Source organism: Actinacidiphila paucisporea (genome assembly GCF_900142575.1).
GTDB classification, from domain to species: Bacteria; Actinomycetota; Actinomycetes; order Streptomycetales; family Streptomycetaceae; genus Actinacidiphila; species Actinacidiphila paucisporea.
In genome coordinates this window covers 1-56,546 of record NZ_FRBI01000037.1, presented here as the reverse complement: position 1 = coordinate 56,546, position 56,546 = coordinate 1, and the positions used below count along the sequence as shown (strand labels likewise).

At 72.1% G+C, this 56,546-nt stretch carries 51 protein-coding genes and 1 pseudogene; 24 read left to right on the top strand and 28 right to left on the bottom strand.

Annotated features, from left to right (window positions below):
* Both BUE44_RS32805 and nucS read right to left on the bottom strand, forming a co-directional pair.
* A partial coding sequence (locus tag BUE44_RS32805; protein ID WP_200804597.1) for a glycoside hydrolase family 11 protein occupies positions 1-574 on the bottom strand: 574 nt, incomplete at its 3' end.
* Between the two features lie 348 nt (positions 575-922).
* Positions 923-1,585 (bottom strand): endonuclease NucS, encoded by a 663-nt coding sequence (nucS, locus tag BUE44_RS32800; protein ID WP_073502668.1) that lies wholly within the window; start codon positions 1,583-1,585, stop codon positions 923-925.
* Between the two features lie 244 nt (positions 1,586-1,829).
* Here nucS and BUE44_RS32795 point away from each other — a divergent pair, with 244 nt between their 5' ends.
* Positions 1,830-2,222 carry an SCO5389 family protein gene (locus BUE44_RS32795; RefSeq protein WP_073502667.1) on the top strand — a complete coding sequence of 131 codons (393 nt, stop codon included), beginning with the start codon at positions 1,830-1,832 and terminating at the stop codon, positions 2,220-2,222.
* Positions 2,223-2,317: 95 nt separating this feature from the next.
* Here the strand turns inward: BUE44_RS32795 and BUE44_RS32790 are convergent, their stop codons facing one another.
* Positions 2,318-3,346: an LLM class flavin-dependent oxidoreductase gene (locus BUE44_RS32790; RefSeq protein WP_073502666.1), complete on the bottom strand. Its 1,029-nt coding sequence runs from the start codon at positions 3,344-3,346 to the stop codon at positions 2,318-2,320.
* A 172-nt stretch (positions 3,347-3,518) separates the two neighbouring features.
* On the opposite strand from BUE44_RS32790, the gene BUE44_RS32785 reads away from it, so the two are divergent.
* On the top strand, positions 3,519-3,836 hold the full coding sequence (locus BUE44_RS32785; protein ID WP_073502672.1) for an ATP/GTP-binding protein: 318 nt from the start codon (positions 3,519-3,521) through the stop codon (positions 3,834-3,836).
* A gap of 8 nt (positions 3,837-3,844) precedes the next feature.
* Here BUE44_RS32785 and BUE44_RS32780 read toward each other — a convergent pair whose 3' ends face one another.
* The 5 genes from BUE44_RS32780 to mce form a co-directional block, all read right to left on the bottom strand.
* Positions 3,845-4,618: an ABC transporter permease gene (locus BUE44_RS32780; protein WP_073502665.1), complete on the bottom strand. Its 774-nt coding sequence runs from the start codon at positions 4,616-4,618 to the stop codon at positions 3,845-3,847.
* 1 nt (position 4,619) lies between these two features.
* A complete protein-coding gene (locus BUE44_RS32775; protein ID WP_073502664.1) occupies positions 4,620-5,693 on the bottom strand; it encodes an ABC transporter ATP-binding protein in 1,074 nt (357 codons plus the stop codon).
* A 98-nt stretch (positions 5,694-5,791) separates the two neighbouring features.
* On the bottom strand, positions 5,792-6,727 hold the full coding sequence (locus tag BUE44_RS32770) for a coiled-coil domain-containing protein (RefSeq protein ID WP_073502663.1): 936 nt from the start codon (positions 6,725-6,727) through the stop codon (positions 5,792-5,794).
* A 105-nt stretch (positions 6,728-6,832) separates the two neighbouring features.
* Positions 6,833-10,396: a polarized growth protein Scy gene (scy, locus tag BUE44_RS32765; protein WP_073502662.1), complete on the bottom strand. Its 3,564-nt coding sequence runs from the start codon at positions 10,394-10,396 to the stop codon at positions 6,833-6,835.
* A gap of 181 nt (positions 10,397-10,577) precedes the next feature.
* Positions 10,578-11,060: a methylmalonyl-CoA epimerase gene (mce, locus tag BUE44_RS32760; protein WP_073502661.1), complete on the bottom strand. Its 483-nt coding sequence runs from the start codon at positions 11,058-11,060 to the stop codon at positions 10,578-10,580.
* A 140-nt stretch (positions 11,061-11,200) separates the two neighbouring features.
* Here mce and BUE44_RS32755 point away from each other — a divergent pair, with 140 nt between their 5' ends.
* On the top strand, positions 11,201-12,400 hold the full coding sequence (locus BUE44_RS32755; protein WP_073502660.1) for an acetyl-CoA C-acetyltransferase: 1,200 nt from the start codon (positions 11,201-11,203) through the stop codon (positions 12,398-12,400).
* Between the two features lie 33 nt (positions 12,401-12,433).
* On the top strand, positions 12,434-13,387 hold the full coding sequence (gene meaB, locus BUE44_RS32750; protein ID WP_073502659.1) for a methylmalonyl Co-A mutase-associated GTPase MeaB: 954 nt from the start codon (positions 12,434-12,436) through the stop codon (positions 13,385-13,387).
* Between the two features lie 73 nt (positions 13,388-13,460).
* Here the strand turns inward: meaB and murJ are convergent, their stop codons facing one another.
* Positions 13,461-15,098: a murein biosynthesis integral membrane protein MurJ gene (gene murJ / locus BUE44_RS32745; protein ID WP_073502658.1), complete on the bottom strand. Its 1,638-nt coding sequence runs from the start codon at positions 15,096-15,098 to the stop codon at positions 13,461-13,463.
* A 349-nt stretch (positions 15,099-15,447) separates the two neighbouring features.
* On the opposite strand from murJ, the gene BUE44_RS32740 reads away from it, so the two are divergent.
* Entirely contained in the window at positions 15,448-16,632 is a 1,185-nt protein-coding gene (locus tag BUE44_RS32740; protein ID WP_073502657.1) for a lipid II:glycine glycyltransferase FemX, read from the top strand.
* 107 nt (positions 16,633-16,739) lie between these two features.
* Here BUE44_RS32740 and BUE44_RS32735 read toward each other — a convergent pair whose 3' ends face one another.
* Positions 16,740-17,996, bottom strand: coding sequence for an MFS transporter (locus BUE44_RS32735; RefSeq protein WP_073502656.1), 1,257 nt, complete (start codon positions 17,994-17,996; stop codon positions 16,740-16,742).
* 135 nt (positions 17,997-18,131) lie between these two features.
* On the opposite strand from BUE44_RS32735, the gene BUE44_RS32730 reads away from it, so the two are divergent.
* A complete protein-coding gene (locus tag BUE44_RS32730) occupies positions 18,132-19,118 on the top strand; it encodes an ArsR/SmtB family transcription factor (RefSeq protein ID WP_073502671.1) in 987 nt (328 codons plus the stop codon).
* A 140-nt stretch (positions 19,119-19,258) separates the two neighbouring features.
* Here the strand turns inward: BUE44_RS32730 and BUE44_RS32725 are convergent, their stop codons facing one another.
* Both BUE44_RS32725 and BUE44_RS32720 read right to left on the bottom strand, forming a co-directional pair.
* A complete protein-coding gene (locus BUE44_RS32725) occupies positions 19,259-19,552 on the bottom strand; it encodes an MTH1187 family thiamine-binding protein (RefSeq protein WP_073502655.1) in 294 nt (97 codons plus the stop codon).
* Positions 19,549-19,893 carry a DUF3817 domain-containing protein gene (locus tag BUE44_RS32720; protein ID WP_073502654.1) on the bottom strand — a complete coding sequence of 115 codons (345 nt, stop codon included), beginning with the start codon at positions 19,891-19,893 and terminating at the stop codon, positions 19,549-19,551. Before BUE44_RS32720 ends, BUE44_RS32725 begins: the two co-directional genes overlap by 4 nt.
* A gap of 180 nt (positions 19,894-20,073) precedes the next feature.
* Between BUE44_RS32720 and BUE44_RS32715 the strand changes: the two genes are divergently transcribed.
* The 11 genes from BUE44_RS32715 to BUE44_RS32665 all read left to right on the top strand — a co-directional run bounded on the left by BUE44_RS32715 (position 20,074) and on the right by BUE44_RS32665 (position 28,470).
* The gene (locus BUE44_RS32715; protein WP_073502653.1) at positions 20,074-20,889 is read left to right on the top strand and encodes a DUF2127 domain-containing protein; all 816 of its coding nucleotides are present in this window, start codon (positions 20,074-20,076) and stop codon (positions 20,887-20,889) included.
* A gap of 3 nt (positions 20,890-20,892) precedes the next feature.
* A complete protein-coding gene (locus tag BUE44_RS32710; RefSeq protein WP_073502652.1) occupies positions 20,893-21,531 on the top strand; it encodes an AIM24 family protein in 639 nt (212 codons plus the stop codon).
* Complete coding sequence (locus BUE44_RS32705; RefSeq protein WP_073502651.1) at positions 21,532-22,182, top strand: AIM24 family protein; 651 nt, start codon at positions 21,532-21,534, stop codon at positions 22,180-22,182.
* Positions 22,179-22,889 (top strand): AIM24 family protein, encoded by a 711-nt coding sequence (locus BUE44_RS32700; protein ID WP_079190297.1) that lies wholly within the window; start codon positions 22,179-22,181, stop codon positions 22,887-22,889. Before BUE44_RS32705 ends, BUE44_RS32700 begins: the two co-directional genes overlap by 4 nt.
* Positions 22,890-22,967: 78 nt before the next feature.
* The gene (locus BUE44_RS32695) at positions 22,968-23,450 is read left to right on the top strand and encodes a MarR family winged helix-turn-helix transcriptional regulator (protein ID WP_073502650.1); all 483 of its coding nucleotides are present in this window, start codon (positions 22,968-22,970) and stop codon (positions 23,448-23,450) included.
* A gap of 148 nt (positions 23,451-23,598) precedes the next feature.
* Positions 23,599-24,135 (top strand): hypothetical protein, encoded by a 537-nt coding sequence (locus tag BUE44_RS32690; protein ID WP_073502649.1) that lies wholly within the window; start codon positions 23,599-23,601, stop codon positions 24,133-24,135.
* Between the two features lie 17 nt (positions 24,136-24,152).
* Positions 24,153-25,415 (top strand): L,D-transpeptidase, encoded by a 1,263-nt coding sequence (locus tag BUE44_RS32685; protein ID WP_079190296.1) that lies wholly within the window; start codon positions 24,153-24,155, stop codon positions 25,413-25,415.
* A 46-nt stretch (positions 25,416-25,461) separates the two neighbouring features.
* Entirely contained in the window at positions 25,462-25,971 is a 510-nt protein-coding gene (locus tag BUE44_RS32680) for a MarR family winged helix-turn-helix transcriptional regulator (RefSeq protein WP_073502648.1), read from the top strand.
* Positions 25,972-26,024: 53 nt separating this feature from the next.
* Positions 26,025-26,366 carry a DUF3817 domain-containing protein gene (locus BUE44_RS32675; protein WP_073502647.1) on the top strand — a complete coding sequence of 114 codons (342 nt, stop codon included), beginning with the start codon at positions 26,025-26,027 and terminating at the stop codon, positions 26,364-26,366.
* 71 nt (positions 26,367-26,437) lie between these two features.
* Positions 26,438-28,138, top strand: a complete 1,701-nt coding sequence (locus BUE44_RS32670) for an acyl-CoA mutase large subunit family protein (RefSeq protein WP_073502646.1) — start codon at positions 26,438-26,440, stop codon at positions 28,136-28,138.
* 104 nt (positions 28,139-28,242) lie between these two features.
* Entirely contained in the window at positions 28,243-28,470 is a 228-nt protein-coding gene (locus tag BUE44_RS32665; protein WP_073502645.1) for a DUF397 domain-containing protein, read from the top strand.
* Here BUE44_RS32665 and BUE44_RS32660 read toward each other — a convergent pair.
* A complete protein-coding gene (locus BUE44_RS32660; protein ID WP_073502644.1) occupies positions 28,458-29,093 on the bottom strand; it encodes a TetR/AcrR family transcriptional regulator in 636 nt (211 codons plus the stop codon). The genes BUE44_RS32665 and BUE44_RS32660 overlap by 13 nt on opposite strands.
* 276 nt (positions 29,094-29,369) lie before the next feature.
* On the opposite strand from BUE44_RS32660, the gene BUE44_RS32655 reads away from it, so the two are divergent.
* The 4 genes from BUE44_RS32655 (at position 29,370) to BUE44_RS32635 (ending at position 33,609) form a co-directional block, all read left to right on the top strand.
* On the top strand, positions 29,370-30,347 hold the full coding sequence (locus BUE44_RS32655) for a tetratricopeptide repeat protein (RefSeq protein ID WP_073502643.1): 978 nt from the start codon (positions 29,370-29,372) through the stop codon (positions 30,345-30,347).
* Between the two features lie 640 nt (positions 30,348-30,987).
* Positions 30,988-31,614, top strand: coding sequence for a DUF6230 family protein (locus BUE44_RS32645; protein ID WP_073502641.1), 627 nt, complete (start codon positions 30,988-30,990; stop codon positions 31,612-31,614).
* Between the two features lie 98 nt (positions 31,615-31,712).
* On the top strand, positions 31,713-32,306 hold the full coding sequence (locus tag BUE44_RS32640; RefSeq protein WP_073502640.1) for a DUF6114 domain-containing protein: 594 nt from the start codon (positions 31,713-31,715) through the stop codon (positions 32,304-32,306).
* Positions 32,296-33,609 carry a hypothetical protein gene (locus tag BUE44_RS32635; protein WP_073502639.1) on the top strand — a complete coding sequence of 438 codons (1,314 nt, stop codon included), beginning with the start codon at positions 32,296-32,298 and terminating at the stop codon, positions 33,607-33,609. The genes BUE44_RS32640 and BUE44_RS32635 overlap by 11 nt, the downstream gene beginning before the upstream one ends.
* Before the next feature lie 138 nt (positions 33,610-33,747).
* Here BUE44_RS32635 and pyk read toward each other — a convergent pair whose 3' ends face one another.
* The 3 genes from pyk to pta all read right to left on the bottom strand — a co-directional run bounded on the left by pyk (position 33,748) and on the right by pta (position 38,471).
* Entirely contained in the window at positions 33,748-35,166 is a 1,419-nt protein-coding gene (pyk, locus tag BUE44_RS32630) for a pyruvate kinase (protein ID WP_073502638.1), read from the bottom strand.
* A 66-nt stretch (positions 35,167-35,232) separates the two neighbouring features.
* Entirely contained in the window at positions 35,233-36,390 is a 1,158-nt protein-coding gene (locus BUE44_RS32625) for an acetate/propionate family kinase (RefSeq protein WP_073502637.1), read from the bottom strand.
* Positions 36,387-38,471: a phosphate acetyltransferase gene (gene pta, locus BUE44_RS32620; RefSeq protein WP_073502636.1), complete on the bottom strand. Its 2,085-nt coding sequence runs from the start codon at positions 38,469-38,471 to the stop codon at positions 36,387-36,389. Before pta ends, BUE44_RS32625 begins: the two co-directional genes overlap by 4 nt.
* A 199-nt stretch (positions 38,472-38,670) precedes the next feature.
* On the opposite strand from pta, the gene BUE44_RS32615 reads away from it, so the two are divergent.
* A complete protein-coding gene (locus BUE44_RS32615; RefSeq protein WP_073502635.1) occupies positions 38,671-39,666 on the top strand; it encodes a 2-hydroxyacid dehydrogenase in 996 nt (331 codons plus the stop codon).
* A gap of 75 nt (positions 39,667-39,741) precedes the next feature.
* Positions 39,742-40,767: an ATP-dependent 6-phosphofructokinase gene (locus BUE44_RS32610; RefSeq protein WP_073502634.1), complete on the top strand. Its 1,026-nt coding sequence runs from the start codon at positions 39,742-39,744 to the stop codon at positions 40,765-40,767.
* A 22-nt stretch (positions 40,768-40,789) separates the two neighbouring features.
* Here the strand turns inward: BUE44_RS32610 and BUE44_RS32605 are convergent, their stop codons facing one another.
* The 9 genes from BUE44_RS32605 to BUE44_RS32570 form a co-directional block, all read right to left on the bottom strand.
* Positions 40,790-40,999 carry a hypothetical protein gene (locus BUE44_RS32605; protein WP_073502633.1) on the bottom strand — a complete coding sequence of 70 codons (210 nt, stop codon included), beginning with the start codon at positions 40,997-40,999 and terminating at the stop codon, positions 40,790-40,792.
* Complete coding sequence (locus BUE44_RS37655; RefSeq protein ID WP_159450324.1) at positions 40,996-41,139, bottom strand: hypothetical protein; 144 nt, start codon at positions 41,137-41,139, stop codon at positions 40,996-40,998. The genes BUE44_RS32605 and BUE44_RS37655 overlap by 4 nt, the downstream gene beginning before the upstream one ends.
* A 21-nt stretch (positions 41,140-41,160) precedes the next feature.
* Positions 41,161-41,697, bottom strand: coding sequence for a hypothetical protein (locus tag BUE44_RS32600; RefSeq protein ID WP_073502632.1), 537 nt, complete (start codon positions 41,695-41,697; stop codon positions 41,161-41,163).
* 168 nt (positions 41,698-41,865) lie between these two features.
* A complete protein-coding gene (locus BUE44_RS32595; RefSeq protein ID WP_073502631.1) occupies positions 41,866-42,162 on the bottom strand; it encodes a WXG100 family type VII secretion target in 297 nt (98 codons plus the stop codon).
* Positions 42,163-42,197: 35 nt separating this feature from the next.
* Entirely contained in the window at positions 42,198-42,557 is a 360-nt protein-coding gene (locus BUE44_RS32590; protein ID WP_073502630.1) for a WXG100 family type VII secretion target, read from the bottom strand.
* Between the two features lie 97 nt (positions 42,558-42,654).
* Positions 42,655-45,204, bottom strand: a complete 2,550-nt coding sequence (glgB, locus tag BUE44_RS32585) for a 1,4-alpha-glucan branching protein GlgB (RefSeq protein ID WP_235002698.1) — start codon at positions 45,202-45,204, stop codon at positions 42,655-42,657.
* Between the two features lie 74 nt (positions 45,205-45,278).
* Positions 45,279-46,739 carry a maltokinase N-terminal cap-like domain-containing protein gene (locus BUE44_RS32580; protein ID WP_073502629.1) on the bottom strand — a complete coding sequence of 487 codons (1,461 nt, stop codon included), beginning with the start codon at positions 46,737-46,739 and terminating at the stop codon, positions 45,279-45,281.
* Between the two features lie 359 nt (positions 46,740-47,098).
* Complete coding sequence (gene treS / locus BUE44_RS32575; protein ID WP_073502628.1) at positions 47,099-48,799, bottom strand: maltose alpha-D-glucosyltransferase; 1,701 nt, start codon at positions 48,797-48,799, stop codon at positions 47,099-47,101.
* A complete protein-coding gene (locus BUE44_RS32570; protein WP_079190294.1) occupies positions 48,796-50,781 on the bottom strand; it encodes an alpha-1,4-glucan--maltose-1-phosphate maltosyltransferase in 1,986 nt (661 codons plus the stop codon). The genes treS and BUE44_RS32570 overlap by 4 nt, the downstream gene beginning before the upstream one ends.
* 663 nt (positions 50,782-51,444) lie before the next feature.
* Here BUE44_RS32570 and glgP point away from each other — a divergent pair.
* Positions 51,445-54,054, top strand: a complete 2,610-nt coding sequence (glgP, locus tag BUE44_RS32565) for an alpha-glucan family phosphorylase (RefSeq protein WP_073502626.1) — start codon at positions 51,445-51,447, stop codon at positions 54,052-54,054.
* A 203-nt stretch (positions 54,055-54,257) separates the two neighbouring features.
* On the opposite strand, the gene BUE44_RS32560 is transcribed toward glgP, so the two are convergent.
* The 3 genes and pseudogenes from BUE44_RS32560 to BUE44_RS32550 all read right to left on the bottom strand — a co-directional run.
* The gene (locus BUE44_RS32560; protein ID WP_322940949.1) at positions 54,258-55,640 is read right to left on the bottom strand and encodes a DEAD/DEAH box helicase; all 1,383 of its coding nucleotides are present in this window, start codon (positions 55,638-55,640) and stop codon (positions 54,258-54,260) included.
* A 106-nt stretch (positions 55,641-55,746) separates the two neighbouring features.
* Positions 55,747-55,950 (bottom strand): cold-shock protein, encoded by a 204-nt coding sequence (locus tag BUE44_RS32555; protein ID WP_073502624.1) that lies wholly within the window; start codon positions 55,948-55,950, stop codon positions 55,747-55,749.
* Positions 55,951-56,219: 269 nt separating this feature from the next.
* Positions 56,220-56,546: pseudogene (locus BUE44_RS32550) on the bottom strand (hypothetical protein); the annotation flags it as partial.

Genomic DNA, 56,546 nt, shown 5'->3' with positions numbered 1-56,546 from the left:
CCTGGCGGACCGCCCAGTACTGGTAGAACGTCGCGGTGCCCTGGATGGAGGGCTGGTTGACGCGCTGCGTCCGGTACAGGTCGTACGTGCTGCCGTCGCTGTTGACGGAGCCCAGCCTGGAGGTGCCGGAACTCGGGTTGTAGTTGCCGTAGTTGTCGACGATGTAGTACTCGATGAGCGGGTTCGTGGTCCAGCCGTACAGCGACAGGTAGCAGTTGCCGTTGCAGTTCCACGAGCCCGAGTAGGTCACGGGGGCGGTCGTGCCCGGGTTCCAGCCCTTGCCGGCAACGAAGTTGGTCACGTTGTTCCACGTGGTGCTGTACTGGCCGCCGGAGCCCAGGGTCATGGAGGCCTGGCCGCTGTTCTGGCTCCAGAACGAGTAGAAGTACCCGTTGTTGGTGCCGGTCTGGTTCGAGGAGATGACCGTGTCGGCGCTGGCAGTGCCCGGGAGGACCAGGGCTGCCACGCCTACCAGCGCGAGGGTGCAGACGCTGCTGATGAGCAGCCGGAAGCGGCTGAGCACCGGGAAGCGTCCGCCGCTGCGGCTCTTCGGCTGGGCGGGGGGATTGGTCATGTGCGTGCTTCCTCCTAGTGAAGGCGTTGGACGCTGTCGACGGCGACAGTGTTGAACTGGCCCGACGGGCTGTCAACACTTTCGGCGAGAATTACGAAAGCGTCGTACGAACGCGATGCATGCGAGGAAGCAGAGTGCCTGGTCAACCGCGCTAACCGGTCGGGAGGTGGCATGGAGTGCCGCGGAGAGGGTCATCTGTGATCCAGAACCCGAGCCCGGGAGAGCGAAAGTTTCGAATATCTCCCCGGATCTTGCAGAGATCGCGAGGACAGGCCAGAGTGGCTGACCGCGGGTGGCCACGGGTCAGCGCGCAGGACTCGAAAGGGGCCCGGGGAGGGGGAGTTGGCGTCAGAACAGCCGGAGCTTGTCGTCCTCGATGCCGCGCATCGCGTCGTAGTCGAGCACGACGCAGCCGATGCCGCGGTCGGTGGCGAGGACGCGCGCCTGGGGCTTGATCTCCTGGGCCGCGAAGACGCCCTTGACCGGGGCGAGATGGGGGTCGCGGTTGAGGAGTTCGAGATAGCGGGTGAGCTGCTCCACGCCGTCGATGTCGCCGCGGCGCTTCAGCTCGACGGCGACCGTGGTGCCGGCGGCGTCACGGCAGAGGATGTCGACCGGGCCGATCGCGGTGGGGTATTCGCGGCGGATCAGGGTCCAGCCCTCGCCGAGCACCTCCATGCGGTCCGCGAGGAGTTCCTGGAGGTGCGCCTCGACGCCGTCCTTGATCAGGCCCGGGTCGACGCCGAGTTCGTGGGAGGAGTCGTGCAGAACCTCCTCCAGGGTGATGATCAGCTGCTCGCCGGCCTTGTTGACGACCGTCCAGACACCGTCCTCGCCCTCCTTGAGGGTGCACGGCGGGGACATCCAGTTGAGCGGCTTGTAGGCCCGGTCGTCGGCGTGCACCGACAGGCTGCCGTCGGCCTTGATCAGCAGCAGCCGGGTGGCGGACGGGAGGTGGGCGGACAGCCGGCCCGCGTAGTCGACGGAGCAGCGGGCGATCACGAGGCGCATGGGGAGCCACGCTACTCGACCGGCGCGGCCCTTCGCGATTCGCCCCCGGGGCCCGGGGACGGTGCGAGGTCGGGCGGCTACGGGCCGACGTCGAAAAATGGCCGGTTGTACGTGCTCCCTCCTGGTGCGGGCGGCATTCCGACCCTACGGTGAAAGCCGGTGACCGACGTGCGGGAGACGCCGCGGCCGCCGGATCCCGTCCGTACGGCCCCGTGCGCCCACGGGGCCACCGAGAGGAGTACCCATGTCGCTCGACGTCTCTCCGGCCCTCCTCGAACAGGCCGAGCGAGGCGAGGTCGACGAGCAGGAATTCGTCGACTGCGTCAGGACGTCCCTCCCTTACGCGTGGGAGATGATCAGCTCATTGGTGGCACAACTCAAGGTCGATGGAGGGAACTTCGCGGACAACCAGGTGCCGCCGCCGAGTGAGAAGGAGCGCGGCCAGCTACTCCGCGCGCTGGCGAGCGACGCGATACGGGGGGCACTGCAGCGGCACTTCGGGGTGCGGCTGGCGTTCCAGAACTGCCACCGGGTGGCGGTCTTCCCGCTGGACCCGGTGGTCGGCGAGAGCTACGACAGGTTCACCTCGATCAGGTCGCAGGTGCTGAACCAGTCCCCGGAATTCCGGGACTGCTGACCGGCCGGCCCCGTGCCGCACGCGCGGGAGCCGTAGTCGAGCAACAGCGGCCGGCACAACGGGGCGTGCTCCCGCGACGGGCCATGCACATGTGATCAGGCCAGTTCCGGGAGTACGTCACCGCCGAGACGTGCGACGTTGTGCAGGGTCGCCGCCAGGTCGCCCGAGCCCTCGACCAGCAGCGCGAACCGGGTGATGCCGGTGGCCTCCGCGGTCGCCGCGAGCCGGTCGGCGCACAGCCGCGGCGGGCCGACCGGGTGCAGGTCGCAGAGCAGGTCGGTGTACGCGTACGGGTCGCGCATCGCGCGCGTCCGGCCGTCGACCGTACGGTGCGCGGCCAGGCCCCGCTGCAACCAGCCGGGCATCGCCTTGCGCAGCGACTCGACCGCGTCCGCGCGGGTGTCGGCCACCTGGACCACCCCCGCCGAGACGTGCCCGGCCGCCGCGACCGCGTCGGCCCCGTGGCCCGCGGCCAGTGCGGTGCGCCGCCACAGGGCGACCATCGCGGCCTTGTCCTGGTCGCCGCAGTGCATGCCCAGCAGCATCGGCAGCCCGCGCTCCGCGGCCAGCCGTACGGTGCCGGGTGAGGTGCACGCCACCACCACCGCGGGCCCCGCACCCGCCGGCTCCAGCTCGTCGGGCCGCGGTACCACCGGCACTTCGGGGAAGGCGTAGCGCGGTCCTTGCGCGCCCACCGAGGGCTCCCGCAGCCAGCGCAGCAGCAGGTCGAGCGACTCGGGGAAACCGTGCTCGTACGCCTCCTTGCCGGCGCCGAAGACCTGCAGGTCCACCCAGGGCCCGCCGCGGCCCACCCCGAGGGTGAAGCGGCCGCCGGAGACCAGGTGCAGCAGCGCCGCCTGCTCGCCCAGCGCCACCGGGTGCGTGGTCGGCAGCACGCTGACCGCGGTGCCGACGCCGATCCGCCGGGTCCGCCCGAGCAGCAGCCCGGCCAGCGTCACCGCCGACGGGCACACCCCGTACGGCACGAAGTGGTGCTCGGCCAGCCACACCGCGTCCAACCCCGCGGCCTCCGCCGCCTCCGCGGTCGATATCGCCCGGTGCAGTGGCTCGGCCTGGCCCTGACCGGGGAACTGAGCCGCGAGTACGAACGTCCCAACGCGCATCGCCCACTCCCTCCTTGGAGTGACTAACGCCTGGCACGTGCCAAAGGCACGGCTTTCCGCGGCGTTCTCATGATTTTCGGCACTGGTGCGGCGGATGCGGCCGTTCGGGTACTCGGTCCTGCGACGCGTACCCTGGATGCCGTCCGCGAAGCCAGCAGAGCGCGAGGTGCCCGTGTCGCCGCGACGTAACCACCCGCACGGCGCCCCGCGCCCCGCGGCGAGCATCCAGGAGTCCGGGGTCGGCGGCGCCGGTACCGAGGAGTGGCAGGGCGAGGAGTGGGTGGTGCGGCCGATCGCCGGTGCCGCCTCGACCAAGCACTACCGCTGCCCCGGCTGCGACCAGGAGATCCCGCCCGGCGTCGGCCACGTGGTGGCCTGGCGCGACTACGACGGCCTGGACGACCGGCGGCACTGGCACCGGGCCTGCTGGAACGCCAAGGACCGCCGCACCAGCAAGGTGCGGCGGTCCCGTAACGCGCCGAGATACTGAGCGGGCCCTCAGGCGTCGCGCTGCCTGAGCACCAGGTAGCCGCCGAGCAGCGCCACCGCGACCCACACCGCCATGATGCCGATACCGCCCCACGGCCCGTACGGCCCGTTGCTGTCGGAGCCCGGCACGACCTGCATGATCTTCTGGCCCGCCTGGTCGGGGAAGTACTGCGCGACCTTCTTCACCTTCGGGATCACCGACAGGATCGGCGAGACCAGGAAGAAGAACGGCATCAGGATGCCCAGGCCGAGCATCGGGCTGCGCAGCATCGCCGCCGCACCCACGCACAGCAGCACCAGCAGCGTCATGTAGAGCCCGGCGCCGACCACCGCGCGCAGCACGCCCGGGTCGCTGATCTGCGCCTTGTGCGAGCCCAGCAGCGCCTGCCCTAGGAAGAACACCACGAAGCTGGTCGCCATGCCGACCACCAGCGCCAGCGCGCCGGCCACCGCGACCTTGCTGGCGTAGAAGGAGCCGCGCTGCGGCACCGCGGCCAGCGAGGTGCGGATCATGCCGGTGCTGTACTCGCTGGCGATGACCAGCACGCCGAAGACGATCAGCGCGAGCTGGCCGAGCTGCATGCCGACGAAGCTGGTGTTGGTCGGGTCGAAGGTGGCCTGGTCGTCCGGCGACAGGGAGTCCCAGGTGTTGTCGAACACCAGGCAGATGATCGCGCCGAGGGCGACGGTCACGATGAAGGCCAGGGCCAGCGTCCAGATGGTGGAGCGGACCGACCTGATCTTGGTCCACTCGGACTGCAGGATCGCGGAGGGGGCAGCCATGTCAACGCCCCTTTCCGGAGCCCGGGTTGCGCCACTGCGAGCCCCACTGCTGCCCGCCGCCCTGCGGCGGCTGCTGCTGCGGTGGCGGCGCGGTGGGCGGCGGACCCCCGTGCTGCCACCCCTGTTGCGCCGGCGCGGCCGGCACCGGCACCGAGGCGCCCGGTGTCACCGCGCCGTGCGCGTGGTATTCGACCGACTCGGCGGTCAGCTGCATGAAAGCTTCCTCCAACGACGCCCGCTGCGGGCTCAGTTCGTGCAGCACCAGCTGGTGCTGCGCGGCCAGTTCACCCAGCTCGGCGGCGTCCTTGCCGGTGATCTCGAAGGCACCGTCGCCGGTGCTCACCACGGTGTGCCCGGCCGCGGTCAGCACGTCCCGCAGCCGCTCCGGCTGCGGGGAGCGCAGCCGCACGAACGAGCGGGAGTTCTTCTCGATGAAGTCCGCCATCGAGGTGTCCGCCAGCAGCCGCCCGCGGCCGATCACGATCAGGTGCTCCGCGGTCAGCGCCATCTCGCTCATCAGGTGGCTGGACACGAAGACCGTGCGGCCCTGCGCGGCCAACCCCTTCATGAGGTTGCGGATCCAGTGGATGCCCTCCGGGTCCAGGCCGTTGACCGGCTCGTCGAACATCAGGATCTCCGGGTCGCCCAGCAGCGCCGCGGCGATGCCGAGCCGCTGGCCCATCCCGAGCGAGAACCCCTTGGAGCGCTTGCGCGCCACCGCGGAAAGACCCACGGTCTCCAGCACCTCGCCCACCCGGCGGGTGGGGATCCGGTTGGACTGCGCGATGCACAGCAGATGGTCGTACGCGGTGCGGCCGCCGTGGATCGACTTGGCGTCCAGCAGCGCCCCGATGTGCTTGAGCGGCTCGCTGAGCTGCGCGTAATGCTTGCCGTCGATACGGACGTCGCCGCTGGTCGGCGCGTCGAGGCCGAGCAGCATCCGCATCGTGGTGGACTTGCCCGCGCCGTTCGGCCCGAGGAATCCGGTCACCACGCCGGGGCGCACGGTGAAGGTGAGATGGTCGACTGCGGTCCTGTCCCCGTACCGCTTGGTGAGCCCCTGCAACTCAATCATGGGGGCGAGGCTAGCAAGACACGGCGGAACCCCCGTGCGCGAGCGTACGGGGGTTCCGTGAAAACCGGTGGAAGCAAGCGTCCAGGCGGCCTGTGGGGTCAGCGGGACTGCTGGGCCGGGACACCGCGCGAGATCGGCTCGTCGTCCGGGGAGCCCGCCGCGGCGACGGCAGCGCCGGTCAGCGTGGCCAGCATCTCGCGGACGTTGGTCAGCTGCGCGTTGATGCTGTCGCGGCGGTTGGTGAGCGCCGCCAGCTCGCGCTCGGACTCGCTGCGGATCCGGTCCGCCTTCGCGTTCGCGTCCGCGACGATGTCCTCGGACTGGCGCTGCGCGGTCTCCACCGTCTGGCGGGCCCGGCGCTCGGCGTCCGTACGCAGCTTCTCCGCCTCGAGGCGCAGCTGCTCGGCACGGTGCTCGATCTCCGCCAGGCGCTTCTCCGCCTTCGCCTGACGCGACGCCAGGTCGCGCTCGGACTGCTCGCGGCGCTTGGCCAGGTTGGTCTCGAAGTCCGCGGCGGCCTGGGCGGCCTTGGCGCGGGTCTCCTCGAACAGCGCGTCGGCTTCCTCGCGCTTGGCCAGGGCGTCCTTCTGCGCGTCGCTGCGCAGCTGCGTCGCGTCGCCCTTCGCCTTGTCGACGATCCGGGCGCCCTCGTCCTCGGCCTTGGACTTGCGGTCGGCGGCGTAGGCCTCCGCGTCGTTGCGCACCTGCGCGGCCGCGGAGTCGGCCAGCTCGCGGTGCTGCTCGGCGGCGCGACGGGCCTCCTCACGCAGGTCCTTGGCCTCTTCCTCGGCCAGGCGGAGGATCTTCTCCACCCGGGCACCGAGGCCGGCGTAGGACGGCTCGGAGTCGTTCACCTGAGCCGCGGCGTTCTGGGTTTCGAGGTGCAGTTCCTCGATGCGCTTCTCCAGCGCGGTGATGCGCGTCAGGGCACTGTCACGGTCGGCGACGAGCTTGGTGATGCGGTCGTCCACCTGTCCGCGGTCGTATCCGCGACGCACCAACTCGAAGCCGAAGGGGGAGGAAGTGTCGCTCATGGGGTTCCTGTCGATGATTCAGACCGGTGAGGTGATAGAGGGAATCCTAGGGGGCTCAGCGGCGTGTCACCGAGCCATTGCGCATTCGGCATGGAGAATGTCCGCTCAATCGAGTGGAGCATCGTCGTTGCGCTTGCCACCCGTCCGGGCGGAACCGGCGGCCGCTCCCGCGGAGACCGTACTCTTCGAACTTTTGGCCGCGCCACCCGGTGCTTCGAACGACTCCAGTGCCTCCAGCACGTCCTGGACCCGGCCGATCTCCGCATTGATGTCCTCGCGCCTGCGGACCAGGGTGTCCAGCTCGCGCCGGCCCTCGGTCACGATGCGCTCGGCCTCGGCACGCGCCTCCCCCTTGACCCGCTCCGCTTCCCGCTCCGCCTCGGCCTTGTTCTGCTCGGCCTCCTTGAGCAGGCCCTCGACCTTCTTCACCGCGGCGATACGGACCTTGCTCGCCTCCGACGTGGCGGTGGACTTGATCTCGGCGGCCTTCTGCTCGGCCTCCCGCAACTGCTCGGTCGCGGCGGCCACCAGCTTGTCGACCCGCTCGCCGACCACCCGCATCGCCTCCGCGGCCTCCTTGCGCGAGCGGTCGTGCAGCTCCTCCACCTCGGACTCCACCCGGCGGCGCAGCTCGTCGGTGCGCTCCCTGGTCGTGGTGGCGTCCCTGCGGGCCTCGCCGAGCAGCGTGTCGGCATCCGTACGCGCCCGCTCCACCAGCCCGTTGCCCTCCGCGGTGGCCTCGTTGACCAGCCGCTCGGCCTCGGCGCGGGCCGCGCCGACCATCGCGTCGGACCGCTCCTCGGCGGCCTCGGCGACCCGCCTGGCCTCCGCCTGCGCCTTGCCGACCAGCTCGTCGGCCTGCTCGGCGGCCTCGCTGCGGCGCTTGTTGGCCGCCTCCCTGGCCTCGTCCAGGATCCGCTGCGAGCCGGTGCGCGACTCCTCGGCGTCCCGCTCGGCGCCCTCCAGCGCCTCCCTGGCCATCGCGCCGAGCCGGTCGGCCTCCTCGCGGGCCCTGCCGACCAGCTGGTCGGCCTGGTTCGCGGCGTCGGTACGCATCCGGTTGGCGTCCTCGCGGGCCTCGGCGCGCAGCCGGTCCGCCTCCTCGATCGCCTCGGTCACCGTACGGTCGGCGAGCGCCCTGGCCGCCTCCGACTCCGACTGGGCCTCGGAGCGCATCCGCGACGCGTCCTGGCCGGCCCGCTCCCGCTCGGAGTTGGCGTCCGCGTGCAGCCGGTCCGCCTCGCCCTGCGCCTCGGAGCGCATCCGCTCCGCCGCGTGCTCGGCCGCCGAACGCAGCCCGGCGATCTCCTGCTCCGCCTCCTGGTGCAGATGCGCGACCGAGTCCCGTACCTGCTGCGCGGTCGCCTCGGCCGCCGCCACCAGCTCGGCGGCCCGCCGCTCGGCCTCGCCGGCCAGCCGGTCGGCCTCCGCCGCCGCGTCCTCGACGCGCTTGCGGGCGGCCGCGAGCATCTCCTCGCTCTCGCCGCGGGCCCTGGCCCGCTCCTGCTCGGCCTCGCCGCGCGCCGCGGCCAGCAGCTCCTCGGCCTCCCTGCGCCGCCTGGCCGCCTCCTCCTGGGCCGCGGCCAGCGCCTCCGCCGCCTCCGCCCCGAGCCGCTCGGCCGCGGCGGACGCCTCGGCCCGCACCCGGTCGGCGGTCTCCTGCGCCTCGGTCCTGCGCTGCTCGGCCTCCGCCGCCGCCTCGGCCTGCACGCGCAGCGCGATGTTCTCGCCCTCCGCACGGGACTGGGCCGCGTCCGCCGCCGCCTCGTCCCGCAGCCGTACGGCCTCCGCCTCGGCCTGCTCCTGGAGCGTACGGACCCGCTCGGCGGTCTCCTGGCGCAGCTGCTCGGCCTCCGCCGCCGCCTCCGCGCGGATCCGGTCCGCCTCCGCGGCCGCCTCGCGCAGGCCCTGCTCGGCGGCGCCGACCCGGGCCTCGGCCTCCTCGCGCAGCCTGGCCAGATCGGCCTCGGTCTCCTCGCGCATCCGCGCCACGACGGTGTCTGCCTCGGCCCGCTGCTCCGCCGCGGCCCGCTCGGCGGCCTCGGTGACCGCGGCGCCCTGCCGCTCGGCCTCGGCCCGCAGCTCGTCGGCCTCCGCGCGGGCGCCGCGCAGCGCCTCCTCGGCCTTCGCGCCCAGCGCCGAGGCCCGCTCCACGGACTCGGTACGCATCCGCTCGGCCTCGGCGGACGCGCTCTGCCGCTGCTCGTCGCCGTCGGCCTTGGCCTTGGCCAGCAGCTCCTCGGCCTTGCTCGCGGCCTCCTCGATCTGCTGCACCGCCTCGCGGCGGGCCTCACCGCGGATCCGCTCGCCCTCGGCGACCGCGTCGGCCCGCAGCTGCTCGGCCTCGCCGCGCAGCCGCCTGGCCTCCTCCTGCAGGTCGACCGTCCTGGCGCGGTATTCCTCGGTGTCGTCCTGGGCGGCGCCGCGCAGCTCCTGCGCCGCGGCCTCCGCCTCGGCGCGCAGCCGGTCCGCCTCGGCCTGGGCCTCGCTGCGGATCCGCTCGGCCTCCTCGCCGGCGTTCTTGGTGGTGGAGCGGGCGTCCTCGGAGGCCTTGGTGAGGATCTCCTCGGCCGAACGGGCGGCCTGCGCGAGCTGGGCGGCGGCGTCCTCCGCGGCGGCGGCCCTGGCCGCCTCCTGCGCCTCGCTGCGGATCCGCTCGGCCTCGGCGCGGGCGTCGGCGACGGTCTGCTCGGCCTCCGCCTTGGCGGCCTCGGCCTCCCGCGTCGCCTCGTTGACCATCCGGGCGATCTCGGCCCTGGCGGTACGGGTGCGCTGCTCGTTCTCCGTCTCGGTGGCGGCCAGCCGCTTCGCGGCGCCCGCGGTGGCCTCCTCGCGCAGCCGCTCGGCCTCCGCGGTGGCCGTACGCAGCGCCTCGTCGGCCTCCCGCAGCCGCTCCTCGGCCAGCCGGGACAGCTCGGTGGCCCTGAGCCTGGCCTCCTCGGACTCGCTGCGGGTCGAGGTGCGCAGCTGCTCGGCCTCGCTGGTCGCCTCCTGGGCCTGCGCGGACGCGGCGGTCAGCAGCCGCTCGGCGTCGGCGCGCGCCCTGCGCAGCAGCTGCTCGGCCTCGGTGCGGGCCGTCTGGGCGTCGGCGGTCAGCCGCTCCCTGGTCTGCTCGGCGACCCGGGTCGCCTCGGCGCGGGCGGCCGCCAGCGCCGCCTCGGACTCCGCCCTGGTCTCGTCCAGCAGCCGGCGGGCCTGCGACTCGCTGCGGGCCCGCAGCTGCTCGGCCCACGCCACGTTCTCGTTGACGTGCGTCTCGACGTTGGCCCTGCGGTCGGCGAGCTCCTCGTCCAGCTGGCGGCGCCTGGCAATGGCCTCGGCATGCCACTCGGCCTCGAAACGCGACTGGTGCTCGGCCTGCTCCTGCAGGAGCCGCTGGGTCTGCGCCCTGGCCTCGCGCAGCTCGCGCTCGGCGTCCGCGCGCAGCTGGTCGGCCTGGATCTGGGCATTGCGCAGCAGCTGGTCGGCCTGGTGCCCGATGTTCTCGTAGGCAGGGCGGGACGCCAGCATGCGCCGCGCCTCGTGCAGTTTGGCGCGCAGCACCTCGACCTGGTATCCGAGGTCGTCGGCGTGATCGACCGCTTTGCCCCGCTCGGTACGAAGCCGGTCCATCTCGGCTTCGAGCTGAGAGAGCTGGTCGTCAGCCCGGTAGCTGTCGTTGCCCCGCACTCCGCGGTCCCATCGGTCTCCTGGCGTACTCACCCGCCAACCGGGTGAGATTCTCCGTGGCCCTGTTGGAAAATCCGGGGCCATAAGAAGAATGGTGTCAGATCAACGGCGCGGAGCGGGAGCGTACCCAGAGCCCACCCCGGTCGGCCCGGTCACTCTACCGGGCAGAACGGGGGTTGGGTCAGTGGTCCTGGGGGTCCTGGACGGGACCGGATCCCGTGGGGGCCGCGGCTCCGCCGTGCTGACCGGCCGCGGTCACCAGTTCGGTGAGCACACCGTGACAGTCCTTGGGGTGCAGGAAGGTGATCCTCGACTCCATGGAGCCGCGCCGCGGCTCGTCGTAGAGCACCCTGACGCCCTTGTCCCTGATGGCCTCGGAGTCCGCGTCCACGTCCGCGGTGCCGAAGGCGATGTGGTGGACGCCCTCGCCGTTCTTCGCCAGCCACTTGCCGACCGCGGAGTCCTCCCTGGTCGGTTCCAGCAGCTGGAGGTAGGAGGCGCCGCCGTCGGAGGTGCCGTTGATCTTGAGCATGGCCTCGCGCACGCCCTGCTCGTCGTTCACCTCGCTGTGGAACACCTCGAAGCCGTAGGTGGCACGGTAGAACTCGACGGTCGCGTCGAGGTCGAAGCAGGCGATCCCGATGTGGTCGATACGAGTCAGCATGGAAACAGTCCACCGCAAGGTCCCGTGATTACGCAACGTGCGCGCCATCACACGTTCCGCCGGATGACGCCGGCCTTACCCGCCAGTACATTGACGCTAACCCTCGTTAACCTCCTCTCTTCAGCCGAAGGGGCCGCTCCATGGGAAACAAGACTCGATCGGTGATCGTCGCGGGTGCCCGTACCCCGATGGGCAGACTGCTCGGCGGCCTGCGCGGCTTCTCCGGCGCAGACCTCGGCGGTTTCGCCATCAAGGCGGCACTGGAGCGGGCCGGCATCACCGGCGACCAGGTGCAGTACGTGATCATGGGCCAGGTGCTGCAGGCCGGCGCCGGCCAGATCCCGGCCCGGCAGGCCGCCGTCAAGGCCGGCATCCCGATGTCGGTGCCCGCCCTGACCGTGAACAAGGTGTGCCTGTCGGGACTCGACGCCATCGCGCTGGCCGACCAGCTGATCCGCGCCGGCGAGTTCGACGTCGTGGTGGCCGGCGGCCAGGAGTCCATGACCAACGCCCCGCACCTGCTGCCCGGCTCCCGGGCCGGCTACAAGTACGGCGCCGTCGAGGTGCTCGACGCGATGGCCCACGACGGCCTCACCGACGCCTTCGAGAACATCGCGATGGGCGAGTCCACCGAGAGGCACAACACCCGGCTCGGCATCGAGCGCGCCCCGCAGGACGCCTTCGGCGCCCTGTCCCACCAGCGGGCCGCCGCCGCCCAGAAGAACGGCCTGTTCGACGCCGAGATCACCCCGGTCGAGATCCCGCAGCGCAAGGGCGACCCGGTGGTCCTCAGCAAGGACGAGGGCATCCGCCCGGAGACCACCGCGGAGTCCCTGGGCCGGCTGCGCCCCGCCTTCGCCGCCGACGGCACGATCACCGCGGGCACCGCCTCGCAGATCTCCGACGGCGCCGCCGCCGTGGTCGTCATGAGCCGCGCCAAGGCCGAGGAGCTGGGCCTGTCGTGGATCGCCGAGATCGGCGCCCACGGCAATGTGGCCGGCCCCGACAACTCGCTCCAGTCCCAGCCCTCGAACGCCATCGCCCACGCCCTGGACAAGGACGGCCTCACGGTGGCCGATCTCGACCTCATCGAGATCAACGAGGCCTTCGCCGCGGTCGCCGTGCAGTCCATGAAGGACCTGGGGGTGACACCCGAAAAGGTGAACGTGAACGGCGGCGCGATCGCACTCGGCCACCCCATCGGCATGTCGGGAGCACGTATCGTTCTGCATCTGGCCCTGGAGCTGGGCCGCCGCGGCGGCGGTACGGGTGCCGCGGCCCTGTGCGGGGGCGGCGGGCAGGGCGACGCGCTCATCCTGCACGTGCCGGCCGGCCGCTGACGGACTGATCGAAAGACGGAGGGCATTACGGCGATGGTGGACGTCCACTCACTGGTCGAGCAGGCCCGGGAGGGCCGTCCGCGGGCCGTGGCCCGGCTGATCTCACTGGTCGAGGGGGCGTCCCCGCAACTGCGCGAGGTGATGGCCGCGCTCGCACCGCTGACCGGCGGCGCCTACGTGGTCGGCCTCACCGGATCGCCCGGCGTCGGCAAGTCCACCTCCACCTCGGCCCTGGTCGGCGCCTACCGCAAGGCGGGCCGCAGGGTCGGGGTGCTGGCGGTCGACCCGTCCTCGCCCTTCTCCGGCGGCGCCCTGCTCGGCGACCGGGTGCGCATGTCGGAGCACGCCTCCGACCCGGGCGTCTACATCCGCTCCATGGCCACCCGCGGCCACCTCGGCGGCCTCGCCTGGGCCGCCCCGCAGGCCATCCGGGTGCTGGACGCGGCCGGCTGCGACGTGATCCTGGTCGAGACGGTCGGCGTCGGCCAGTCCGAGGTCGAGATCGCCGCCCAGGCCGACACCTCGGTCGTGCTGCTCGCCCCCGGCATGGGCGACGGCATCCAGGCCGCCAAGGCCGGCATCCTGGAGATCGGCGACGTCTACGTCGTCAACAAGGCCGACCGCGACGGCGCCGACGCCACCGCCCGCGAGCTGAACCACATGCTGGGCCTGGGGGAGTCCCGCGGCGCCGGCGACTGGCGCCCCCCGATCGTCAAGACCGTCGCCGCCCGCGGCGAGGGCATCGACGAGGTGGTCGAGGCCCTCGACAAGCACCGGGCCTGGATGGAGGAGCACGACGTGCTCACCGCCCGCCGCCGCACCCGCGCCGCCCACGAGATCGAGACCATCGCCCTGACCGCGCTCCGCGCCCGCATCGGCACCCTCCACGGCGACCAGCGCCTGTCGGCCCTGGCGGCCCGGGTCACCGACGGCGCCACCGATCCGTACACGGCCGCGGACGACCTGATCGCGGGCCTGACGGCGTAGCGGGTCCCCGGCGGGCTCCCTGTCAGGACGCCGGCCGCCGGGGAGGCGCCGGCGCAGGCCGGCCGTGTGCCTGTCAGCCTCGGGAGAAGGGGCGGCCCTGAGGCCGGCCGAAGCGCAGGCCCAGCGGCCGTGCCAGCAGCGCCGCCGGCAGCACCAGGGCCGCGCAACCGGCCACCAGCCCCGCCAGATCGGCGGCCGACGACGTACCGAACCGCCCCGCGCAGTAGTGCGCGGCCCCCAGTGACAGCGCGGCGCCCGGCAGGAAGGCGGCGAGCAGCCGCAGATGGTGCGCCAGCACCCGGGGCCGCCAGGCCAGCCGGCGCCGCAGCAGCGCGGAGGTGGCGAGCAGCCCGGCCGTGCAGGCGACGGCGTAGCCGGCCGCCATGCCGGTGACCGCCCAGCGGGCCGGCAGCAGCGCGTACGAGGCCGCCGCCAGCGAGGCGTTGACGCCGGCGATCAGCACGTTGAGGAAGAAGGGCGTACGGGTGTCGCCCAGCGCGTAGAAGCCGCGGGCCAGCAGGTACTGGCCCGCGAAGGCGGGCAGCCCGAGTGCGAAGGCGGTCAGCATCCAGCCGATGGCGGCGGCGTCCGCGTCGGTGGTGGCACCGTGCTGGAAGACGACGCCGGTGATCTGCGGGGCGAGGGTCAGGAAGGCCAGGACGGCGGGCACGACGGCGGTGCCCGACGTGTTCAGGCCGCGGGTCAGGTCGGCGCCGATCGCCGCGTGGTCGCCGTCCGCCGCCGCCCGGCTCATCCGCGGCAGCAGCGCGGTGACCAGCGAGACGGTGACGATGCCCTGCGGGACGACCCACAGGCTGTAGGCGTTGCTGTACGCCGCATAGCCCACGCCCGCGCGGTGCCCGGCCGCCAGCGCGTGCTGCCCGGCGGAGGTCGACAACCGGGTGACGACCCAGTAGGCGGCCTGGTTGACCAGGACCAGCAGCAGCGTCCAGACCGCGGCCCGCAGCGGCTGCGTCAGCCCGGCGCCGCGCCAGTCGAACCGCGGATGCCAGCGGAAGCCCGCGGCGCGCAGGGAGGGGAGCAGGCCGAGCGCCTGCACCGCGATGCCCGCGGTGCTGCCCAGGCCCAGCACCATCGCGTCGTGGTCGTCGATGCCGCCCCGTGCGGTGCCCAGGTAGAGGCCGAAGACGGCGATGACGACGAGGTTGTTGAGCACCGGCGTCCACATCATCGCGCCGAAGCGGTCGCGGGCGCCCAGCACCTGGCCGAGCAGCGTGAAGACGCCGTAGCAGAGGATCTGCGGCAGGCAGTAGCGGGCCAGCGTGACCGTGAGGTCGCGCTGGGCGCCGCCGAAGTCCGGGGCGTAGGCCGTCACCAGGAGCGGCGCCGCCAGCACCGCGAGCGCGGTGACCAGAGCCAGCGCGACCGCGCAGAGGGTGAGCAGGCGGTCGGTGTACGCCTGGCCGCCGTCGGCGTGCTCCTTGGCCGCGCGGACCAGCTCGGGGACGAAGACGGACTGGAGGGCGCCGCCGATCATCAGGGCGTAGATGATGTTGGGGACGGTGTTGGCGACACCGAAGGCGTCGCCCGATGCCGCGGTGCCCACGCTCGCGGTGATCACCGCGAGGCGGAGGAACCCGGTCGCCCGCGACGCCAGCGAGCCGGCGACCATGAGGGTGCCGCTGCGCCGCAGCGAGGGCCTCGCGTGGGCGCGCCTGCCCCTGTTCCCGCGGGCTGCGGCTGTCGTCAACGCGTGTTCCTTTCCGTTCTCGTCCACCCCCCCGGGGGCGCGCCCTGCGCCGCCTGGAGGCCCTCAGGGGGCGCGGGGCTGCCTGTGATGTGCGGCCGGCCGCGTGATCGCGCTCGGCGCACCACCGGGCGGTGGTCCCGAGAGGAGGCCCCCACGCGCCCTCAGGAGGTCGCCCCCCCCGGCGCGGGAGGCGGGGGCGCGCTCCGCGCAAGTCTGGCGCACGCGCGACCGGGGCCGAAGCCCCCCGCGTTGTCGGGAATCTCTCTGTCACATTCCCGTCGGCGGGCGCGTGTTACAGGTGTGCGGGCCGCCCGGGACCGCCGCGTACGCGGAGGACGACGCCTTGACGATGACCACTCATCAGCGGCCGCAGGTACCGGCACCGGCGGGGGAACGTACCGAGTTGCGGCTGGGGGTGATACCCGGCGAGGTGCACGCGGCCTATCTGCGGCGGCCGGGTGCGCATCCCGCGAGCTTTCTGCAGACGCCCGCCTGGGCGAGGGTGAAGACCGGGTGGCGGGCCGAGAGCCTGGGGTGGTTCGACGCCGACCGGCGGATGGTCGGCTCCGCTCTGGTGCTCTACCGGCGGCTTCCCGGCGTACGCCGCTTCTTCGCGTATCTGCCCGAGGGCCCCGGGGCGGACTGGGCGGACCCGCAGCTGGAGCGCTGGCTCGACCCGCTGCTCGGGCACCTCGCGGCCACCGGGGCCTTCGCCGTACGGATGGGGCCGCCGCTGGCCTACCGCAGGTGGTCGGCGCGGACGCTCAAGGACGCGGCGGGACCGGGGCGCAGGGTGGGCGACATCCTGCCCGACATGGTGGAGCCGCTGGGCGCCGCGGTCGCCGACCGGCTGCGCGAGTCCGGCTGGCGGCGGTGCGGCGAGGACGGGCAGGGCGGCGACGCGCAGCCCCGGCTCGTCTTCGAGGTGCCGCTGGCGGGGCGCGGCCTCGACGACCTGTGGACCGGGCTGAACCAGGAATGGCGGCGCAACGTCAAGAAGGCTTCCAAGTCCGGGGTGTGGACCGGGGTGGAAGGGCCGCGGACGCTGCCCGGCTTCCACCAGCTGCTGCGGGTCACCGAGCGCCGTGACGGCTTCGCCCTCGGCCGGGACCTGGACTACTACCGGCGGCAATATGCCGAGCTGAACGCCGAGCAGCCCGGCCGTATGCGCCTCTACACCGCCCGCCACCAGGGCGAACTGCTGGCCGCGCACACCCTGCTGACCGCCCCGGACGGCAGCCGCGTCTGGTACCAGACCGGCGCGTCCGCCGACCACCGCCGCGAGGTGCGGCCGAGCAACGCCCTGCAGTGGCGGATGCTCCGCGACGCCCTGACGGCGGGCGCGGCGGTCTACGACATGCGCGGGGTGCCCGACGACCTGGACCCGGCGGCCCGCGCGCACGGCCTGCTGCGCTGGAAGCTCGGCACGGGCGGCGAGGCGGTGGAGACCGTGGGGGAGTGGGAACTCCCCCTCCAGGGCGCGGTGAACAAGGCCCTGCACCGGGCGATGCACACGTACCTCACCCGGCGCTGAACCCCGCCCCCCGCGGCCGTCGGGCGAGCCGCAACGCCCCCGCCGCCGTCGGGCGACCCGCCGGCGTCCTCGCGCCCGTCGGACGAGCCGCAACGCCCCCGCTGCCGTCAGGCGAGCCGCAGTGCCCGCATGCCCCGGGTGCGCCGAACCGTCCGCAGCACCAGCAGCACGCTCAGCGTGCCGCCGGCGCCCGAGCCCGCGATGACCGCGTAGGGCGGCGCCCATTCCGCGAGGGCGCCGCCGATCGTGATGCCGAGCCCTTGCAGGGTCATCAGGCCGGCGCCCAGCAGGGACATGGCCTGCCCGCGCATCTGGTCGGGCACGTCGTCGACGAACCAGCGGTCCATGCCCAGCGCGTAGGCCGCGCACAGGCCGGTCAGCACCAGCAGCACGAGCGCCAGCGGCAGCGACGGGTCGACGGCGAAGAGGACCAGCGGCAGCAGCGAGATCCCCGCCAGCGGCAGCACGATACGGTCGCGGGCCGCGGGCGACAGCATCGTGCCGGCCAGCACCTCGCTGACCGCGGTGCCCGCGGGCATCGCCGCGAGGAAGAGGCCGAAGCCGACCGTGCCGATGCCGGCGGCCTTGGCGAAGGGCGCGGCCAGGCCCTCGGCGACGATGAAGAACATCGGCGGCACCCACCACATCAGCAGCAGCGCCCTGATCCGCGGGTCGGCCATCAGCCGGCCGGCGGACGCGATCGACTCGCGCATCAGCCGCCCGCTGCCGGTGACCCGGGCCGGGCGGTCCGCGGTGCCGAGCCGCAGCAGCAGGGCGGAGCCGGCGAAGGTGGCCGCGGTCAGCAGCAGCGCGGAGCGGGGCGAGAGCCACACCAGGACCAGGCCGCCGAGGCCGAAGCCGGCGATCTGCGAGCCCTGGGCCACGATCCGCACCAGCGAGCGGCCGAGCACGTAGCGCTCGCCCTCCAGGATGTCGGCCAGGCTCGCCGCCCGGGTGCCGGTGAAGAGCGGGGCGATCAGCGAGACGGCGATCCGCAGCACGAAGAGCACCACCACCGGCGCCCCGGGGATCGCCATCGCGGCCACGCAACCGCCGGACAGCACGTCGCAGGTCACCAGGACCCGCCGGGAGGGGTAGCGGTCGGCGATACCGGACAGCAGCAGGCCGCTGAGCGCGTAGGGCAGGTAGGTGAGCGCGAAGACCAGGGCGGACAGGACGGCGGAGCCGGTCTCGGCGAAGATCAGGACGGCGAGCGCGACCTCGGCGAGCACCCCGCCGAGCAGGGACAGCACATGTGCGGCGAAAATGGGGCGGAATTCGCGAACGGAAAATACGGCACCGTATCCGATGGGGGTGCCGCTGTCGCCGCCGGGGGTGGTGGTGGCGTCTTCCGAGTCCTTCACGTGCTCTTCTCCGGCCGGCGAAGCGGGGTGGACACCGCGTGGAGGGTGCTCGCTGTCCGTTGTCATGCCATCACCCTGGAGCCACAGGGACCCCACGTGTAGTCTTTCGCCCGTAGCCGAATCTTGGGGGTCATGATGTCGCTTCGCATGCGTTTTGCGGCTGAGGACCTGCTGAGGTGCCGCTTCGCGATCTCCCCGCTGCGCGAGGCGCAGGGCGCCGTGCGCACGCTGTCCCGCCCCGACCGGCACGGCCACCATCTGCCCTGGCTGCGCCAGGTCAGAGCCGCGGCAGCCGGTCTGGACCTCACCCCGCTGTGGCTGCTGGCGCCCGAGCACGGCTACGGCCCCGACTTCCTGCAACCCATCCCCGAGGCGCCGCTCGCCGGCCTCGACGAGGAGCTGGACGTCGTGCGGGCCACCCCGCCGGAGCTCGCGAGGCGGCAGATCGCCGCCGCCCTGGCCCAGACGCCGGGCGCCGCGGACACCCGCAGGGGCCGGGCCATGCTGAGCGACCCCGCCGGCACGGTGCGGCAGCTGGCGGGCCTCTACGAGCACGTGTGGGCCGCTCTGCTCGCGCCGCACTGGCCGCGGCTGCGGGCGGTCCTGGAGGCCGACGTCGCCTACCACGCAAGGCGGCTCGCCGACGGCGGCATGCAGCGGCTCTTCACCGGACTGCATCCGAAACTGCACTGGTCGGAGGGTGCGCTGACCACCGCGGGCACCATGGGCCCGCTGCCGGAACCGGGCGGGCGCGGCCTGGTCCTGGTGCCCAGCGTCTTCTTCTGGCCCGAGGCCGGCAGCGCCTTCGACCCGCCCTGGCAGCCGCTGGTGGTCTACCCCGCGCGCGGCATCGGCGGCCTGTGGGCACCCGGCGGTCCGACCGCGTCGACCACCCTCGTACGGCTGCTGGGAGCCAACCGGGCCGCGATCCTCAGCGGCCTCGACGCGCCCAGCACCACCACGGCCCTGTCCCACCGGCACGTCATGGCGATGTCGTCGGTGTCGTCCCACCTCGCGGTGCTGCGCGACGCGGGCCTGCTGACCTCCCGCCGCTACGGCCACCAGGTGCTCTACGAGCGCACCGCGCTGGGCATCGCGCTGGCCACCGGCGGGCCGCTGTGAGCCCGTGGCCGGACGCTTCGCGGCAGTCCGCCGTGCACGGGGCCCGCTGGATCGACGTAGTCCGTTTGTAGTCCCCGCTTGCCTCGCATGTGACGGAACCGTGACCGCCGTGCTACGGGAAGATGTCCGGAAACCCACCCTCACCCGGCCAGATACCGCTCCACCGTCGCCACCTTGGAGTCCAGGCCGTCCGTGACGCCGGGCCGCAGGTCCGCCTTGAGGACCAGCGAGACGCGCGGCGCCCGCTCCTCGACGGCGGCCACCGCCCGCTTCACGACGTCCATCACCTCGTCCCAGTCGCCCTCGATGGAGGTGAACATCGCGTCCGTACGGTTCGGCAGCCCGGACTCGCGCACCACCCGCACCGCGTCCGCGACGTACTCACCGACGTCCTCGCCGACGCCCAGCGGGGTGATCGAGAAGGCGACGATCATGCGCCCACCGCCTCCTGCGGCTGCGTACGGGCGGCGACGACCGCCTCCTCGCACTCGCGGGCCAGGGTGCGCTCGGCGAAGAAGCCGCCGGTGGGCAGGACCGACAGCACGAACAGCAGCGCCGCCCTCCCGAAGCCCCAGCCGGCACTGCGCCAGGCCAGCGCCCACAGCACGACGTAGCCGACGAACAGCACGCCGTGCACCATGCCCATCACCGGCACCGCGTTGAAGTCCGTGGTGCGCTTGAGTACCGAGCACACCAGCAGAAGCAGGAACGAGACCGCCTCCGGGGCGGAGATCAGGCGCAGCCTGCGCAGAGCGCCGGCGGTCTTCAGGTCCACGGGGAAACCTCACTGTCGGGGGTTGTCGGAACGGTCCGGTCCTTGTGAACGCGATCACAAGGGCCTCTCCATTATCACCGGCCCGTATCGATCGCCCGGCCCCGGGGTAGGAAACCTTCCGGCGGGCGATAGCGTCCCTGTCCACGACATCTGTACGCACTCCACGGGGACCGGGACACGATGAGCATCGACTGGGACCGCAGGCACTGCGCCCGCAAGGGACACATCACCTACGCGCCCGACGAGCTGCGGCTGCGCGCCCGGCTGCACGCGAGCACCGCGGTCGGCGAGGTGTGGCGCTGCCTGCGCTGCGGCGACTTCGTCGTCGGCGAGCCGCACGGCACGGGCCCCGCCGACCAGGCACCGCTGGTGCCGCGCGGCCGGGCGCTGCGCGACCTGTTCATCCTGCGCTTCCTGGCGATCGAGCGGATCCTGCGCGGGCTGCTGATCGTGATCGCCGCCTGGGCGGTGTGGAAGTTCAGCAATTCGCAGGACGCGGTGCACAAGCTCTTCGAGGACGATCTCACCGCCTTCAAACCGGTCGCCGACCACTTCCACTACGACCTGGACCACTCCCCGGTCGTGGACACCATCCGCAAGACCTTCGACTACAAGAAGTCCACCCTCCAGGTCGTCGCCGCCGCACTGCTCGGCTACGCGCTGATCGAGATCATCGAGGGCTTCGGCCTGTGGTGGGCGAAGCGCTGGGCCGAGTACCTGACCGTCGTCGCCACCGCCGCCTTCCTCCCCCTTGAGGTCTACGAGCTCACCGAGAGGGTCAGCTACTTCAAGATCGGCACCCTCGCGCTCAACGTGCTGGCCGTCCTCTACATCCTGCTCGGCAAGCGGCTGTTCGGCCTGCGCGGCGGCCACGCGGCCTTCGAGGCGGAGCGCCGCAGCGCCTCGCTGCTCGAAGTCAGGGAAGCGGCGGGCGAGAGCGGCGAGCCGCTCGAACCCCTGCCGGTACGCCCCCGCAGCGCGGCCGACAGCGGCTGACCCGTGGCGACCTTCCGGCTCCAGAGCACCCGGGTCCTGGCCGTGGACCTGGCCGGCGACGCGGTCAAGGCCAAGAAGGGCGCCATGGTCGCCTACGACGGCGAGATGACGTTCAAGAAGATGACCGGCGGCGGCGAGGGCCTGCGCGGCCTGGTCACCCGGCGGATCACCGGCGAGGCCATGGAGGTGATGGAGGTCAAGGGCCACGGCACCTGCTGGTTCGCCGACCGCGCCACCGAGATCAACCTGGTCCGCCTCACCGGCGACAAGCTGCACGTCGAGGCCGGCAACCTGCTGGTCACCGAGCCGTCGCTGCGCACCGGCACCACCTTCACGGGCCTGCGCGGCGCCTCCCAGGGCAACGGCCTGTTCACCACCACCGTGGAGGGCACGGGCCAGGCCGCGATCATGTCCGACGGCCCGGCCATCGTGCTGCGCGTGACGCCGGGCACCCCGCTGGTCGTCGACCCCGGGGCGTACGTCGCCCACACCGGCCGGCTGACGCAGCAGCTGCGCTCCTCGGTCGGCCTGCGCACCCTGATCGGCGAGGGCTCCGGCGAGAGCTTCCAGGTCCACTTCGAGGGCGAAGGCCTGGTCTACGTCCAGCCCAGCGAACGCAACACGATCGGGGGGCAGATGTAGATGGCCTTCACCCGGGTCAATTCCAAGCTGGTGGAGGCACGCGTCGTGCCCGGCCGGCGGATGTTCAGCCAGCGCGGCGCGATGCTCGCCTACCGCGGCGCCGTCACCTTCACGCCCAGCATCACCGGCGGCCAGGGCGGCGTGATGTCGATGATCGGCCGCCGGGTCGCCAACGAGGCGACTCCGCTGATGATCGTCGAGGGCGACGGCCTGGTGATGTTCGGCCACGGCGGCCACCACATCCACACCGTCGACCTGACCGGCGAGACCCTCTACGTCGAGGCCGACCGGCTGCTCGCCTTCGACGGCTCCCTTGCCCAGGGCACGATGTTCATGGGCTCGCAGGGCGGTGTGATGGGCGTGATGAGGGGACAGGTCACCGGGCAGGGCCTGTTCACCACCACCCTCCAGGGCAAGGGCTCGGTCGCCGTCATGGCACACGGCGGCGTCTTCGAACTGCCCGTCACCCCGGGCCGCCCCGTGCACGTCGACCCGCAGGCGTACGTCGCCCACCGCGGCGAGGTGCGCAACAAGCTCGCCACCGCCGTCGGCTGGCGCGAGATGGTCGGCCGCGGCTCCGGCGAGGCCTTCCAACTCGAACTCAGCGGCCAGGGCACGGTCTACGTGCAGGCCTCGGAGGAGAAGCTGTGACCCACGGCGAAGGCCCGGTCGTCCACGACCCCTCCACCCTGCCGTCCGACGACAACGTCAACCCGTACGCCTTCTGCGTCGACCTCGACGGCCAGTGGTTCCTGCAGAAGGGGAAGATGATCGCCTACTACGGGCAGATCGACTTCCACGCCATCGGCCACGGCCCGCTCGACCACCTCGTCGCCGCGAACTTCCACTCCCCGTTGCACGCCGCCGCCTGGGTCGTCGCCCAGGGCCGCGGTAAAATGCTGCTCGCCGACCGGGCGTACGACATCAACTCCTACGACCTGGAAGACGGCAACCTCACCATCCGCTCCGGCAACCTGCTGGCCTTCCAGCCGGGGCTGGCGCTCAAGCAGTCGATCATCCCGGGCTTCCTCACCCTCATCGGCACCGGCAAGTTCGTCGCCGCCTCCAACGGGGCGGTGCACTTCGTGGAGCCGCCGATCCGGGTCGACCCGCAGGCCCTCGTCGGCTGGGCCGACTGCCCGAGCCCCTGCCACCACTACGACCACGCCTACATGCGCGGCGTCCTGGGCGGCATCAGGGCGCTCACCGGTATCGGCGGCACCTCGGGCGAGGAGCACCAGTTCGAGTTCACGGGGGCCGGGCAGGTGCTGCTGCAGTCCACCGAGCAGCTGATGCCGGCCGCCGACACCGGCGGGGTTCCGGGCAGCGCGGGGCCCGGCGTGCCGGGCAGGCCGTGACCCGGCGCCGCTGCGCACGGTGACCGCACCACTACCCTGGTAATCATCCGGGATTCAACGGACGGTAGAATTACCGGTATGACCACCGAGACCGAGGACAGCGCGACCACCTGGCTCACCGAGGACGAGCAGCGCGCCTGGCGCATCCACCTCGACGTCAGCCGGCTGCTCATGTACCAGCTGGAGCGCGACCTGCAGCCCTTCGGCCTGACCAACAACGACTACGAGATCCTCGTCAACCTCTCGGAAGCCGAGGACCGGCGGATGCGGATGAGCGACCTCGCGAAGTCGACCCTGCAGTCCAAGAGCCGGCTCTCCCACCAGATCACCCGGATGGAAGCCGCCGGATTCGTCCGCCGCGAGAACTGCGAGTCCGACCGCCGCGGCCTCTACGCCGTCCTCACGGAGCAGGGCTGGGACACGATGCGCCAGGTCGCCCCGCGCCATGTCGCCTCGGTCCGCGAGCACTTCATCGACCTGATCCCCCCGCAGGACCTCGCGGCCTACCGCAACGCCCTGGGCCCGGTGGCGGCCCACCTCCGCGAGACCCGCACCCGCTGAGGGCCGCCCCCGCGCGAAGGGCCGCCCGCGCGGCCGGCCGCCAGGGTGCGGCAGCCGGCACCTCCGGGCGCCCGGGGCGGGAAAAGACCGCACCCGCCTGTCACAAAAGGCCGCGCCCCCGCGTGTAAGAAGCGGGAGGGCAACGTACATGAACCCGGAACCCGCGGAGCGCCTGGCCGACTTCGATGAGTTCTACACCGCGACGGCGAAAAGAACGGTCGCCGTCGCCTTCGCCGTGAGCACCTGGTCGCGCACTGCCACCTGCTCGCCTACCCCGACGCCGCCGGCGCGGCCGCCGGAACCCACGCCGCGGCACTGCCGCAAGCTGACACAGACCGGCTGTGGGATCGAGCTGGGCGAGGCACTGGTGCGTGGCGGCACGACGCGCTTCGAGGGGACATCGAAGACGCACACCGGGGTAACGGTGTGGATGGAGAGCGAAGGACCCTACGTAGCGGTGCTGTTCGTGACCGCACCGGGCAACCCGGAGAGCCAGTCCCTGGACACCGGGGTGGAGAAGTGCATCGCCGCGTCCCTCTACCGGCTGGCGCCGGACGCGCCGGCCGCCACGGAACACGCACCGCCCGCGTCCGTGAACACGTCCGGCGGCACGGGCACCGGCAAAGCCGACCGCACGGGGGCGACCGCCGACCGCGGCGACGTCCATTCGACCGACAGCTGCTGACAAGGAATCCGATCGCCGTGTACCGCATACGCATTCCCCGCCGCCGTCCGACCTCCCGCGCACTGACCGTGCCCGCCGTCCTGCTCGCCCTCGTCCTCGGTGCCACCGCCTGCGGCGGCCACGACAGCGCGGCCGGCGGCGACAAGCCGGGGACGACCGGCGCGGCCCCGACGACCGCGGCCGGCCCGCACGTCACCGTGACCCCGGCCGCCGGCAAGGACGGCGTCGCCCCCGGCACCCCCGTCGCGGTCACCGTCGCCGAGGGCACCCTCGGCGCCGTGACCGTCACCCCCAAGGGCAAGTCCTCCGACGGCGTCGACCCGGTCGCGGTCACCGGCGCCCTGGACCGGGCGGCGCACACCTGGACCTCGAACCGCACGATGACCCCGGGCACCGCCTACACCGTCACCGCCACCGCGACCGACAGCACGGGCAAGCGGTCGACCACCACCAGCACCTTCCGCACGGCCGCCGCCGCCAAGGTCAACGGCGTCACCCCGACCCCGCTCAACAACGCCGTGGTCGGTGTCGGCCTGCCCGTCTCGCTGGCCTTCGACGTCCCCGTCACCGACAGGGCCGCCGTCGAGAAGGCGCTGACCCTCACCACCACGCCGGCCGTCCAGGGCAGTTGGGGCTGGCTCACCGACCCGCTGACCGGCATCCAGCGGGTCGACTGGCGCCCCGAGACGTACTGGCCGACCGGCACCAAGGTCACCCTGACGGCCAGGCTCAGCGGTATCGACACCGGCGGCGGCCGCTTCCTGCGCCGGGACGTCCACGACAGCTTCAGCATCGGCACCGCCCGCATCTCCTACGCCGACCTCGCCGCGCACACCCTGCGCGTGACCGAGAACGGCCGCACGGTGAAGAAATTCAAGATCTCGGCGGGCAGCGACCAATTCCCCACCTGGAACGGGAAGATGGTCGTGATGACCAAGCAGTCCAAGATCCGGATGACCTCGTCCTCGGTGGGCATCGCCACCGACAAGGACGCCGCCGACTTCTACGACGAGGACGTCAACAACGCGGTCCGTATCACCTCGTCGGGTACTTTCGTCCACGCGGCGCCCTGGAACGACCGCTACATGGGCAAGCAGAACAAGAGCCACGGCTGCATCGGGATGAGCGCCGCCGACGCCACGTGGTTCTTCGACCGCGCCACCCGCGGCGACCTGGTCATCGCCGCCGGCTCCCGCCGGGCGGTGGTCGACAAGGGCAACGGCTACGGCGACTGGAACGTGAGCGCGGACCAGTGGCACGCGCTCAGCGCGCTCGCCTGACGAGACACCTGTGCCCGGTATGTGACCGACGGGTAGGCTCGGGGCCGTGTCAAAGCCCCTGAGCCTGCCCTTCGACCCGATCGCCCGCGCAGACGAGCTGTGGGCCCGCCGCTGGGGCGGCGTACCGTCGATGGGCGCCATCACCTCGATCATGCGCGCCCAGCAGATCCTGCTCGGCCAGGTCGACGCCGTCGTCAAGCCGTACGGTCTGACCTTCGCGCGCTACGAGGCGCTGGTGCTGCTCACCTTCTCCCAGGCCGGCGAGCTGCCGATGTCCAAGATCGGCGAGCGCCTGATGGTGCACCCGACCTCGGTCACCAACACCGTCGACCGCCTGGTCGGGTCCGGCCTGGTCGACAAGCGCCCCAACCCCAACGACGGCCGCGGCACCCTCGCCTCGATCACCGACAAGGGCCGCGAGATCGTGGAGTCCGCCACCCGTGACCTGATGGCGATGGACTTCGGCCTGGGCGTCTACGACGCGGAGGAGTGCGGCGAGATCTTCGCGCTGCTGCGGCCGCTGCGGATAGCGGCGGGGGATTTCACCCAGGATTAGGGCCCGCGGGGGCCGGAATCGGGGCCCGGAACGTACCGGTTAGGCTGCTTGGCATGAAACGAAGCATGCTGACCCGCTACCGGGTGATGGCCTACGTGACGGGCGTGCTGCTCATCGCGCTCACCCTCGGCGTGATCGCCAAGTATGTGCTCGACATCAATGGTGCGGGCACCTTCACCACGGCGGTGGGATTCGCCCACGGCTGGCTGTACGTGGTGTACCTCATTTTCGCCTTCGACCTGTGCAACAAGGCGAAGTGGCCCATCGGCCGGATGGCCTGGGTCCTGCTGGCCGGGACCGTGCCGACCGCGGCTTTCTTCGTCGAGCGCCGCGTCACGCGCGAACTGGCACCGAAGATCGTCGAGCCCGAGCCGGCCGAGCCGGTCAGCGCCTGACACACGGCTCACCCGGATGGTGAGCCGTGCCGCATCGACATTTACTTGGACGTCCTAGTAAATTCGAGGGTATGGACGCTACCGGGATCGAGACAGGCCGCCAGCGCTGGCAGGCACGGTACGACGCAGCCCACCGGCGGGACGCCGACTTCAGCACGCTGTCCGGCGATCCGGTGGAGCCGGTGTACGGGCCACCGCCCGGCGCCGACGTGCCGGGCTTCGAGCGGATCGGCTGGCCGGGGGAGTACCCCTTCACCCGGGGGCTGCACGCGACCGGCTACCGCGGCAGGACCTGGACGATCCGGCAGTTCGCCGGCTTCGGCAATGCCGAGCAGACCAACGAGCGCTACCGCACGATCCTGGCCAACGGCGGCGGCGGGCTGTCCGTGGCCTTCGACATGCCCACCCTGATGGGCCGCGACTCCGACGACCCGCGCTCGCTCGGCGAGGTCGGGCACTGCGGGGTGGCCGTCGACTCCGCCGCCGACATGGAAGTGCTCTTCCGCGACATCCCGCTCGGCGACGTCACCACCTCCATGACCATCTCGGGACCCGCGGTCCCGGTCTTCTGCATGTACCTGGTCGCCGCCGAGCGGCAGGGCGTCGACCCGGCGGTGCTCAACGGCACCCTGCAGACCGACATCTTCAAGGAGTACATCGCCCAGAAGGAGTGGCTCTTCGAGCCCGGCCCGCACCTGCGGCTGATCGGCGACCTGATGGAGCACTGCGCCGCGGCCATCCCGGCGTACAAACCGCTGTCGGTCTCCGGCTACCACATCCGCGAGGCGGGCGCGACGGCCGCGCAGGAGCTGGCCTACACCCTGGCCGACGGCTTCGGCTACGTGGAGCTGGGCCTGAGCCGCGGCCTGGACGTCAACGCCTTCGCGCCCGGCCTGTCCTTCTTCTTCGACGCGCACCTGGACTTCTTCGAGGAGATCGCCAAATTCCGCGCCGCCCGCCGCATCTGGGCGCGCTGGATGCGGGACGTCTACGGTGCCACCTCGGACAAGGCGCAGTGGCTGCGCTTCCACACCCAGACCGCCGGGGTCTCGCTCACGGCCCAGCAGCCGTACAACAACGTGGTGCGTACCGCCGTGGAGGCGCTGTCCGCGGTGCTCGGCGGGACGAACTCGCTGCACACCAACGCGCTGGACGAGACGCTCGCGCTGCCCAGCGCGCAGGCCGCCGAGATCGCGCTGCGCACCCAGCAGGTGCTGATGGAGGAGACCGGCGTGGCCAACGTCGCCGACCCGCTCGGCGGCTCCTGGTACGTCGAGGCGCTGACCGACCGGATCGAGCGGGACGCGGAGAAGATCTTCGACCGGATCAAGGAGCTGGGCGCCCGGGCGGTGCCGAACGGGGAGCACCCGGTCGGCCCGATCACCTCGGGCATCCTGCGCGGCATCGAGGACGGCTACTTCACCGGGGAGATCGCCGAGTCCGCCTTCCAGTACCAGCGCGCCCTGGAGAAGGGCGACAAGCGGGTCGTCGGCGTCAACCGGCACACCGGCTCGGTCACCGGCGACCTGGAGATCCTGCGGGTCGGCCACGAGGTGGAGCGCGACCAGGTGCAGGTGCTGGCCGCCCGCCGCGCGGCCAGGGACGAGGCCGCCGTGCGCCGCGGGATCGACGCGATGCTGGCCGCCGCCCGCTCCGGCGGCAACATGATCGCGCCGATGCTGGACGCGGTGCGGTCCGAGGCCACCCTCGGCGAGATCTGCGACGCCCTGCGCGAGGAGTGGGGCACATACACCGAGCCGGCCCGCTTCTGAGCGCCCTCCGCGTCCCCCCGTCCGCCCCGTCCGGCGCTGACCTGGCCGTGGCCTCGATCGGTAGATTCGTCGCCGACCGACCCGCTCTCCAGGAAAGGACGTGTGTGGCCCTCGAAGCGACCGTCGGCGACGACGGGATGGTCTACATCAGGGAGACAGAGCAGCCGGACGTGGTGGCCGTGACCACCGCGGCGAAATGGGAGGCGTTCGTGAAGGGCGTCATGGCGGGGGAGTTCGACCACTTCGTTGCCGGAGTGGCCGAGACGGTAGGTGCGGCCGGCGGGGAGGGCACCGCTCACCAGCGGACCTGTGGCGCGGTTCACGGGTCCTGAGCGGTGTGCAGACCGGCCAGACCGACGACGAGGAGCACGGCGAGCCGGCCCGCCCACTCCTCGTCGACCGGCTCCGAGCTGACCATGACCCGGTGCACCACGGCGCCGGCGACCACATCGAAGATCAGGTTGTCGCGCTCGGGTCCCGCCGCGCCGTCCTCCTCGGGCGGGATCTCGCCGCGCGCCTGCGCGCGCTTCCTGCCCAGCACCACCAGATGCTTCTGCCGGTCCACGATCGCCTCGCGGATCCGCAGCCGCAGCGCGTCGTCGTGCGCCGCCTCGGCGATCACCGCCATCAGTGCGGTCCTGGTCTCCGGGCGGTTGAGCAGCTCGGCGAAGCGCAGCACCACCCCCTGGATGTCGGCCTCCAGGCTGCCCAGGTCGGGCAGTTCCAGCTGCTCCTCGAACAGCGCGGCCACCGCGTCGACCACCAGCTCGTTCTTGCCCGCCCAGCGCCGGTAGAGGGTGGTCTTGGCGACCCCCGCGCGGGCCGCGACGTCGCCGAGGGTGAGCCTTCCCCAGCCCTGCTCCGCCAGCGCGGCCCTGGTGGCCGCCAGGATCGCTCGGTCCGCGGCGGCACTTCGCGGGCGGCCGGTGCGTTTGCCAGGAGAGAGCGGGCACATAGGCCGGACCATACCGGCCGGTAGGTAACGTGACGAGTGAGCGGTATCACAGCGCGTGGCGCCGCGCCCCCGAGGGCGGTCCAGTTACGCTACGAGTCGTAGCGAAACACGACGCGCACCCGCGACGACCACACCCGTACGGATGGGGATCCGTACCACCGCAAGCACTGCCAGAAGTACCCGACCGGGTGGTCGGCGCCCCGCGAACCGGCGGGGAAGCCGGGCCCGATCCGGGGTCTGTACACGTTCGGGTCCGGGAGGGGGGAGGATTGCCTCATGCAGCCACGGAACATGTCCATGAGCGGCGTGGTCGACCTCGCCGCGGTGAAGGCGGCCGGTGAGGCCAAGGTGAAGGCCGAACAGGCCAGGGCGCAGCGGCAGGACGCCGGCGCCGACGCCACCACCGCTTCCCCTCTCGTCATCGAGGTGACCGAGGCGACCTTCGAGAGCGATGTCCTCCAGCGCTCCGCCGAGGTCCCGGTCGTCATCAGCTTCTGGGCCGACCAGGCCGAGCAGAGCAAGCAGCTCAACGCGGTCCTGGAACGGCTCGCCGGTGAATATCGCGGCCGCTTCGTGCTGGCCACCGCCGAGGTCTACGCCAACCAGCTGCTCTTCCAGCAGTTCGGCGTGCAGGGCGTGCCCGCGGTCTTCGCGGTGCTCGCCGGGCAGGCGATGCCGCTCTTCCAGGGCCTGGCCCCGGAGGACCAGGTCACCGAGGTCCTCGACCAGCTGATCGCGGTCGCCGAGGAGCGCTTCGGCATCGTCGGCCCCGACGTCGACCCGGGCGCCGCCCCCGCGCGGGAGCAGGCGCCGCCCCCTCCGCCGCGCCCCGCCACCCCGCAGGAGCTGGCGCTGACCGCCGCACACGACGCGCTGGACGCCGGCGACCTGAGCGGTGCCATCCGCGCCTACCGCGACGTCCTGTCCGACGAGCCGGCCAATGCCGAGGCCAAACTGGGCCTCGCCCAGGCCGAGCTGCTCGACCGGGTCCAGGGCGTCGACCCGCAGGCCGCCCGGGACGCCGCGGCCGGCGCGCCGGGCGACGTGCAGGCGCAGCTGACCGCGGCCGATCTCGACCTGGTCGGCGGCCATGTGGAGGACGCCTTCGGCCGGCTGGTGGACACCGTCCGCCGCACGTTCGGTGACGAGCGCGACACCGTACGGCTCCGGCTGCTCGAACTGTTCGAGGTCATCGGGCCTGACGACCCCCGGGTGGCCAGCGCGCGCACCGCGCTGGCCAGGGTGCTGTTCTGACGACCGGACCGTTGTTGATGCCCGGATGCTCGGCGATTTAGCGATACGGCGACCGCTCTTTATCAAACCGTGACAATGAGCGGTCGCCATTACCGCCGGTGACGCCACGGTCCCGCTTTGTTGGCCGATGGTCATATATGCCGGACTTCACCACCCCCGATTCCGCTACGCCGGGTGAGATTACTCCGCGTGGCGATCCCGCCTGCGGCACACATCCGTTACTCGCTGGTAATGAGCCCCTTGTGCGTCGGCCGCGAATGGACCACGATCGGCCAAGCTCGGTCCGTAGGCCAGCGCCCGGCAGCCAGTCGGCGCCACGGTCCACGGGTCCCCGCCGAGCGGGAGTGCGGGGCATCCGCCGCGCCTCCGGGACAGGGGGGTCTCCGTCCAGCGGATGGAACCGGATGGAGCCTGTCCCAGCAGGTTGCGCGAGAGCGTGGCCAGTGGTTGTCGCTCGGGGGTGATCGCCGACGTCTCGGACATCGCCGTCCGGACTCCGCAGGGAATCTCCGCAGGGAGCCCCGCCCGGAGGGACGGCCTCGCCCGACCCGGCGCTCTCCTTCCCGAGGACGTAGCACTTCTCCCATCCCAGGCCAGGATCCACTCCCGGCCGGAGATGTACGTCCGAGAAGGAGGAAACATGGAATCGCTCGTTCGTGGCGGTACCAGATGGCGGCGGTTCGCCGTCGTCATGGTGCCGAGCGTTGCGGCCACCGCCGCGATAGGCGTGGCCCTGGCTCAGGGCGCGCTCGCCGCGTCATTCAGCGTGTCGGGCCAGCAGTTCAAGGTCACCGCGAAGTCCCTGGACGGTACAGGGTTCGAGCAGTACGGCGCGCTCGACGTGCCGAGCGGCAAGGGGCCCGTGCCGGTCGCGGTGTCGGCGTTCACCGACGCCACCATCATCGGCCTGTGCCAGTCGGTCGTCATCCCGACGCCGATCGGGGACGTGACCCTCAAGCTGAAGGCCGGCCCCGACGCGGATCACGCGGTCGTGGCGCACAACCTCTACATCGACCTCGACCAGCTCGACGCCGACGCGACGTTCACCCACATCAACATCGGTGTCGCGGCCGGATCGACCAAGTACGGTCCGGGGATCGACAACCCCAAGACCACCGACCCGGGCTCCTTCGCCCAGGAGGCCGAGAAGGCCTACCTGACGGATGTGCAGCAGACGGCATGGGGCACCAGTGCGGGCACGTTCAAGCTCTCCGGCCTGAGCCTGCGCCTGCACATGGGCTCCGGCAAGGGTGTCGAGTGCTACTGAGCACGGTCTGAGGTGCCCTGGGCGAGCCGCGCGGGGCGCGGCTCGCCCAGGCCCGAACCACCTTCTTCCGTACCGCCAGTTCCAGGGAGCTGTTTTCCATGAGCGCCGAGTCGACAGGGCTGAGTGCCCACCTCCGCCGCGGCCGTATCGCGTTCCGGCACTGGCGGTGGCAGCGTCCGTTCTGGGCAGGGCTGCTGACCCTCCTGTCCGGGATCCCGATCGGATACCTGCCGTACAACAACGTGACCTTCGGCCAGCTGGCCATCCGGGTGGGCACCACCGCGGGCGCCGGCGCGCTGATCATCGGCGTGCTGCTGGTCGTGCTGGGCCTGACCATGTGGTTCCAGAGCGCGGTACGGGTCTTCGCCGGCGTCGCGAGCATCCTGCTCGGCCTGGTGTCCCTCCCGATGACCAACCTCGGGGGCATCGGCGGATTCCTGCTGGCCATCGTCGGCGGCGGCATGGCCGTCGCCTGGGTGCCCGGCACCGCGGCGCCCGACGTACCGGGCGAGAAGGCGGAACTGCCCGACGGCTCCCCGCAGCCCGCGGGCGACGCGGTGGACCCGGGCTGGCCCGCCCCCACCGCGGACGCGGCCGCCGCGGACCCGTACACCAAGCCCGAGCCGGTGCACGCCGGTGCGCGGGCCGACGAAGAGAACACCGAGGAGAACGGGAGGCACCGTGCTGGGTGACGACGCTCAGCCGGTCGTGAGCGAAGGGCAGGACGGCACGACGAGGCCAGGACCGCGGCACGCGGCCCCGCGCAAGTCGCTGTTCACCAAGCTGCACATGCCCGCGGGCAAGGCGGTGGCGCTTGCCGCCATGCCCACCGCGGTGCTGATGGGCATGGGCTTCACTCCGCACCTGGCACAGGCCGACCCGCTGCCCAAGAACCCGTTCAAGCCGGGCCCTTGCGTCACGCAGTCGGACACGCCGACGCCCTCCGCGACCGACAAGAGCGCGGACAAGGCCAAGAGCGGTGACAAGGGCACGACGGCCGGCAAGCCGAAGCCCGACCCGACGACGAGCCCCAGCGCCACGCCGAAGCCGTCGAGCAGCCCTGCCGCGCCCGACCCGTCGACGTCGCCGAGCCCGGCCGGCACCGGCAAGCCGGTCACCCAGTCGCAGCCCCAGGCCAAGCCGAGCGCCAGCGCGAGCCCGAGCGCGACCACCGACCCGAAGGACCCGTTGGGCCTCGGCCAGCTGCTGGGCGGCCTGTTGGGCGCCGACAGCTCCTCGAAGCCCACCTCGGCGCCGACCACCCACGCGCCCGCGCCCGCCCCGACGACCACCACCGCGCCGCCCGCCGACCCGGTGAAGTCCACGGTCGGCGGCGCAGGCAAGGCGGTCGGGGACACCGTCAAGGGCGTCACGGACACGGCGAAGAGCACGGTCAAGGACACCACCAAGACCGCCACGGACGGGGTGCGGAAGACCACCAAGACCGTCAAGGACACCGCCGCCGCGCCCGTGGCGTCCCCGTCCTCCTCCGCCGGCCGGCAGTCCTACCCGTGCCCGACCACCGACGCGCACGCCCTCGCGGACGCCGCGACCGAGCAGGGCATACCCCTGCTGCCCGACACCCCGTGGACGCTGAAGAGCTCGCTGCTCACCCTCTACGGTCTGCAGTACGACGGCATCGTGCAGGTGAGGACCTACAGCGGCACGGTCAAGGACGTCCTGAAGTTCACCGCCACCGGCGTGGACATCGGCGACCTCCACCAGATCGTGGACGGCCCGCACGGCACCAAGACCCACGTCTCCGCCCGCTCCGGCTCCACCTCCACCATCCGCAACGGCACGGTGACGATGTACACCGAGTCCCTCAGCGGCAACCTCCTCGGCGCGGTGCCGATCACCTTCACCCCGAAGTTCCCCCCGCCGCTGACCCTCCCGGTCCTCTTCTTCACGGACGTGACGGTCATCCAGGCGGGCCAGTTCGGCGGCGACCTCACCGTCCCCGGCATGAAGGTCCTCCCCGGCCAGTCCTCCTGACCCGGCCTCGACCCGAGACGCCCGCCCCGAGCACCCCCGGGGCGGGCGTCCTGCCGTCGAGCGGCGGTGTGCCGCGGCCCGTGCCCCCGGACGGGGGGCACGGGCCGCGGCACACCGCTCATGGGCGGGCGGTGGGGGTCAGTTGCCCAGGTGGTGGACGCGGACCAGGTTGGTCGTGCCGGAGACGCCGGGGGGCGAGCCGGCGGTGATGATGACCGTGTCGCCGTCGGTGTAGTCGGACAGCTTCAGCATCTCGCGGTCGACGATCTTGACCATGTCGTCGGTGGTGTCGACGTGTTCGACCACGAAGGCCTCGACGCCCCAGGTCAGGGCGAGGTAGTTGCGGGTCGACGGGTCGGTGGTGAAGGCCACCACCGGCTCCGGGACGCGGTAGCGGGCCAGCCGGCGGGCGGTGTCGCCGGACTTGGTGAAGGCGACCAGCGTCTTGGCGTCGAGGAAGTCGGCCAGCTCGGCCGCGGCGCGGGCGACGGCGCCGCCCTGGGTGCGGGGCTTCTTGCCGGGGGCCAGCGGCTGGAGGCCGCGGCAGAGCAGCTCCTCCTCGGCGGCCTCGACGATGCGGGCCATCGTCTTGACCGTCTCGACCGGGTACTTGCCGACCGAGGACTCGGCGGACAGCATCACCGCGTCGGCCCCGTCCAGGATCGCGTTGGCCACGTCGGAGGCCTCGGCGCGGGTGGGCCGGGAGTTGGTGATCATCGACTCCATCATCTGGGTCGCCACGATCACCGGCTTGGCATTGCGCCGGCACATCTCGACCAGGCGCTTCTGGACCACCGGCACCTGCTCCAGCGGGTATTCGACCGCCAGGTCGCCGCGGGCCACCATCACCGCGTCGAACGCCATGACGACGTCTTCCATGTTCTTGACCGCCTGCGGCTTCTCCACCTTGGCGATGACCGGGACCCTGCGGCCCTCCTCGTCCATCACCCGGTGGACGTCGCGGACGTCCTTGGCGTCGCGCACGAAGGACAGCGCGACCATGTCGACGCCCATCCGCAGCGCGAACCGCAGGTCGTCGATGTCCTTCTCGGACAGCGCGGGCACGTTCACCGCGGCGCCCGGCAGGTTGATGCCCTTGTGGTCGGAGATGACGCCGCCCTCGACCACCAGTGCCCGCACCCGCGGGCCGTCGACCTCGATGACGCGCAGCGCCACGTTGCCGTCGTTGATCAGGATGGGGTCGCCCTGCGAGACGTCACCGGGCAGGCCCTTGTACGTCGTCCCGCAGATGGTCTTGTCGCCGGCGACGTCCTCGGTGGTGATGGTGAACTCGTCACCCGCCACCAACTCCACCGGGCCGTCGGCGAACTTGCCCAGACGGATCTTGGGACCCTGCAGGTCGGCGAGTACGCCGACGGCCCTGCCGGTCTCCTCGGCCACCTTGCGCACCCGCTGGTAGCGGTCCTCGTGCTCGGCGTGGCTGCCGTGGCTGAAATTCAGGCGGGCCACGTTCATGCCGGCCTCCACCAGTGTCTTCAACTGGTCATAGGAGTCAACGGCGGGACCCAGGGTACAGACGATCTTGGCTCGGCGCATGGGCGCTATCCTATCGGTTTGTTCCGCTGCGGAATATTCCTGGGGGTTCGCGCGGCTGCGGTACGGTCAATCACTCTGAACTGCCAGTGCGTAAGTATCGCGGGCGATCTCGAGCTCCTCGTCGGTGGGGACCACCGCCACGGCAACCCGTGACGAATCGGCCGATACCAGGCGGGCTGCGGCGCCGCGCACCGCATTGCGCACTGAGTCCATAGTGACACCCAGATTGTGAAGATCTGACAAAGCCGCTTCACGAACTGCGGCCGAATTCTCGCCGACGCCCGCGGTGAAAGTGATCGCGTCGACCCGGCCGAGCACGGCCGTGAAGGCGCCGACGTAGCGGCGCAGCCGGTGGATGTAGACGTCGAAGGCCAGCCGTGCCGCCTTGTCGCCCTCGGCCATCCGGCGGCCGATCTCCCGCATGTCGTTGTCGCCGCACAGGCCGAGCAGCCCGGACTTCCTGTTGAGCAGCTCGTCGATCTCGCCGGTGCTCATCCCGCCCACCCGCTCCAGGTGGAGGACCACCGCCGGGTCCAGGTCGCCCGAGCGGGTGCCCATGACCAGGCCCTCCAGCGGCGTCAGCCCCATCGAGGTGTCCACACACACGCCGCCGCGCACCGCGGAGGCCGAGGCGCCGTTGCCCAGGTGCAGCACGATCACGTTGACGTCGGCGGGGTCCCGGCCCAGCAGCGCCGCCGTCGCGCGGGAGACGTACGCGTGGGAGGTGCCGTGGAAGCCGTAGCGGCGGATGCCGTAGCGGTCGGCGGTCGCGGTGTCGACGGCGTACCTGGCGGCCGCCTCGGGGATCGTGGCGTGGAAGGCGGTGTCGAAGACCGCGACCTGGGGCAGGTCGGGGCGCAGGTCGCGGGCGACCCTGATCCCGGCGATGTTGGCCGGGTTGTGCAAAGGCGCCAGCGGCACCAGGTCCTCGATGCCGGCCAGCACCTCGTCGGTGACCAGGGTCGGCACGGTGAAGCGCGTACCGCCGTGCACCACCCGGTGGCCGACCGCGGCAAGCTCCGGGGAGTCCAGGCCGAGCCCGCGGGCCTTCAGCTCGTCCGCCGCCTCGCGCAGCGCCTGCGCGTGGTCGGCGGTCCCGCCGGGCTCGCCGATCCGCTCCACCGCGCCCGCGGCCAGCCGCTCCTCGCCGTCCATGTCGATGAGCTGGTATTTCACCGACGAGGAACCGGAGTTCAGCACCAGCACCCTGGTGGCCCCGCTCATACCGTCTCCCCCTGCTGCGCCTGGATCGCGGTGATCGCGACCGTGTTGACGATGTCCTGCACCAGCGCGCCCCGCGACAGGTCGTTGACCGGCTTGCGCAGGCCCTGGAGCACCGGGCCGACGGCGACCGCGCCGGCCGAGCGCTGCACGGCCTTGTAGGTGTTGTTCCCGGTGTTCAGGTCGGGGAAGACCAGCACCGTCGCCTGCCCGGCGACCGCCGAGCCCGGCATCTTGGTGGCCGCGACCGACGGCGCCACGGCCGCGTCGTACTGGATCGGGCCCTCCACCAGCAGCTCGGGGCGCCGCTCGCGCACCAGCTCGGTGGCGGCCCGCACCTTGTCGACGTCGGCGCCGCTGCCGGAGGTGCCGGTCGAGTACGACAGCATCGCGATCCGCGGCTCCACGTCGAAGCGGGCCGCGGTGGCGGCGGCCTGGATCGCGATGTCCGCCAGCTGCTCGGCGTTCGGGTCGGGGTTGACCGCGCAGTCGCCGTAGACCAGGACCTTGTCGGCCAGGCACATGAAGAAGACCGACGAGACGATCGCCGCGCCCGGCCGGGTCTTGATGATCTCGAAGGCCGGCCTGATGGTCGCGGCGGTGGAGTGCACCGCGCCCGACACCATGCCGTCGGCCAGGCCCTCCTGGACCATCAGGGTGCCGAAGTACGACACGTCGGCGACCACGTCGTAGGCCAGCTCGTAGGTCACCCCGCGGTGCGCGCGCAGCTCCGCGTAGAGGGAGGCGAACCGTTCCCGCAGCGGCGAGGTCTGCGGGTCGACGATCTGCAGGCCCGGGTCGTCCAGCGCGACGCCGAGGTCGCCGGCCTTCTTGCGTACCGCGTCCTCCTCGCCGAGCAGCGTCAGCTCGCACACTCCCCGGCGCAGCAGCACCTCGGCGGCCCGCAGGATGCGCTCCTCGGCGCCTTCCGGCAGGACGATCCGCCGCTTGTCGGCCCGCGCCCGCTCCAGCAGCGCGTGCTCGAACATCATCGGGGTGACCCGGGAGGAGCGGGCGACCGAGAGCCGCTCGGTCAGCTCCGCGGTGTCCACATGGGTCTCGAACAGGCCCAGCGCGGTCTCCGCCTTGCGCGGGGTGCCCGCGCCGAGCTTGCCGTCCAGGGTGAACAGGCCGGCCGCGGTGGTGAAGGACCCGGTCGCGACCGCGAGCACCGGGGTGCCGGGGGCGAGCCGGTTGGCCAGCGCCAGGATGTCGGGTCCGGGCCGCTCGTCCAGCGTCAGCAGCACCCCGGCGATGGGCGGCGAGCCCGCCGAGTGCGCGGCCAGCGACCCGATGATCAGATCGGCCCGGTCGCCGGGGGTGACCACCACGCACCCCGGCGTCAGCTTCGGCAGGAAGGTGGGCAGCATCGCCCCGCCGAAGACGAAGTCCAGCGCGTCCCTGGCCAGTCCCGCGTCGTCGCCCAGCAGCACCTCGGCGCCGAGCGTCTCGGCGATCTGCGCGACCGTCGGCGCGGCCAGCGCGGGCTCGTCCGGGAGCACGTACACCGGGACCTCCGGGGCGCGGCTGAGCCGCTCCGCGGCCTCGGCGACCTCGGCCGGGTCCACCCGGTTGGCGACCATCGCGATCACGTCGCAGCCCAGGTTGGTGTACGCGTGGTGCGCGTTGCGCACCTCGGCGGCCACCGACTCGGCGCTCTGCGCCCGCCCGCCGATCACCGGCAGCACCGAGGCGCCGCACTCGTTGGCCAGCCGCGCGTTGACCCCCAGCTCGGCCGGCAGGTTGGTGCCGGCGAAGTCGGAGCCGAGGATCAGCACCGTCTCGTAGTCCTCGGCGACCCGCAGGTAGCCCTCGACCAGCCGGGCCGTCAGCGCCTCCTGGCCCTGCTCCGCCTGGAGCGCGGCGGCCTCCTCGTACCCCATGCCGAAGACCGTCGCCGGGTCCTGCACCAGCCGGTAGCGGCTGCGCAGCAGCTCGAAGATGCGGTCGGGGGTGTCGTGCACCATCGGGCGGTAGATCCCGACCCGGTCCACCTGCCGGGTCAGCAGCTCCATCACCCCAAGCTCGACGACCTGGCGGCCGTCCCCGCGGCCGATCCCCGTGACATAGACGCTGCGCGTCACCCCAAGACTCCGATCCCTCTGCCCCTGCGCCGGTTACGTCCTGACGCTAACGTGCCCGCCCGCGCGTCGCCCGCCGAGGGGGGCGCCCCGCACCGGCGTGCGGCCGTGCGGCCCGCCCGGGTGCGGGCTGCGGGGGATCGCCGCACTGTGCACTTAGGGTGAGGGGGGCCCACGACGAGCGAGCGAGGAGGGCCGTGCGATGGACGTCCTGGCCACCGGAGTGCAGCGTGACGAGCGGCCCCTGCTGGAGGCCGCGTTCGCCGGGCGGCACGACATCCGCTGCCTGGAGCCCACCCTCACCGCCGACACGCTGCCGCTGGCCGCCGGCTACGAGGCGGTCTCCACCAGCGTCAACGCGGTGCTGGACGCGCCGGTCCTGGAGGGGCTGGTACGGGGCGGCACCCGGCTGATCACCCAGCGCTCCACCGGCTACAACAACATCGACCTGGCCCACGCCGAGCGGCTCGGCATGACCGTCGCCCGGGTCGCCGCCTACTCTCCGTACTCGGTCGCCGAGTTCGCCTGGACCCTGGCGCTGGCGCTGAACCGGCGGATCGTGCGGGCCGCGAGCCGCACCCGCGACTTCGACTTCCGGCTCGACGGGCTGCTCGGCCGGGACTTCCACGACCGCACCGTCGGCGTCATCGGCACCGGCCGGATCGGCACCGCCTTCACCGCGATCGCCCGCGGCTTCGGCATGCGGCTGCTCGGCTGGGACATCACCCCGAACCCGGAGTGCGAAGTGCTGGGCATGCAGTACGTCGAGCTGGACAGGCTCTTCCGGGAGGCGGACCTGCTCACCCTGCACGTACCGCTGGCGCCGTCCACCCACCACCTGGTCGGCGCCAGGCGGCTGGCCGAGATGAAGGACGACGCCATCCTGATCAACACCAGCCGCGGCGCCCTGATCGACTCCACCGCCCTGGTCGAGACGCTGCGCGAGGGGCGGCTCGGCGGGGTGGGCCTGGACGTCTACGAGGAGGAGGCCGGGGTCTTCTTCTACGACAAGTCGCTGGAGGTCATGACGGACGACGTGCTGGCCAGGCTGCTGACCTTCACCAACGTGCTGATCAGCTCCCACCAGGCGTACTACACGGTGGACGCCGTCGAGGAGATCGTCGCGGCGACGCTGCGCAATGTGAACGACTACGTGGCCGGCCGGATCACCGAGAGCACCCTGATCCCGCGTCCCTGAGCGTCCCTCAGCGCCCGCGGGCGCCCGGGAAGTACCCCGAAGCAACCGTGAACCCTCTTCTGGAGACATCCGCCCATGCGTATCGGAGTCCTCACCGCCGGCGGCGACTGCCCCGGCCTCAACGCCGTCATCCGGTCGGTCGTGCACCGCGCGCTGACCGGGCACACGGACGAGGTCATCGGCTTCGAGGACGGTTTCGTCGGCCTGCTCGAAGGCCGCTTCCGCCCGCTCGACCTCAACTCCGTCAGCGGCATCCTGGCCCGCGGCGGCACCGTGCTCGGCTCGGCCCGCCTGGAGCGCGGCCGGCTGCGGGAGGCCGCGGCGAAGGCCGACGAGCTGTGCGCCCGCTACGGCCTGGACGTCCTCATCCCGATCGGCGGCGAGGGCACGCTGACCGCCGCCCGGATGCTGTCCGACGCCGGGATGCCGGTCGTCGGGGTGCCCAAGACCATCGACAACGACATCAACGGCACCGACCGCACCTTCGGCTTCGACACCGCGGTCACCGTCGCGACCGAGGCCATCGACCGGCTCAAGACCACCGCGGAGTCCCACCAGCGGGTGATGGTCGTGGAGGTGATGGGCCGGCACGCCGGCTGGATCGCCCTGGAGGCCGGCATGGCGGGCGGCGCGCACGGCATCTGCGTCCCCGAGCGACCCTTCGACCCCGCCGACCTGGTCGACATGGTCACCGAGCGCTTCGCCCGCGGCAAGAAATTCGCCGTCGTCTGCGTCGCCGAGGGCGCCCACCCGGCGAAGGACACCATGGACTACGGCGTCGGCGACATCGACAAGTTCGGCCATGAGCGCTTCCAGGGCATCGGCACCACCCTGGCCCGCGAGCTGGAACGCCGGCTCGGCAAGGAGGCCCGCCCGGTCATCCTCGGCCACGTCCAGCGCGGCGGCGTCCCCACCGCCTACGACCGGGTGCTGGCCACCCGCTTCGGCTGGCACGCCGTCGAGGCCGCCCACAAGGGCGCCTTCGGCCATATGACCGCCCTGCACGGCACCCGCGTCGACATGGTCCCGCTGGCCGACGCGATCACGTACCTCAAGACGGTCCCCGAGGACCGCATGGAGGAGGCCGAGTCGGTCTTCTGACCCGGCGGCGGGTCCCGCGGGCTCACATGAGGCGCACTTCCACGCTGAAGCCGCGCGCCAGCACCTGGTTGAGGTGCTCGGCGTGGGCGCCCAGCGCCTGCCGGGCGTCGCTGCCCTCGGCGCTCACCGTCAGCTGGACGTAGTCGTCGGCGTCCGTCGTGTCGTCGCCGCAGACGCAGCAGCGCAACCGCTCGGAGACGTCGAGCGGTTCCAGGTCGTCCACAGCACTCATTCCCACAGTCCGTTCGCCAGCTTGTTCTCGATGTACCGCTCGGTCGCGTCCTTGATCACCGTGGTCGGTGCCCCTGACGGGTTGGACATGTCGCGGACGACGACATCGTATTTCCCGTTGCCGGTCTCCAGGACCTTCACCAGCTGGCCGTCGTTCTGGATCTAGAGGTCGCCGTTCTTCCAGACGTCGTCCACGTCCACACCGCGGCCCAGCCGGTTGGCGCCGTGCACGTCCCGGGGATCGGTGCTGTCACCGTCCCCCGCCGGGTCGTCCGGCGGCGGGTCGCCGCCGGTCGGGGGCTTGCCGCCGCGGCCGCCGCCGCCCGAGCCGCCGCCGCGCGCCTCGGCGTCGGCCATCTCGCGGTCCAGGGCCTCGGAGACCTCGGTGGTCTCGGCGTCCACCGCCTCGACCTCGGGTACCTCCTCCGCGGCGGAGGCGAGGACCGTCTCCAGTTCGGCGATGCCCTCGGCGGCGTAGTCGGCCATGGCGGCGTCCAGGATGCCGTCCACCGAGGCGAACAGGGCGGCGGCCTCACCGGCGTCCAGGGCCGCGGCGCCCGCGTCGGAGCCGCCGAGGGTGAAGACCGTGCCGAGGACGCCCAGCGCGGTGGTGACCCCGATGGCCAGGCCCGCCTCGGTCATCTTGTGCTCGAACTCGCTGTGCGCCTGGTCGATGGCGTGCGCGAAGGCGTCGCACACCGAGGCCAGCCGGGTGCACGTCGCCGGCCATGCCCGCGGCGGCGTTCAGCGCCGTGGTCAGGGCGTCCGCGATGCCGTCGAGCCGGGTCTGGCCGCCGGCGAAGGTCGTCGCCGCCTCGTTCAGGTCGGACGGCGTGACGTCTATCGGCCCGGTCGGCTCGCCCCAGCTCACCTTCCGCCCCAGATGCGCAGGTTCGCGGTCTCCGCGGCGTGGTAGTTGCCGTGCGCGGTGTGGGTGACGTGGTGCATCTCGTCCAGCATCCGGTGGAGGTCGGCGGACGTCTGCCGCCACTGGGCGAAGACCGTGCGGAAGCGGTCGCGCGCCTCGCCCTCCCAGGCGTTCTCGAAGCGCTTCATACCGGTGTCCAACCTGGTCAGCAGGTCGTCCAGGGTGTCGGCGCTGCCCTTGAGGCCGCTCGCGAGTTCGGCGAGCGCGGTCAGTTCGACCTTCAGGCGTGATGTCATGATGTGTCCCCCCGTCGCTCTTGCGCCGCCCCGTGCTAGAGGTCCGCGATGCCGCTGTGCGGCGGGTTCGCGGACGGCGGCGCGTCCTGGCCGACCTGGAGCTCGCGGAACGACTCCAGGGTCTCCAGGTCCTGCTCGCTGAAACCGTCCCGGCTCAGCTCGACCGCCTCCTTGACGAAGGCCAGCGTCCGCCGCACGGTGACCGCGTCCGCGACCACCCGCCGGTGGATGTCGTGGTATTCGGTGGCCGCGTCGCTGTACCAGCACGCCTCCGCGGCCTCCGCGAGCGACGTCAACTGCCGCTCGACGGCCTCGATCTCCCGCTCGGCCTCGCTCATGTCGCCCGCCAGGCCGGTCAGATCGGCCGCGGTGAGCCGGAGCAGCGGCTTGCCCATGACTGTCCCCCTCGGTCACGGCCAGGGTAAGCGAGCCCGCTCCGGCCCAACTGCCGCTAGTGGCCCAGGATTTGGCAAACTCCGGGCCATGCCGCGGTCATCGGCCCGGCGTCTCGGGGCGCAGCCACACCGTGGACAGCGGCGGCAGCGCCAGGGTGACGCTGTGCGGGCGGCCGTGCCAGGGCGAGGCCTCGGTCTTGATCTGGTCGGGCAGCGCCACCCCGCTGCCGCCGAAGCGCAGTTCGTCGGTGTTCAGCACCGGCGTCCACACCGCGGCGGGGGAGCCGAGGCGGTAGCCGTCCCGTACGACCGGCGAGAAGTTGCTGACGCACAGCAGCGGTTCGCCGGCCGCGTCGAAACGCAGGAAGGCGAAGACGTTGTCCTCGGCCGCGCCGCCTTCGATCCACTCGAAGCCGGCCGGGTCGGTGTCGCTCTGCCACAGCGCGGGCGTGGCCGTGTAGACGGTGTTCAGCTCGCGCACCAGGTCGCGCACCCCGCGGTGGTCGCCGGCCGCGGAATACTCCGGGTCCACCAGCCACCAGTCCGGGCCGCTCTCGTGCGACCACTCCGCGCCCTGTGCGAACTCCTGGCCCATGAACAGCAGTTGCTTGCCCGGGTGGGACCACATGAAGCCCAGATACGCCCGGAGCGTGGCCCGCTGCTGCCACCAGTCGCCCGGCACCTTGCTGACCAGCGAGCCCTTGCCGTGCACGACCTCGTCGTGCGAGATCGGCAGCACGTAGTTCTCGCTGTACGCGTACACCATCGAGAACGTCATCTCGTCGTGGTGGTACTTGCGGTGCACCGGCTCGTGGCCGATGTAGCCGAGCGAGTCGTGCATCCAGCCCATGTTCCACTTCAGGCCGAAGCCGAGGCCGCCGAAGCCGGTGTGGCCGACATGGTGGGTGGCGCGCGTGACGCCGTCCCAGGCGGTGGACTCCTCGGCGATCGTGATCACGCCGGGGCAGCGGCGGTAGACGGTGGCGTTCATCTCCTGCAGGAAGGCCACCGCGTCCAGGTTCTCCCGGCCGCCGTGGATGTTGGGCAGCCAGTCGCCGCCCTCGCGGGAGTAGTCCAGGTAGAGCATCGAGGCCACCGCGTCCACCCGCAGCCCGTCGATATGGAAGTCCTCGCACCAGTACACGGCGTTGGCCACCAGGAAGTTGCGCACCTCGGTACGGCCGAAGTCGAACTCCAGGGTGCCCCAGTCCGGGTGCTCGGCCCGCCGCGGGTCGGCCGGCTCGTACAGCGGCTCACCGTCGAAGCGCGCCAGCGCCCACTCGTCCTTCGGGAAGTGCGCCGGCACCCAGTCCATGATCACGCCGATGCCGGCCCGGTGCAGCGCGTCCACCAGGTACCGGAAGTCGTCCGGCGAGCCCTGCCGCGGCATCGGGGCGTAGTAGGAGGTGACCTGGTAGCCCCACGACCCGCTGAAGGGGTGTCCGGCGACCGGCATCAGCTCCACGTGCGTGAAGCCGAGGTCCTTGACGTACGCGGGCAGCTGCTCGGCCAGCTCGCGGTAGCTCAGCCCAGGACGCCAGGACGGCAGGTGCACCTCGTAGACCGAGAAGGGCGCGCGGTGCACGGGCGTGTCCGCGCGGCGCGCCATCCACTCCGCGTCGTCCCACTCGTACGCCGACTCCGTCACCACCGACGCGGTCGCCGGCGGCACCTCGGTCGCCCGCGCCATCGGGTCGGCCTTCATCCCGTGCGAGCCGTCCGGGCGCGCGATGTCGTACTTGTACGCCGTCCCCGGGCCGACGCCCGGCACGAACAGCTCCCACACACCGGTCGAGCCGAGCGAGCGCATCGGCAGCGACGTGCCGTCCCAGAAGGTGAAGTCGGCGGCGAGGCGGACGCCGCGGGCGTTCGGCGCCCACACGGCGAACCGGGTGCCGGCCACACCGGCGTGCGTCATCGGCTCGGAGCCGAGGGCCTTCCACAGCTGCTCGTGGCGGCCCTCGCCGATGAGGTGCAGGTCCAGCTCGCCGAGCGACGGCAGGAACCGGTAGGGGTCCTCGGTGAGGATCTCGTCCGCGCCCTCGTAGGCCACCGCCAGGCGGTAGCCGGGGACCTCGGTTCCCGGCAGCAGGACGGAGAACAGGCCGTCGCCCTCCGGGGCCGTCTCGACCCGGTCGCCGTTCGCGGTGACCACCGCGACGCCGGTCGCGTACGGGCGCAGCGCCCGGATCCTGATCCCCTTCGACTCGGGGTGCGCCCCGAGGAGCGCGTGCGGGTCGTGGTGCTCCCCGGCCAGCAGTCTCCGACGGTCCTCCGCTGCGAGGGTGCCCTCGCGGTCGGCCTCTGCCCCTGCGGGGGTGCCGTTGCGCTCGGGCGCGCGCCCTTCCCCTGCGGGGGTGCTGTTGGGCTGGGGGGTGCGCCCTTCAGGGGCGCGGGGAACTGCGCGCTCAGCCTCCGCGGTGGCGCGGGTCGTCACCGGCCCGGTGGGGCTGTTGCTGTCGTCTCCGGACCGACGGCCGGTGGTGGGCTGGTCGCGCAGTTCCCCGCGCCCCTGAAGGGCGCCCTCCGCGGCAGCGGGCGGTCGGGGGGCCGAGCCGGAGGCTGCGGGGTGGGGGGTGGCCGCGGTGTAGCCGCGGGCCGTGGCCTCGGGGAGGGCGCCGTCGCGGGCGGTCGGTTCGTGGGTCACGGTCGGCTTCTCCTCGGGCGGTACGGACGCGTCAGGTGCGGGTGGGAAGGGGGTCGGCCGCGCCGACGGCGTGGTCATCGGGGTGCGGTCGTGGACAGGCGGGCCAGGGCCGAGAGGGGGATGGGTAGCCAGGCGGGTCGGTGGCGGGCCTCGTAGCGGGCTTCGTAGACCGCCTTGTCCGTCTCGAAGGCCCGTATCAGCACGGGCTGTTCGCGCGGGTCGGTGCCGGAGACGGCAGCGTAACCCGTGCAGTAGGCGTCCCGGTGCCTGGCCGCCCAGGGGCCGTTGCCGCTGTGGTGGGCGGCGTAGTCGAAGGACCGCAGCATGCCGGCCACGTCCTGCACCGGCGGCGCCGCCCCGCGGCGTTCGGCCAGCGGGCGGGCCGGCTCGCCCTCGAAGTCGATGAGCACCCACTCCCCGCCGGGCCGGCGCAGCGCCTGGCCGAGGTGGAGGTCGCCGTGGATGCGCTGGGCGGTGACCGCGGCGCCCGGGAGGGTGCCGGCGCCGAGCTTGGCCAGGTCGTCGAAGGCGGACCGCAGCGCGTCGGCGTACTGCCGCACCGCGGGTACTTCGGCGGCGGTCTCGTCCAGGCGGCGGGCCATGCCGGCGGCGATACGTTCCAGCGCCGCGCCGTCCAGTGCGCGGGCCGGCAGTGCGGCGGCCAGCGAGGCGTGCACCTCGGCGGTGGCGCGGCCGAGCGCGGCCGCCTCGGAGCGGAAGTCGCCGTCCTCGGCGACGGAGGCCAGTGCCAGCGCCCAGCCGTCGGACGAGCCGGGCAGGAAGCGCTGGAGCACGCCGAGCGTGGTGGGCTCCTCGGCGGTGGGCCCGGGGCCCGGCTCCAGCGACTCGAACCAGGCCACGGGTTCGGCGACCCGCTGCGACCCGGCCTTGGCCAGCGCGAGGGACAGCTCCAGGTCGGGGTTGGTGCCGGGGGAGACGCGGCGGAAGAGCTTGAGGATGTACGCGTCGCCGTAGACCACCGAGGTGTTGGACTGCTCGGCCGTGGAGACCCGCGGGGTGAGTCCGGGCGGGAAGACGGCGTGCGGCTCGGTGGTGAAGCGCAGTCGCCCGGTGCGGCCGGGCAGCCTGAGCCGCTCCAGGAGCAGCGCGGCCAGCCGGGGGTCGTGCGGCGCGTCGTAGAGCGTCAACCCGTCGTAGGGGCCGCCGACCGCCGGGCCCAGCGCGGTGCGCACCAGCGCGGACGGCAGCAGCGGATGCGCCCCGAGCAGCAGTTGGTAGCAGTCGGCGGGACGCCCGGGCTGCTCGACGTCGACCAGCACGTGCAGCAGGCCGAGGGGCCCGAGCCGGCCGCCGGGAGGCATCAGCTCGGTCGCCGCGACCAGCCGGAAGCCGCCGATGGGCAGCCCCTTGCCGGCGAACCAGCGCTGCCGGGGCAGCCAGCTGCGCAGCAGCGGTTCCAGCGAGCGCAGGAGTCCGGGATCGGTGGTGTGGACGGGTGGGTCGGGGACGGCGGGGCGGGCCCCGGGGGTAGTGGTGGGCACGGGCGGGACACGGGTCCAGGAGCTGTCCGACATGACGTCCTTTCCCCGGGGAGTCGCGCACCCGGCCGCCTTGACGAGCGGCAGGGGCGCCAGCCTCCCGGATGACGGGTTCGGGCTGTCCGGCGACACGGGGAGCCTGCCCCGGGCGGGTGACAGGAAACCGCCGTACGGCCCGCCCGCGTAACGTTCCGATTGCCACGTGGCACACCGGCCGTGCGGTCGGCCCGGCGGAGCCCGCACCGCTGCGAAGGGGGTACGTCCGGGTAAGTCCGATTACGCGCGGATGCGTCTGGATACCTCTGGATACTGCCAAAGGGTCGTCAGGGCCGCTACTCGGGCGCGCTCTCGGGGCCCGTCGGGCGCGGGGGGCCGGACCGGCCGGCCCCCCGCCGTCATGACGCGTTGCGGCGCAGCCGGAACCAGTAGAAGCCGTGCCCCGCGAGGGTGAGCAGGTACGGCAGCTGGCCGATCGCGGGGAAGCGGACCCCGCCGATGAGCTCCACCGGGTGGCGGCCCGCGTATTGGCGCAGGTCCAGCTCGGTGGGCTGGGCGAACCGGGAGAAGTTGTTCACGCACAGCACCAGGTCGTCGCCGTCCTCCCGCAGGAAGGCCAGCACGGCCGGGTTGCTGGACGGCAGCTCGGTGTACGAGCCCAGGCCGAACGCGCGGTTCTGCTTGCGGATCTCGATCATCCGCCGGGTCCAGTGCAGCAGCGAGCTGGGGGAGCTCATCTGCGCCTCGACGTTGGTGACCTGGTAGCCGTAGACCGGGTCCATGATGGTCGGCAGGAAGAGCCGTCCGGGGTCGCTGGAGGAGAACCCGGCATTGCGGTCGGGCGTCCACTGCATCGGGGTGCGCACACCGTCCCGGTCGCCCAGCCAGATGTTGTCGCCCATGCCGATCTCGTCGCCGTAGTAGAGAATGGGCGAGCCGGGCAGGGACAGCAGCAGCGCGGTGAACAGCTCGATCTGGTTGCGGTCGTTGTCGAGCAGCGGCGCCAGTCTCCGGCGGATGCCGATGTTGGCCCGCATCCGCGGGTCCTTGGCGTACTCCGCGTACATGTAGTCGCGTTCCTCGTCGGTGACCATTTCGAGGGTCAGCTCGTCGTGGTTCCGCAGGAAGATGCCCCACTGGCAGGTGTCGGGGATGGCCGGGGTCTTGGCCAGGACTTCCGAGACCGGGTAGCGGGATTCACGCCGTACCGCCATGAAGATCCGCGGCATCACCGGGAAGTGGAAGGCCATGTGGCACTCGTCGCCGCCCTTGTGGAAGTCGCCGAAGTAGTCGACGACGTCCTCGGGCCACTGGTTGGCCTCGGCCAGCAGCACGGTGTCGGGATACTGCGCGTCGATCTCGGCGCGCACCTTCTTCAGGAAGTCGTGCGTACGCGGCAGGTTCTCGCAGTTGGTGCCCTCCTGCTGGTACAGGTAGGGAACCGCGTCGAGCCGGAATCCGTCGATGCCCAGGTCGAGCCAGAAGCGCAGCGCGGCCAGGATCTCCTCCTGCACCTGCGGGTTCTCGTAGTTGAGGTCCGGCTGGTGGGAGAAGAAGCGGTGCCAGTAGTACTGCTTGCGCACCGGGTCGAAGGTCCAGTTCGACGTCTCGGTGTCGACGAAGATGATCCGGGCGTCGGGGAACTGCTTGTCGTCGTCCGCCCAGGTGTAGTAGTCGCCGTAGGGGCCCTCGGGGTCGCTGCGGGACTGCTGGAACCACTCGTGCTGGTCGCTGGTGTGGTTCATGACGAAGTCGATGATCACGCGCATGCCGCGCTGGTGCGCGGCGTCCACGAACTCCACGAAATCCGCCAGGTCGCCGAATTCGGGGAGTACCGCGGTGTAGTCGGCGACGTCGTAACCGCCGTCGCGGAGGGGGGAGGCGAAGAACGGCGGCAGCCAGAGGCAGTCGACGCCCAGCCATTGCAGATAGTCGAGTTTGGCGGTGATGCCCTTCAGGTCCCCGACACCGTCGCCGTTGCTGTCCTGGAAGGAGCGAACGAGGACTTCGTAGAACACCGCCCGTTTGAACCAGTCGGGATCACGGTCCTTGGCCGGGGTGTCCTCGAAGGTGTCAGGGACGGGTTCGTTGACGATCAACTGAGTGACCCTCCGATCGATGGAGACGGTCGCAGCGACAGGACGTGCGCGGGCGCGCGGCCCGGCTCAAGGCGCACATAGTTGTCTCTGCCCCAGTGGTAGGTCTCACCGGTGAGCGCGTCGCGCACCGGGAAGGACTCGTGCCAGGAGAGGCCGAGTTCCGGCATGTTCAACGAGAGGGTCGCCTCCTGGGTATGGAACGGGTCCAGGTTGACGACCACCAGCACGACGTCGTCCCCGCGGCGCTTGGAGTACGCGAGCACCGCGTCGTTGTCCACCGGATGGAATGTGATGTCCCGCAGCTGCTGGAGCGCCGGATGACGGCGGCGCAACCGGTTGAGCGTGGTGATCAGCGGGGCCAGTGAGCGCCCCTCGGCCTCGGCCGCCGCCCAGTCGCGCGGCCGCAGTTCGTACTTCTCGGAGTGCAGGTACTCCTCACTGCCGGGCTTGGCGGGGACCGCCTCGCACAGTTCGAAGCCCGCGTAGACCCCCCAGCTGGGGGACAGGGTCGCCGCGAGCACTGCCCTGACCTCGAAGGCGGGGCGTCCGCCGTTCTGCAGGAAGGCGTGCAGGATGTCGGGGGTGTTGACGAAGAAGTTCGGCCGCATCCAGGCCGCCTTCTCCCCGCTCAGCTCCCGCATGTAGTCGGCCAGCTCGGCTTTCTCGGTACGCCAGGTGAAGTACGTGTACGACTGCTGGAAGCCGATCTGGCCCAGCGTGCTCATCATGGCCGGGCGGGTGAACGCCTCAGCCAGGAAGATCACCTCCGGATGCGTCCGGTTGATGTCGGCGATCACCTTCTCCCAGAAGACCACCGGCTTGGTGTGCGGGTTGTCGACCCGGAAGATCCGCACCCCGTGCGCCATCCAGTGCCGCAGCACCCGCAGCGTCTCGCGGACGATGCCGGGGAAGTCCTCGTCGAAGGCCACCGGGTAGATGTCCTGGTACTTCTTCGGCGGGTTCTCCGCGTACGCGATCGTGCCGTCCGCCCGGTGCGCGAACCACTCCGGGTGCTTGTCCACCCACGGGTGGTCGGGGGAGCACTGCAGGGCGAAGTCCAGCGCGATTTCCAGCCGCAGCTCCGCGGCCCTGGCCACGAAGTAGTCGAAGTCCTCCATGGTGCCCAGGTCCGGGTGGATCGCGTCGTGGCCGCCCTCAGGGGAGCCGATCGCCCACGGCGAGCCGACGTCGTCGGGACCCGCCGTCAGGGTGTTGTCGCGGCCCTTGCGGAAGGCTGTGCCGATCGGGTGAATCGGCGGCAGGTAGACCACGTCGAAACCCATCGCGGCGACCGCGGGCAGCCGCTCCGCGGCCGTACGGAAGGTGCCGTGCCGCGGCGGCGCGCCCTCCTCGACCACCGCGCCCTCAGAGCGCGGGAAGAACTCGTACCAGGACCCGAACAAGGCCCGCTGCCGCTCCACGTGCAGCGGCAGCGGCCGGGACGCGCTGACCAGCTCGCGCAGCGGGAAGCGGTCGAGCACCGCGACCACCTCGGGGGTCAGCGCCGCCGCGTGCCGGGCCGCGACCGGCCGTGCCGCGTCCCGCAGCGCGTCGACCGCGGCCAGCACCACGGCCCGCCCGTCGCTCTTGGGCACCCCGGCCGCCGCCCGCTCGTACAGCAGCGCGCCCTCGGCCAGCACCAGGTCGGTGTCGATGCCCGCCGGGACCTTGATGCCCGCCGTGTGCCGCCAGGTCGCCACCGGGTCCGACCAGGCCTCCACCGTGTACGACCAGCGGCCCTCCGCGGTGGGGGTGACCCTGGCGCCCCAGCGGTCGCTGCCGGGCTCCAGCTCGCGCATCGGCGTCCACGGGCCGGAGCGGCCCGCGGGGTCGCGGAGCACCACGTTGGCGGCGACCGCGTCATGGCCCTCGCGGAAGACGGTGGCCGTCACCTCGAAGGTCTCGCCCACCACCGCCTTGGCCGGCCGGCGGCCGCAGTCCACCAGCGGACGGACATCGAGAACGGGAATGCGACCGATCATTTCCTCACCTGACAGCACTGGTTTACGGGACGGCATACGGAACGACGACTTCCGCTCTTTTTAACTGCTCTTGGCGTTGTCGGCCTGCCTGCGTGGCCGCTGCCCACCGCGATCACCCGGGTGGCGGTGACAGGGCCGTACGGATGCCCCCGATTGCGCGGATCACGCCTTCCGGGTGCTGTGCATCGGGGAGCCTGCCCACGGTCTACGCGCGACACGCACCACCTGACGGCGTTTCGGGAGCGCGGCCCGAGTGCTCTGATCCGCGCCCCCGTCCCACCCCGGAGGGCGCGGTGGGCGGCGCGTCCGTGCCGTCCCGGCAGGTCCGATTTCATACCCCTGTGCGCGCCCCCTACTGCGCCCCCGCGTACGCCCCAGGCAGCCGCGGAGCCGCAGTCGTGCTCCCCGCGGGCCGTGTGATTCAAGCCACCAGCATCGCATCGCACGGCCCGCGGCGCACGGCTCTCGGCAAGCCCTGACCGGCACCGCGGCACGCCCGGCCCCCGCAGGACATTTCCCGGACGCCTCTCGTACACACGGCTGAACGCGCCCGCGCCCGCGCACCGGTGACGCTCACTCCTGTGAGCCGCCGTTCGAGCGTTTGAACCACCGGATCGGGGACTCTACCCGCGGGCTCCGGGCCCGCCGGGCTACGGTCGAAGGGTGAAGGCTATCCGTCGATTCACCGTGCGCACCGTCCTGCCGGAACCTCTGCGCCCGCTGGGGGGTCTGGCCCAGAACCTCCGCTGGTCGTGGCACCAGGAGACCAGGGAGCTTTTCCAGAGTGTCGACCCCGAGGGCTGGCGGGCAGCCCAGGGCGACCCCGTACGCCTGCTCGGCGCCGTCGGCAAGGACCGGCTCGCCGCGCTGGCCGACGACCGGCGCTTCCTGCGCCGGCTGGCCGCCGCCGCAGAGGACCTCGCCGACTACACCAGCGGCCCCCGCTGGTATCAGGAACAGACCGACCTGCCCGCCGCCATCGCCTACTTCTCACCCGAGTTCGGCATCACCTTCGCCCTGCCCCAGTATTCCGGCGGCCTCGGCATCCTCGCCGGGGACCACCTCAAGGCCGCCAGCGACCTCGGCGTACCGCTGATCGGCGTCGGCCTGCTCTACCGGCACGGCTACTTCCGCCAGACCCTCTCTCGCGAGGGCTGGCAGCAGGAGCAGTACCCGGTGCTCGACCCCAACTCCCTGCCCCTCACCCCGCTGCGCGAAGCCGACGGCACCCCCGCCCGCATAAGCCTCGTGCTGCCCGGCGGCCGGTCACTGCACGCCCGGATCTGGAAGGCCCAGGTCGGGCGGGTGCCGCTGCTGCTGCTCGACTCCGACGTCGAGGGCAACCAGGCAGCCGAGCGGGACGTCACCGACCGGCTCTACGGCGGCGGCAGCGAGCACCGGCTGCTCCAAGAGATGCTGCTCGGCATCGGCGGGGTCCGCGCGGTCCGCGCCTACTGCCGGATCACCGGCCACCCCGAACCCGAGGTCTTCCACACCAACGAGGGCCACGCCGGCTTCCTCGGCCTGGAACGCATCCGCGAGCTGTCCCTGGACGGCCTGGACTTCGACGCGGCGCTCGAAGCGGTCAGGGCCGGCACCGTCTTCACCACCCACACCCCCGTGCCCGCCGGCATCGACCGCTTCGACCGCGAACTGGTCGCCCGGCACCTCGGCGACGGCGGCGAGCTGTCCGGCGTCGACACCGGGCGGATCCTCGAACTGGGCATGGAGACCCACCGCGGCGGCGACCCGAACCTGTTCAACATGGCCGTCATGGGCCTGCGCCTCGCCCAGCGCGCCAACGGGGTGTCCACCCTGCACGGCGCCGTCAGCCGGGAGATGTTCGCCGGCCTGTGGCCCGGCTTCGACCCCGAGGACGTCCCCATCACGTCCATCACCAACGGGGTGCACGCCCCCACCTGGGTCGCTCCCGAGGTACTGCGGCTCGGCGCCAAGCAGATCGGCCAGCAGCGCGCCGAGGACGCCCTGATGATCGGTGGCACCGACCGCTGGAAGGACATCGGCGGCATTCCCGACACCGCCGTCTGGGAGCTGCGCCGCGAGCTGCGCGAACAGCTCGTCGAGGACGTACGGCTGCGGGTGCGCGCCTCCTGGCGGCAGCGCGGCGCCGGCGAGGCGGAACTGGGCTGGACCGACCACGTACTCGACCCCGACATCCTCACCATCGGCTTCGCCCGCCGGGTCCCCTCCTACAAGCGGCTCACCCTGATGCTGCGCGACCAGGACCGGCTGATGCGGCTGCTGCTGCACCCCGAGCGGCCCATCCAGATCGTCGTCGCGGGCAAGGCCCACCCGGCCGACGACAGCGGCAAGCGCCTGGTGCAGGAACTGGTCCGCTTCACCGACGACCCCCGGGTACGGCACCGCATCGTCTTCCTGCCCGACTACGACATGCGGATGGCCCGGCTGCTCTACCCCGGCTGCGACGTCTGGCTCAACAACCCGCTGCGCCCCCTGGAGGCCTGCGGCACCTCGGGCATGAAGGCCGCGCTCAACGGCTGCCTCAACCTGTCGGTGCTCGACGGCTGGTGGGACGAGTGGTTCGACGGTGACAACGGCTGGGCGATCCCCACCGCCGACGGCGTCACCGACGAGGACCGGCGCGACGAGCTGGAGGCCACCGCGCTGTACAACCTGCTGGAGAACCAGGTCGCGCCGCGCTTCTACGACCACGGCTCACGAGGCCTGCCGCAGCGCTGGATCGAGATGGTCCGCCACACCCTGACCACCCTCGGCCCCAAGGTGCTGGCCGGCCGCATGGTCCGCGACTACGTCACCCGGCTGTACGCGCCGGCCGCGCGCTCGCACCGCGCCATACAGGGTCCCGCCGCGGTCGAACTGGCCGAGTGGAAGGGCCGGCTGCGCCGGCAGTGGCCGCAGGTGTCGGTGGACCACGTGGAGACCGACTCCGTCGAGGGCACCCCCGAACTGGGCTCCACCCTCACCCTGCGCACCCAGATCAGCCTCGGCGGCCTCGACCCCGCCGACGTCGACGTCCAGCTCCTCTCGGGCCGCGTCGACACCTCGGACCGGCTGGCGAACCCGACGGTCCAGTCCCTCAAACCCACCGGCCGAGCGGACATCTCGGGCCGCCACTCCTACGAGGGCCCGCTCACCCTCGACCGCACCGGCTCCTTCGGCTACACCGTCCGCGTCCTCCCGGCCCACCCCCTCCTGGCCACCCCGGCCGAACTGGGCCTGGTGGCTGTTCCACCGGAAACCGAGGGCATGACGGCGGGCATCCTCCGCTGACCCCCTCCGGGGGGTGCCTCTTCGGTAAGAGGTGCCCCCCGCGAGGCGCGCGTCGTCACCGTCCGGGAGGGGCTGTTCGGTTCGATCCGGACCACCGGCCGGTGGTGTGCTGAGCGCGCAGCTGCCCGCGCCCCTGGTGGGTGCCCTCTGTGGACAGGGGCACCCCTCAGGGGCGCGAGGGCAGTGCCGGCTGAGGGGGGCTCTCAGGCGGCGCGGCGGCCGCGGGGGGTGCCGGATTCGCCGCGGGCGCGGCGGCCGGTGGCGCCGCCGCGGCCGGCGGCGACTCCCGGGCCGGTGCGGCGCCCGGCCGGGTTGGTGCCGGCGCGGCGCCGCGGGGCGGAGGCGGAGGACGCCGGCTTGGCGGGGGCGGCCTCAAGAGCCGCCGGCATGGCAACCGGCGTGCCGGACGGCTTGCGCGCGCCGGTGATGCGGGCGAGGTCGGGGTCCCCCGGCCGCACCCGCGCGGTGGCGGGCCGAATGCCGGCGGCAGCCATGAGGCGGGCGTTCTCCCGCCGCTGCTCGGGCAGCACGAGGGTGACGACGGTCCCGGACTCGCCCGCCCGCGCGGTGCGCCCACCCCGGTGCAGATAGTCCTTGGCCTCGGTCGGCGGGTCGACGTTCACGACCAGGTCGAGCCCGTCGATGTGGATGCCGCGGGCGGCGACGTTCGTGGCGACCAGGGCGTCGGCCGTCCCGGTGCGGAACTGGTCGAGCGCCCGGTTGCGCTGCGGCTGCGACTTGCCGCCGTGCAGCGCCACCGCGCGTACGCCCTGGCCGAGCAGGTGCTTGGTGAGGCGGTCGGCACCCCGCTTGGTGCCGACGAACATGATCACCCCGCCCTTGCGGGCGGCGATCTCCGCGGTGACCGCCCGCTTCGTGGCCTCGTCGACGTGCAGCACGTGGTGCTCCATCGTGGTGACGGTCGCCGCCGAGGGGTCCACGGAGTGGGTGACGGGCGCGGTGAGGAAGCGCTTGACGAGCTTGTCGACATTGCGGTCCAGCGTCGCCGAGAACAGCATCCGCTGGCCGTCGGCGCGTACCTGCTCCAGCAGCTTGGTGACCTGCGGCAGGAAGCCCATGTCGGCCATCTGGTCGGCCTCGTCCAGTACGGTCACCGCGACCCGGTCCAGCGCGCAGGCGCGCCGGTCGATGAGGTCGGCGAGCCGCCCCGGGGTGGCGACCAGCACCTCGGCGCCGGCCTTGAGCGCGGCACTCTGCCGGTTGATCGACGCGCCGCCGACGACCGCGGTGATCCGCAGGCCGAGCACCTTCGCGTACGGTTCGAGTGCCTCGGTGACCTGCCCGGCCAGCTCGCGCGTCGGGACCAGTACCAGCGCCAGCGGGCGCTTGGGCTCGGCCCGCCGCCCGGCGGCCTTCGTCCTGACCAGCAGCGGCAGCCCGAACGCCAGCGTCTTGCCCGAGCCGGTCCTGCCGCGGCCCAGCACGTCGCGGCCGGCCAGCGAGTCGGGCAGCGTGGCGGCCTGGATCGGGAACGGCTCGGTCACCCCGTGGGCTTCCAGGGCGGCGACGAGCGCCGGGTCCAGCGGCAGCTGGGAGAAGAGCGTGGCGGGGGACACAGGTGACACGGGCGTTTCCTTCCTCGGGCCGCCGGTGCGGCGGCTGCATGCGAGAGGCCCGCACCGTGCGGTGCGGGCCTCCCAAAGACCGGGCGCGGCGGCCCGGTGACGCCGGTCAGAGCGCCCGGATGTTCTCCGCCTGCGGGCCCTTCTGGCCCTGGGTGACCTCGAACTCGACCTTCTGGCCCTCAAGCAGCTCGCGGTAACCCTGCGACTGGATGTTCGAGTAGTGGGCGAAGACATCGGAGCCGCCGCCGTCCTGCTCGATGAAGCCGAAGCCCTTTTCCGAGTTGAACCACTTCACGGTTCCGGTAGCCATAATGCATCTCCTACTGGTGGGGCAGTTTCCAGATCCGCACTGTACGGATCCGGGTCGCCGTGGATGATCACCCCACACCGGAGAATTCCGGCAAAAACAAAAGTGCGCCCGGAGATCGCAATCATCCAGGCGCACGCTTAGTTCTGGGTACCACAACTGCAACGTGCTCCACTCTACCAGATCACCTCCGGGCACCACCCGGACCGGCCGCGGAGGGCCGGTCCGGGCGTTTTCCGCCGTTCGGGCGAATCTGTGGTGCCCCGCCGGTGTCAGCTGACGTTGACGGCGGTGTCGTCGATCAGGAACGAGGTCTGCAGCGAGGCGTCCTCGGTGCCGGTGAACTTCAGGACGACGGTCTTGCCGATGTACGGGGTGAGGCTGACCGTCCGCTGGACGTAGCCGGTGCCCTTGTTGAGGTTGGAGTACGAGGCCACGGTGGTGGTGCCGGCCGCGACGGTGAGCTTGTCGTAGGCGGTCGTGGTGGTGGTCTCGTCGGAGGTGACGTAGAGGTAGAAGGTGAGGTTGGCGCTGGTGCAGGTGGCCGGGATGGTCACGGACTGCGACAGCGTGTCGGTGTGGGTGGCGCCGTAGCCGTC

Coding starts and splice junctions, on each gene's coding strand:
- nucS (WP_073502668.1), bottom strand. CDS start 1,585: ATGCGCCTCGTGATCGCCCGCTGCTCCGTCGACTACGCGGGCCGGCTG.
- BUE44_RS32795 (WP_073502667.1), top strand. CDS start 1,830: ATGTCGCTCGACGTCTCTCCGGCCCTCCTCGAACAGGCCGAGCGAGGC.
- BUE44_RS32790 (WP_073502666.1), bottom strand. CDS start 3,346: ATGCGCGTTGGGACGTTCGTACTCGCGGCTCAGTTCCCCGGTCAGGGC.
- BUE44_RS32780 (WP_073502665.1), bottom strand. CDS start 4,618: ATGGCTGCCCCCTCCGCGATCCTGCAGTCCGAGTGGACCAAGATCAGG.
- BUE44_RS32775 (WP_073502664.1), bottom strand. CDS start 5,693: ATGATTGAGTTGCAGGGGCTCACCAAGCGGTACGGGGACAGGACCGCA.
- BUE44_RS32770 (WP_073502663.1), bottom strand. CDS start 6,727: ATGAGCGACACTTCCTCCCCCTTCGGCTTCGAGTTGGTGCGTCGCGGA.
- mce (WP_073502661.1), bottom strand. CDS start 11,060: ATGCTGACTCGTATCGACCACATCGGGATCGCCTGCTTCGACCTCGAC.
- BUE44_RS32755 (WP_073502660.1), top strand. CDS start 11,201: ATGGGAAACAAGACTCGATCGGTGATCGTCGCGGGTGCCCGTACCCCG.
- meaB (WP_073502659.1), top strand. CDS start 12,434: ATGGTGGACGTCCACTCACTGGTCGAGCAGGCCCGGGAGGGCCGTCCG.
- BUE44_RS32740 (WP_073502657.1), top strand. CDS start 15,448: ATGACCACTCATCAGCGGCCGCAGGTACCGGCACCGGCGGGGGAACGT.
- BUE44_RS32730 (WP_073502671.1), top strand. CDS start 18,132: ATGTCGCTTCGCATGCGTTTTGCGGCTGAGGACCTGCTGAGGTGCCGC.
- BUE44_RS32725 (WP_073502655.1), bottom strand. CDS start 19,552: ATGATCGTCGCCTTCTCGATCACCCCGCTGGGCGTCGGCGAGGACGTC.
- BUE44_RS32715 (WP_073502653.1), top strand. CDS start 20,074: ATGAGCATCGACTGGGACCGCAGGCACTGCGCCCGCAAGGGACACATC.
- BUE44_RS32705 (WP_073502651.1), top strand. CDS start 21,532: ATGGCCTTCACCCGGGTCAATTCCAAGCTGGTGGAGGCACGCGTCGTG.
- BUE44_RS32695 (WP_073502650.1), top strand. CDS start 22,968: ATGACCACCGAGACCGAGGACAGCGCGACCACCTGGCTCACCGAGGAC.
- BUE44_RS32690 (WP_073502649.1), top strand. CDS start 23,599: ATGAACCCGGAACCCGCGGAGCGCCTGGCCGACTTCGATGAGTTCTAC.
- BUE44_RS32675 (WP_073502647.1), top strand. CDS start 26,025: ATGAAACGAAGCATGCTGACCCGCTACCGGGTGATGGCCTACGTGACG.
- BUE44_RS32670 (WP_073502646.1), top strand. CDS start 26,438: ATGGACGCTACCGGGATCGAGACAGGCCGCCAGCGCTGGCAGGCACGG.
- BUE44_RS32660 (WP_073502644.1), bottom strand. CDS start 29,093: ATGTGCCCGCTCTCTCCTGGCAAACGCACCGGCCGCCCGCGAAGTGCC.
- BUE44_RS32655 (WP_073502643.1), top strand. CDS start 29,370: ATGCAGCCACGGAACATGTCCATGAGCGGCGTGGTCGACCTCGCCGCG.
- BUE44_RS32645 (WP_073502641.1), top strand. CDS start 30,988: ATGGAATCGCTCGTTCGTGGCGGTACCAGATGGCGGCGGTTCGCCGTC.
- BUE44_RS32640 (WP_073502640.1), top strand. CDS start 31,713: ATGAGCGCCGAGTCGACAGGGCTGAGTGCCCACCTCCGCCGCGGCCGT.
- pyk (WP_073502638.1), bottom strand. CDS start 35,166: ATGCGCCGAGCCAAGATCGTCTGTACCCTGGGTCCCGCCGTTGACTCC.
- BUE44_RS32625 (WP_073502637.1), bottom strand. CDS start 36,390: ATGAGCGGGGCCACCAGGGTGCTGGTGCTGAACTCCGGTTCCTCGTCG.
- BUE44_RS32615 (WP_073502635.1), top strand. CDS start 38,671: ATGGACGTCCTGGCCACCGGAGTGCAGCGTGACGAGCGGCCCCTGCTG.
- BUE44_RS32610 (WP_073502634.1), top strand. CDS start 39,742: ATGCGTATCGGAGTCCTCACCGCCGGCGGCGACTGCCCCGGCCTCAAC.
- BUE44_RS32605 (WP_073502633.1), bottom strand. CDS start 40,999: ATGAGTGCTGTGGACGACCTGGAACCGCTCGACGTCTCCGAGCGGTTG.
- BUE44_RS32595 (WP_073502631.1), bottom strand. CDS start 42,162: ATGACATCACGCCTGAAGGTCGAACTGACCGCGCTCGCCGAACTCGCG.
- BUE44_RS32590 (WP_073502630.1), bottom strand. CDS start 42,557: ATGGGCAAGCCGCTGCTCCGGCTCACCGCGGCCGATCTGACCGGCCTG.
- BUE44_RS32580 (WP_073502629.1), bottom strand. CDS start 46,739: ATGTCGGACAGCTCCTGGACCCGTGTCCCGCCCGTGCCCACCACTACC.
- BUE44_RS32570 (WP_079190294.1), bottom strand. CDS start 50,781: ATGATCGGTCGCATTCCCGTTCTCGATGTCCGTCCGCTGGTGGACTGC.
- BUE44_RS32555 (WP_073502624.1), bottom strand. CDS start 55,950: ATGGCTACCGGAACCGTGAAGTGGTTCAACTCGGAAAAGGGCTTCGGC.